We start from the raw sequence: 40,469 nt of genomic DNA, 5'->3' as shown, positions 1-40,469 counted from the left end.
TGCGCCCGAGCGGACTGAGCCACCGAGCCACACTCAGCGCCCGAGCGGACTGAGCCACCGAGCCACACTCAGCGCCCGAGCGGACTGAGCCACCGAGCCACACTCAGCGCCCGAGCGGACTGAGCCACCGAACCGCACTCAGCGCCCGAGCGGACTGAGCCACCGAGCCACACTCAGCGCCCAAGCGCACGCAGCCACCCAGCCGCATTCAGCGCCCGAACCGCACTCAGCCACCGAGCCGAGCCCCGCCCGGCCCCCAGCCCGCCCCGACCTCCCGGCCTACGGCAACGCGAACCCCGGGTCCATCCCGCCCAGCGCGTTCACGCACAGGCAGTCCCGCTGCCCGGTCTCCGGCAGGGCCGCCACCGCGTCGAAGAGCACGCCGCGCAGTCGGTCCACGTTGGCCGCGAACACGCGCAGCACCTCCTCGTGCGAGACGCCCTCACCGGTCTCGGCGCCCGCGTCGAGGTCGGTGACCAGGGTCAGCGAGGTGTAGCACAGCTCCATCTCCCGGGCGAGCGCCGCCTCGGGGTGGCCGGTCATGCCCACCACCGACCAGCCCTGGGCCTGGTGCCACAGGGATTCGGCGCGCGTCGAGAAGCGCGGGCCCTCGACCACGACCAGCGTGCCGCCGTCCACCGGCTCCCAGTCCCGGCCGCGCGCGGCCTTCAGCGCTGCGGCGCGCCCGGTGGGGCAGTACGGGTCGGCCATGGACACGTGCACGACGTTCGGCACGGTGCCGTCGGGCAGGGGCAGCCCGTCGAAGTACGTCTGTGCCCGGGTCTTCGTACGGTCCACGAACTGGTCGGGCACGAGCAGGGTGCCCGGCCCGTACTCGGGGCGCAGGCCGCCCACCGCGCACGGTCCGAGCACCTGCCGTACGCCGACCGAGCGCAGGGCCCACAGGTTGGCGCGGTAGTTGATGCGGTGCGGGGGCAGATGGTGGCCGCGGCCGTGCCGGGGCAGGAAGGCGACCTTCCGGCCGGCGACCTCGCCGAGGAAGAGCGAGTCGCTGGGCGACCCGTAGGGGGTGTCCACCTGGACCTCGGTGACGTCGTCCAGGAAGGAGTAGAAACCCGAACCGCCGATGACGCCGATCTCTGCTTTGGCCATGACCAGCACACTAGCGGGCCGCGCGGGCGCGGGGGAGCCGGTGCCGGGGAAGCCCGAAGACCCCGCCGTCGTGCGACGGCGGGGTCCGGACGAGAGGTGTCAGGCGGCGGAGCTGCTGGCGGAGCCGGAGCCCGAAGAGGACGTGGATGTCGAAGAGGACGTGGACGTCGAGGAGGACGTCTTCGCGTCGGACGACGAACCGGCCGGCTTCGACGCCGGGCTGCTGCTCGACGTGGAGCCGCGGGAGTCGTTGCGGTAGAAGCCCGAGCCCTTGAAGACGATACCGACCGCGGAGAACACCTTCTTCAGGCGGCCGTTGCAGTTGGGGCACACGGTCAGGGCGTCGTCGGTGAACTTCTGCACCGCCTCAAGGCCCTCGCCGCACTCGGTGCACTGGTACTGGTAGGTCGGCACTGTCTTCCTCCTGGCACTCTCACTCAATGAGTGCTAACGACGGTCCATAGTGACGTATTCCCGGGGATCAGTCCACCGTGACCGGCACGCGGTGACCGACGCCACGCGCGACCGTGCGGTTCCCGTGCCGTGCGGCCAGCCGCGACCGCAGCGTCACCAGGGTCACCAGCGCGAGCACGGTGCCGCCCATCGGCACCAGGAACCCGGCGCCGTCCCACAGCCGGTCCTCCAGCTGTCCGGCGACCGTGACGGCGGCGGCCTGGCCGAGCGCGACGGCGCCGGTCAGCCAGGTGAACGCCTCGGTCCGGGCGCCGTCCGGGACCAGGCCGTCGACCAGCGTGTAGCCGGTGATCAGCGAGGGGGCGATGCACATGCCGACCAGCAGGCCGAGCGCGGCGAGCAGCGGCACCGAGTGCGCCGTCCACAGGGCGGACGCCGCCACCGCGAGCGCCGTGTAACCGAGCACCAGCCGCTTCTGCGGAGCCGTCTTCCAGGCGACCGCGCCGCAGACGATGCCGGACAGCATGTTCCCGGCGGCGAAGACGCCGTACAGCACGCCGTTCAGGCCGGGCTCGCCGATCGACTCGGTGAAGGCCGCGAGCGACACCTGCATGCCGCCGAAGACCGAGCCGATGCCGAGGAAGGTGACGACCAGCACGCGCACGCCCGGGACCCGCAGGGCGGAGGCGTGCCGCACGCGCGCGTGCCCGCTCTCCCGGGACACCGGCGGCTGCGTGCTCTTCCGCGCGGCGAACAGCAGGCCGCCGACGAGGGTCAGCCCGGCCTCCGCGACCAGGCCCGCGGCCGGTGTCACGGTCGTGCACAGCGCGGTCGCCAGCAGGGGGCCGACGACGAAGGTCAGCTCGTCCGTGACCGACTCGAACGCCGCCGCCGTGGTCATCAGGGGCGAGCCCTGGAGCCGCGCGCCCCAGCGCGCCCGCACCATCGGGCCGACCTGCGGGACGGAGGCGCCCGTCGGGACGGCGGCCAGGAACAGCGCCCACAGGGGCGCGTGCGCCAGCGCGAGCGCGGTCAGGGACAGACCGGACAGCGTGTGCACCAGGACGCCGGGGATCAGCACGGCCCGCTGGCCGTAGCGGTCGGCGAGGCGGCCGCTGTACGGCGCGAACACCGCCATGGAGACGCCGGTGGCCGCGGCGGCGGCGCCCGCGGCGCCGTACGAGCCGGTGGTGTGCTGGACGAGCAGCACGATCGAGAGGGTGAGCATCGCGAACGGCTGGCGCGCGGCGAAACCGGGGAGCAGGAACGTCCAGGCGCCGCGGGTGCGCAGCAGCTGTCCGTATCCGGGGCGGGGCGACGCCGGCGGGTTCTCGGCCGGCCCGGTGGTGACCGTGGACTCCACGGCCCGTGCCTTTCTTCCGCCTGGTAGCGCGCCCGTGCGGGGGCGCCGAGAGCTGTCCTCTTGCGCGGAACTGCGGTAGATACCGGTGCCTCCGCGGAGGGTGTTCCGGCCGCCATACGGTCGCGCCAGCTCTGCATCAGGCAGAGTTGGTTCGATCAGGGTGCCTTCATACTACAGGGATCATGGGCTGTGGCCCTGTGAAAGCGAGCACGCCCGCGGGGCCCGCCTGTGATTGCCGCGGGGCTCACCCGCGGTCGCCGTCCGCGCCCAGCCAGCCCGCCAGCTTGCCGCCGTGGGCGACCGCGCGCAGCCGCCGTTCCGCCGCGTCGCGGACCGGGTCGGTGGCGACGACCAGCAGTTCGTCGCCGTGCCGCAGCACGGTCGAGGGCAGCGGCACGAACGACTTCCCCTCGCGCACGACGAGGGTGACGGCCGCGCCGGGCGGCAGCCGCAGCTCGCTGACCTCCACGCCGTGCATCCGGGAGCCCTCGGGGACGGTGACGGACAGCAGGTGCCCCCGGAGCCGTTCCAGGGGCGCCGACTCGATGCCGAGGTCGGCGGCCTCGCCCTTCTCCCCGAGCCGGAGCGTGCGGGCCAGCCAGGGCAGGGTCGGCCCCTGGATCAGGGTGTAGACGACGACCAGGACGAAGACGATGTTGAAGATCCGGCGGCTGCCGGCGACGCCGTTCACCATGGGGATGGTCGCCAGGATGATGGGCACGGCGCCGCGCAGCCCGGCCCACGACATCAGGATCCGCTCCGGCCGCGGCACCCGGAACGGCGCCAGGCTGAGCACCACGCTCAGCGGGCGGGCCACCATGGTCAGCACCAGCCCGATGACCAGCGCGGGCACGATGTCGTCGCCCAGATCGTGCGGGGTCACCAGCAGGCCGAGCACGACGAACATGCCGATCTGGGCGATCCAGCCGAGCCCCTCGGCGAAGCCGCGGGTGGCGGGCCAGTGGGGGAGCCTGGCGTTGCCGAGGATCATGGAGGCCAGGTAGACGGCGAGGAAGCCGCTGCCGTGCGCCAGCGCGCCGGCCGCGTACGCCGTGACGGCGATGGCCATCACGGCGATCGGGTAGAGACCGGAGGCGGGCAGCGCGACGTGCCTGAGCCCCCAGGAGCCGAACCAGCCCACCGCGAGGCCCAGCGCCGCGCCGATGACCAGCTCCAGGACTATCTCGCCGAGCAGCAGGTACCAGTGCTCGACCGGGCCGGCCGTGCAGAAGGCGACGACCAGGATGACCACCGGGGCGTCGTTGAACCCGGACTCGGCCTCCAGCGTGCCCGTCACGCGCGCGGGGAGGGGGATTTTCCGCAGGACCGAGAAGACCGCCGCCGCGTCCGTCGACGACACCACCGCCCCGATGATGAACGCCTGCCGCCACTCCAGCCCGACCAGGTAGTGCGCGCCCGCCGCGGTGACGCCCACGCTGATCGCGACGCCGACGGTCGCCAGGACGGAGGCGGACGGCAGGACCGGCCGGACCTCCTTCCACTTCGTGCCCAGACCGCCCTCGGCGAGGATCACGACCAGGGCCGCGTATCCCATGACCTGGGTCGTCGCGGCGCTGTTGAACTGGATGTGCGCGATGCCGTCCTGGCCCATGAGGACGCCGATGCCCAGGTACACGAGCAGGCTGGGCAGGCCGCTGCGGGAGGAGACCCGGACGGCCGCGACGGCGACGAGCAGGACGACGGAGCAGACGAGCAGGAGCTGGTTGAGGTGGTGAACAGTCAGGGGGCGTTCCTCCTCCGGGATCGGGCCCACGGATCTTCGGTTACTTCGTTACCTTACCTAACTCTTGACGATTTCTTGACGTTCGCGAGGCAAGATCGAACGCTCGTACGCGCTCGTTCCCGACTCCGCGTCAAGCGGGACGGGGCCCTGCGCCTATGGTTGCTCCAGCGCTCATTCAAAGTCACAGCCCGACCTGCCGCTCGCGTTAGGACAGCAAGGACAGCGATGCCCCCCAACACCACCGCCACCACGGGTGACACCGCCGCAGCGGGTGCCACGTCCGTCAAGTCCGGCAGGAAGAAGGGGCGCAAAGCCCGACTCCTCGTGCTGGTGCTGGTCCTGGCCATCATCGGAGGCATCGCCTACGGGGCGTACTGGTCGATCAGCACCGTCCGCGCCTCCTTCCCGCAGACCACCGGTTCGGTCAAGCTCGACGGCCTGTCCGGGCCGGTCGACGTCAAGCGGGACGGCTACGGCATTCCGCAGATCTACGCGTCCTCGGACGAGGACCTGTTCATGGCGCAGGGCTACGTCCAGGCGCAGGACCGGTTCTACGAGATGGACGTGCGCCGGCACATGACCTCCGGGCGCCTGTCGGAGATGTTCGGCAAGAGCCAGGTCAAGAACGACGAGTTCCTGCGCACCCTCGGCTGGGACCGGATCGCGCGGCAGGAGTACGACACCAAGCTGTCGGCGTCCGGCAAGAAGTACCTCCAGGCCTACGCCAAGGGGGTCAACGCCTACCTCCAGGGCAAGGACGGCAAGGACATCTCCCTGGAGTACGCGGCCCTGGGCTTCGCCAACGACTACAAGCCGGCGAAGTGGACCCCGGTCGACTCCGTCTCCTGGCTGAAGGCGATGGCCTGGGACCTGCGCGGGAACATGCAGGACGAGATCGACCGCGCCCTGATGACCAGCCGTCTCGGCCCGCAGCAGATCCAGGACCTGTACCCGGCGTACCCGTACGGCCGCAACAAGCCGATCGTCCAGGAGGGCCAGTACGACGCGGTGACCCAGGCCTTCCAGCAGAGCGGCGCCACGAACTCCGCCGGGGGCACGGGCACGACCGGGACGACCGGCACGACGGGGACGACCGGGACCACCAACGGGACCACCGGGACGACCGGGACCACGGGGACGACCGGCACGACGGGGACGACCGGGACCACGGGCACGACTGGCACCACGGGCACGACGGGCTCGACGGGTGGGACCGGGTCCTCCGCCTCGGCCGGGACGGGTTCGTCCCTCACGAGCCAGCTGGGCGGCCTCTACAGCGTCCTGGACGACCTGCCCACGGCCGTCGGCGTGAACGGCCAGGGCATCGGCTCCAACTCGTGGGTGGTCGCCGGGAAGTACACCATCACCGGCAAGCCGCTGCTCGCCAACGACCCGCACCTGTCGGCGTCCCTGCCGTCCGTCTGGTACCAGATGGGCCTGCACTGCCGCACCGTCTCCAGCAAGTGCCAGTACGACGTCACCGGCTACACGTTCGCGGGCATGCCCGGTGTGATCATCGGCCACAACGGCAAGATCGCCTGGGGCCTGACCAACTCCGGGGTCGACGTCACCGACCTCTACCTGGAGAAGGTCAGCGCCAACGGCTACCTGTACGACGGCAAGGTCCGGCCGTTCAAGACCCGCCAGGAGACCATCAAGGTCGCCGGGGGCTCGGCCAAGACGATCGTCGTCCGGCAGACCCAGGACGGGATGCCGCTGCTGTCCGACCGTGACGACGAACTCGTCCAGGTCGGCAAGAGGGCCACCGTGAACACCGCCGCGCCCGACCGCGGTGACGGCTACGGCATCGCCCTGCGGTGGACCGCGCTCGACCCGGGCACGACCATGGACGCCGTCTTCGCCCTGGACAGGGCCGGGGACTGGAGCGACTTCCGCGCGGCGGCGGCCTTGTTCGACGTGCCCTCGCAGAACCTGGTCTACGCCAGCACGGACAACCACATCGGCTACACGCTGCCCGGCAGGATCCCCGCCCGCACCGCCCAGGACTCCGGTGCCGTCCCGGTGCCCGGCTGGGACTCGAAGTACCGCTGGAAGGGCTTCATCAAGCAGGACGAACTGCCGTACGAGTACGACCCGAAGCGCGGCTACATCGTCACCGCCAACCAGGCCGTGGTCGACCAGGGCACGTACCCGTACACCCTCACCACCGACTGGGGCTACGGCATCCGCAGCCAGCGCATCACCGACCTGATCGAGTCCAAGATCAAGGACGGCGGCAAGATCTCCACCGACGACATGCGGCAGATGCAGCTGGACAACAGCAGCGAGATCGCCAAGCTCCTGGTGCCCAAGCTGCTGAAGATCAACCTGAAGGACGCGGACGTCCGCCAGGCGCAGAAGCTGCTGGAGGGCTGGGACTACACCCAGGACGCCGACTCCGCGGCGGCCGCGTACTTCAACGCCGTCTGGCGCAACATCCTCAAGCTCGCCTTCGGCAACAAGCTCCCCAAGGAGCTGCGCGTCAAGGGACAGTGCCTGTGGGTCGACAAGATCGACAGCACCGGCCCGGTGGACGACGACACCAAGGTGCGCGAGTGCGGCCAGCGCGACGCCGACCAGGCGCAGCCGGACGGCGGCGACCGCTGGTTCGAGGTCGTGCGCACCCTGATGGACAAGCCGGACAGCGACTGGTGGAAGACGCCCAGGTCGGGCACCCGCCCCGCCGCCGAGAACCGCGACCAGCTCTTCGCCCGCGCCATGATCGACGCCCGCTGGGAGCTGACCGCCAAGCTCGGCAAGGACATCGACACCTGGAGCTGGGGCCGTCTGCACCGGCTGTTCCTGAAGAACCAGACGCTCGGCACCGAGGGCCCCAAGGCCCTGCAGTACCTCCTCAACCGCGGCCCCTGGAAGCTCAGCGGCGGCGAGGCGACGGTGAACGCGACCGGCTGGAACGCCGCCGGCGGCTACAACGTGGTCTGGGTGCCGTCCATGCGGATGGTCGTCAACCTCGCCGACCTCGACAAGTCCAAGTGGATCAACCTGACCGGCGCCTCCGGGCACGCCTTCAGCGCGCACTACACGGACCAGACGAGCAAGTGGGCCAAGGGCGAGCTGCTGCCCTGGTCGTTCTCCGGCGAGGCGGTGGGCAAGAGCACGAGCGACACCCTGATCCTCAAGCCCTGACCACCGGCACAGAGCACGCAACGGCCCTCCACGCGCGCGTGGAGGGCCGTTGCCGTCCGGGGGAGGGTCAGCGCTGAGGGAAGCGGCGCACTCCCGACGGCGTCACCACCGCGTGCACCGGCTTGTCGTGCGCCTCCGCCGGGACGCGCGCGACGACCTCCGTGTCGTAGAGCAGCACCACGAGCCGGGGGCGCGCGCCCGCGCGCTCCAGCCGGGCCAGCACCCGGTCGTACGACCCTCCGCCGCGTCCCAGGCGCATCCCGCGCCCGTCCACCGCGAGGCCGGGCAGCAGGACCACGTCCGCGTCCGTCACGGCGTCCGGGCCCAGACGCGGACCGGAGGGTTCGAAAAGAGCCATTCTGCCGCCGTGATGGACGCGGGTGAGGGAGTCCGGGCCGGCGTACTCGCCCCAGTCCAGGTCGTTGTCGGGCAGCAGCACGGGCAGCAGGACGCGCACGCCCCGCGCGCGCAGGGCGTCCATCAGGTCGAGCGTGCCGGGTTCGCCGCCCACCGAGACGTACGCCGCCACCGTGCGGCCACGCGCCAGCTCGGGCAGCTCCAGGGCGCGCTCCGCCAGCGCGCGGCCCGCCACGCGGACGTCATCCGCCGTCAACCTTTTCCTCACCCCGAGGAACTCTCGCCGAAACGCGCGCTTGTCAGGCTCGCCCTTACGTCCGTCGTGTTCCACTGGTCGTCCTCGCGCCCTTCTTAATGCAGGTCATATAAGGGTCAAGCAACCTGAGCCACAGATTCCCCACAAAGGCACCGGATATGGTTGCGGGCATGACTCAGTCCCACCCCAGGATCAGCAAGGCTGTCATTCCGGCGGCCGGCCTCGGCACCCGGTTCCTGCCGGCTACCAAAGCCACTCCCAAGGAGATGCTGCCGGTCGTAGACAAGCCGGCGATCCAGTACGTGGTCGAGGAGGCCGTGTCGGCGGGGCTCGACGACGTCCTGATGATCACCGGGCGCAACAAGCGTCCGCTCGAGGACCACTTCGACCGCAACTACGAGCTGGAATCGGCGCTGCAGAAGAAGGGCGACGCCGAACGGCTCGCCAAGGTGCAGGAGTCCAGCGACCTGGCCACCATGCACTACGTGCGCCAGGGCGACCCCAGGGGCCTCGGGCACGCCGTGCTGTGCGCCGCCCCGCACGTCGGCCACGAGCCCTTCGCCGTCCTCCTCGGTGACGACCTGATCGACCCGCGGGACCCGCTGCTCGCGCGCATGATCGAGATCCAGGAGCGGCACGGCGGCAGCGTCGTCGCCCTGATGGAGGTCGCGCCGGAGCAGATCCACCTCTACGGCTGCGCGGCCGTGGAGGCCACCGCCGACGGCGACGTGGTCAAGGTGACCGGACTGGTCGAGAAGCCGGACCCGGCGGACGCCCCGTCGAACTACGCGATCATCGGACGCTACGTCCTCGACCCGCACGTGTTCGGCATACTGCGCAAGACCGAGCCGGGCCGGGGCGGCGAGATCCAGCTCACCGACGCCCTCCAGCAGCTCGCGCAGGACGAGAAGGTCGGCGGCCCGGTGCACGGCGTCGTCTTCCAGGGCCGCCGCTATGACACCGGCGACCGTGGCGACTACCTGCGTGCCATTGTCAGACTCGCGTGCGAACGTGAGGACCTGGGCCCGGACTTCCGGACCTGGCTCCGCAGTTACGTAGCCGAGGAGATGCAGCAATCTTGAGCAGCGCCGCGACCCGCCCCGCCGGCCCGGACGACCTGTGGTCGGTGGACGAGCACCTTGAGGACATCCTCTCGACCGTCCGCCCCCTCGAACCCATCGAGCTGCAACTGCTCGACGCCCAGGGCTGCGTCCTGGTCGACGACGTCACGGTGCCGGTGTCCCTGCCGCCGTTCGACAACAGCTCCATGGACGGGTACGCGGTGCGGGTCGCGGACGTGGCGGGCGCCGGGGAGGAGTTCCCGGCCGTCCTGGAGGTCGTCGGGGACGTCGCGGCCGGCGCGGCCGACCCGGTGCGGGTCGGCCCCGGACAGGCCGCGCGCATCATGACCGGCGCGCCGCTGCCGCCCGGCGCCGAGGCCGTCGTCCCCGTCGAGTGGACCGACGGCGGGCTCGGCGAGGGCCCGGTCAGCGGCATGCGGGCGCGCAGCTCGGCCCCCGAGGGCGCCGAGGGCCACGTGCACGTGTACCGCCCCGCCGAGGCACGCGCGCACGTGCGGGACAAGGGCAGCGACGTGAAGGCCGGGGACCTCGCCCTGGAGGCCGGGACGGTCCTCGGCCCGCCGCACATCGCGCTGCTCGCCGCGATCGGCCGCGGCACGGTGCGCGTGCGCCCCCGCCCGCGCGTGGTCGTGGTGTCCACCGGCAGCGAACTGGTCCAGCCCGGCGAGCAACTGGCCGGCGGGCAGATCTACGACTCCAACAGCTTCGCCCTCACCGCCGCCGCCCGGGACGCGGGCGCCATCGCCTACCGGGTGGGCGCCGTCGCCGACGACGCCGAGACCCTGCGCTCCACCATCGAGGACCAGCTCATCCGCGCCGACCTGCTGGTGACCACGGGCGGGGTGAGCGTCGGGGCGTACGACGTCGTCAAGGAGGCGCTGGCGTACGCCGCGGACGCGGACGAGGCGGGCGGCGGCGTGGAGTTCCGCAAGCTCGCCATGCAGCCCGGCAAGCCCCAGGGCTTCGGTTCCATCGGCCCCGACCACACCCCGCTGCTGGCACTGCCCGGCAACCCCGTGTCGTCGTACGTCTCCTTCGAGCTGTTCGTCCGGCCCGCCATCCGCGCGCTGATGGGCCTCACGGACCTCCACCGGCCCCGCGTGCGGGCCGTGCTCAAGGCCGACGGGGCGCTGCGCTCGCCCAAGGGCCGCCGCCAGTTCCTGCGCGGCACCTACGCCGGCGGCGAGGTGACCCCGGTGGGCGGTGCCGGTTCCCATCTGATCGCCGCGCTGGCGCAGGCGGACGCGCTGATCGTCGTGCCCGAGGACATGGAGTCCGTGGAGCCCGGCAGCGAGGTCGAGGTGGTCCTGCTCGGCTGAGCCCGGCTGGTTGGCGGTACCGTGTCGCGCACAGCAGGCCCGCGCGCCGCACCGCGCCGGGCCCGGACCGGGAGCGCCACAGCCATGACCCAGCCTTCCCGGGGGGAGACCCCCGGAGCCCCTGTGCAGGACCGACTGACGCACATCGACGAGGCGGGCGCGGCCCGCATGGTCGACGTGTCCGGGAAGGACGTGACCGCGCGCACCGCCCGCGCCAGCGGCCGGGTCCTCGTCGCACCGCGCGTGGTCGAGCTGCTGCGCGGCGAGGGCGTGCCCAAGGGGGACGCCCTGGCCACCGCGCGGATCGCCGGGATCATGGGCGCCAAGCGCACCCCGGATCTGATCCCCCTGTGCCACCCGTTGTCGGTGTCCGGTGTGACACTGGACCTGTCGGTCGCGGACGACGCCGTGGAGATCCGGGCCACCGTGAAGACCACGGACCGCACGGGCGTCGAGATGGAGGCCCTCACCGCGGTGACGGTCGCCGCGCTCACCGTGATCGACATGGTCAAGGCGGTCGACAAGGGGGCGGTCATCACGGACGTACGGGTGGAGGAGAAGACGGGCGGCAAGTCGGGTGACTGGAGCCGGGCATGACCTACCGTGCTCTGGTGATCACCGCTTCCAACCGGGCCGCCGCGCGCGTCTACGCGGACAAGGGCGGCCCGCTGGTCGCCGACGGCCTCAGCGGCCTCGGGTTCGACGTCGACGGCCCGCGGGTCGTACCCGACGGCGACCCCGTGGAGGCGGCCCTGCGCGCGGGCGTCGCCGCCGGGTACGACGTCGTCGTCACCACCGGCGGCACCGGCCTGTCGCCCACCGACCGCACCCCCGAGGCGACCCGCGCGGTGATCGCGTACGAGGTGCCGGGCATCGCGGAGGCCATCCGCGCGTACGGGCGGGACAAGGTGCCGACCGCAGCGCTCTCCCGGGGCCTGGCCGGAGTGGCCGGGCGTACGCTGATCGTCAACCTGCCCGGGTCGACCGGCGGGGTGCGCGACGGGCTCGCCGTGCTGGAGCCCCTGCTGCTCCACGCCGTCGACCAGATCCGCGGCGGTGACCACCCGAGACCCGGCGGTACGGGGGGTGCGAGCTGAACGGCCCGTCCTGGCCCGTCGTACTGGCGGACGGCGATGTCGTCCTCCGGCCGATAAAGCTGCGCGACCAGCGGGTCTGGCGCGAGGTGAACCGGCGCAACCGCGACTGGCTGCGCCCGTGGGAGGCGACCATCCCGCCGCCCACGCCGAGCGGGCCGATCGCGCACCGGCCGACCTACCGCCAGATGGTCCGGCATCTGCGCTCCGAGGCGAACGCGGGCCGGATGCTCCCGTTCGTCATCGAGTACCAGGGGCAGCTGGTCGGGCAATTGACGGTCGCCGGGATCACCTGGGGCTCGATGTGCTCGGGGCACGTCGGCTACTGGGTGGACGAGGCGGTGGCCGGGCGCGGGGTGATGCCGACGGCCGTCGCGCTCGTGGTGGACCACTGTTTCCGCACCGTCGGCCTGCACCGCGTCGAGGTCTGCATTCGCCCGGAGAACAGGCCGAGCCGGCGGGTCGTGGAGAAACTCGGATTCCGCGAGGAGGGGCTCCGGCCGCGTTATCTGCACATCGACGGTGCCTGGCGCGACCATCTCGTCTTCGCGCTCACCGCGGAAGAGGTGCCCGACGGGTTGCTCACGCGGTGGAAGCGGGCGCGCTCGCGCGGGAGCCAGCGCACCGAGAGTCCGTGAATTGAATATGTGTTCGAAAATGACCGACTGCTGACCGACTCGGGGCGCCGAATTCCCGGCTGCGGTGGTCCGCTGATCGCAAGCGTCGCAAAAAATGCTGGAAATATGAGCCAGATCGTGCGACACACCGGCCCAATTGGCGGATGGCCTCACACAAACCCCTCTACGGTGTGAGCGTGAGCAGCAGCGGCCTCATCTACGCAGTCATTGTCGGGGCCTGGGCCGCCTACTTGGTGCCGATGTGGCTCCGTAGGCAGGACGAGCTGAACGAGGCCCGTCCGACGGAACGCTTCAGCACCGCCATCCGGCTGCTGTCCGGACGGGCGGGTATGGAGCGCCGGTACGCCAGGGACCTGCGGGCGCGCTCCACCCAGGAGGAGGAGCCGGGCGCCGTCGATCCGGACGCCGTCACCGACTCGGTGGACGTCCGTGCCTTCGCCGTGCCTCCGACCCGCCGTCAGGCGGCCGTCGAGGCCGAGGCCGAGGCGCCCGGCGGCACCGAGGCGCCGAGCGACCAGGTCTCCGTCCCGGCGTCCCGGCCCGCCCCCGCGACCCCGCCGGCCCAGCAGCGTGAACCGGCAGCACGCAGCGCGCCCTCGGCGCAGGCGGCCGCGGCACGCGCCCGGCGCACCAAGGTGCTCGCGCGCCGACGGCGCACCACCGTGGTGCTCTTCCTCGCCTTCACCCTCGGCGCGATCGTCGCCGCCGTCGGCGGCCTCGCCTTCCTCTGGGTGCCCGCCGCGCCCGCCGTGCTCCTCAGCGCGTACATCGCCTATCTGCGCACTCAGGAGCGCCGCCGGTTCGCCTACCAGATGGACCGGCGCCACGCCGAGGCCGCCGCCCAGCGCCTGCGCGAGCGCCAGCCCCGCCGGCGCGCGCCCCTGGAGACGGGACCGGCCGCCGAGGAACCGGAGGAGGTCCAGCCCACCGAGACCGGCACCGGACTGTCCGCGCTCGCCGCCGACCGGCGCGCCCTCGTCGAGCAGACCGACCACGCCGAGTGGGTCGACCAGCAGCGCGAGCGGCAGCGCAGGCCCGGCCACGGGGAGAGCTGGGACCCGGTGCCGGTGCCGCTGCCCACGTACGTGACCGCGCCCGTCGCCCCGCGCGCGACCTCCGACGTGGACCTCGGCGCGCCCGACACCTGGAGCTCGGCACGCTCCAGCGCGGTCGTGCCGGAGCAGGAGGCGGGCCACGCCACCGACAGCGAGGCACGCGACCCGGAGGCGGTACCCGGGCAGAAGAAGGGGGACAAGGCGGCGGACGGCCGCCCCCACGCCCGGACCCGCTCGCGCGGCGCGGCCTCCGCCGCGGCCGCCGCCCGCCGGGCACGGGAACGCGAACGCACGCCGCTCTTCGACCAGTACGACCCCTACGAGGACGACGACCGTCCGCGCGCGGCCAACGAGTGACCCCGGTCACCTCGGAAACCCCCGCCCTGACCAGTCAGGGAGCGGATTTCCAAGCACCCCGATCGGGATGCTAAAGTTTCACTCGTTGCAAGGGCCTGTGGCGCAGTCCGGTAGCGCACCTCGTTCGCATCGAGGGGGCCAGGGGTTCAAATCCCCTCAGGTCCACTGCACGAAGAAGATCCCGTCGGTCATCACGACCGGTCGGGATCTTCTTCGTTTCCGCCGTGCGACGGCGGCATCGCCGCCGCACGGGCGGCGGCTTCACCGCCCCCGGTCAGAGCCGCTTGGCGTAGCAGAGGCTCTCCTCGTGGTGCCGGTAGTAGCCGAACTTGGCGCACGGCTCGTAGCCGCTGGAGGTGTACAGGGCGATGGCCTCCGGCTGCTTGGTGCCCGTCTCCAGGACCATGCGGACCCGGCCGGCCATGCGGGCGTCCTCCTCCAGGGCCGCGAGCATGCGGCGGGCCAGCCCCCGGCCGCGCATCTCCGCGACGACGTACATCCGCTTCAGTTCCGCGTCGCCGTCCTCGTTGCCCTCCTCGTTGCGGTCCTGGCTGCGCCAGCCGCCGGTGGCCACGGGGCGGTCGCGCTCGTCGTACGCGATCAGGTACACGCCCCGGGGCGGGTCGAAGTCGGCGGCGTCCAGGGCGGTGGCGTCGCCCCCGTCGCCGTAGCGCTGGTGGTACTCGGCCTGGACCTCGTCGTTGAGCTTCAGGGCGTCGGGGTGATCGAAACGAACACGGCGGATAATCATGCTGGGCATCGTACTTCTATGCAGTCGGCGGGCGGTCCCGGATTTTGCGGACCCCGACCAGTGTGCCGGTATCGTGCCCGGGTGCTGACTGTGACCTCGGTGAACGTGAACGGGCTGCGGGCCGCCGCGAAGAAGGGCTTCGTGGAATGGCTCGCCGGGACGGACGCGGACGTCGTCTGCCTCCAGGAGGTGCGGGCCGAGCCGCACCAGCTGCCCGAGGAGGCCGGCCGGCCCGACGGCTGGCACGTCGTGCACGCCCCGGCCGCCGCCAAGGGCCGTGCGGGCGTCTCCCTCTACACCCGGCGCGAACCCGACCGGGTCCGGGTCGGCTTCGGCTCCGCCGAGTTCGACGGCAGCGGGCGCTACGTCGAGGCCGACCTGCCCGGCGTCACCGTCGCCTCCCTCTATCTGCCCTCCGGCGAGGTCGGCACCGAGCGGCAGGACGAGAAGGTCCGCTTCATGGGCGAGTTCCTGGCCCATCTGAAGGAGCTGCGCGAACGGGCCGCCGCCGACGGGCGCGAGGTCCTCGTCTGCGGCGACTGGAACATCGCCCACCGCCAGGCCGACCTGAAGAACTGGCGCGGCAACACCAGGAGCTCCGGCTTCCTGCCCGAGGAACGGGACTGGCTCGACCGCGTCTTCGCCCCTGAGGACGGCGGCTACGTCGACGTCGTCCGCGCCCTGCACCCGGACGCGGAGGGCCCGTACACCTGGTGGTCGTACCGGGGGCGGGCCTTCGACAACGATTCGGGCTGGCGCATCGACCACCACGTGGCCACGCCCGGTCTCGCCGGCAAGGCGGTCAAGGGCTTCGTCGAGCGCGCGGCCACGCACGCCGACCGCTGGTCGGACCACGCGCCGGTGACGGTCGTCTACGACCTCTAGGGTCTTTCGTCTGGATCAGGCCGGATCAGGGAGCGGGGTCTGGTGCCGTGCATCGCAAGGCGGAGGAGGGCGCCATGGCGGAGCCATGGCAACCGACGACAACGCGGCGAGGCGCGGTGCCAGGGCACGCGAGCCCGGCATGATCCAAACGAGAGACCCTAGGCCCGCTCGTCCGGCCTTCCCGGTCAGTCCCGCTTGTTCAGCCGGCGGTCCAGTGCCAGGGAGAGTTCCGCCTCCACCACGCTGCGGGCCAGCGGGCGCAGTCGGCGCAGGTCCTCCTCGGGGCCGTGGCGCAGGATCAGGTCGGCGAAGAGTTCGGCCAGGGCGTCGGCGTGCTCGCGGACGCGGGCGCCGGCCGCCAGCACCTCGGCGAGCGGGATGCCCTCGCGGACCAGCGCGGAGGAGACGTCCAGCAGGCGCCGGCTGATGTGGACGATCTCGTCGCCGTCGGTGCCGAGGTAGCCCAGTTCCAGGGCGGCGGCCAGGTTCTCGGGGGTGACCTCGCCCTCGAAGCGGGCGGCGAGTTCCTCGGGGGTGAGGCGGACGGGCTCCTCCTCGGTGGGGGTGCCGACGCCGAGCAGGTCGGCGACGTCGCGGCCCTGGTCGAGGGCGTCGGCGAGTTCCGCGATGCCGTTCAGGGTGTGGCCGCGTTCCAGGAGTGCCGCGATGGTGCGCAGCCGGGCCAGGTGGTGGTCGTCGTACCAGGCGATGCGGCCCTCGCGGCGGGGCGGCCCGATCAGCTTGCGTTCGCGGTAGAAGCGCAGGGTGCGCACGGTGATGCCGGCGCGCCGGGCCAGCTCCTCCATGCGGTACTCGCGCCTGACCGTGGGGTGTTCCGCGTCCTCTGCCACGACCGCAGCCTATGGCGTACTGCCGGTAACTTTCCTTCGGCCGGCCCCTACCGCTCGGTAGGCGGCTGTTCTACAGTCCCATTGCGCCAGTGTTCACTGGCAGAGTCCTAGGCGATGCGTGGAGGCTTCGGGATGGCCGAGCACGAGCATGTACGGGTGGCGGTGATCGGGTCCGGGTTCGGCGGGCTGGGGGCCGCCGTGCGGCTGCGCCGCGAGGGAATCACCGACTTCGTCGTCCTGGAGCGGGCCGGCAGCGTCGGCGGCACCTGGCGGGACAACAGCTACCCCGGGTGCGCCTGTGACGTGCCCTCGCACCTGTACTCCTTCTCCTTCGCGCCCCACCCGGACTGGCCGCGCACCTTCTCCGGACAGCGGCACATCCGCGCCTATCTGGAGCACGTCACCGACGTCTTCGGGCTGCGCCCGCACCTCCGCCTCGACTCCGAGGTCAAGCTGATGACCTGGGACAACGAGAACCTGCGGTGGACCATCGAGACCACGCGCGGCACGCTGACCGCCGATGTGGTCGTCTCCGCCACCGGGCCGCTGTCCGACCCGAAGGTCCCCGACGTCCCCGGTCTCGACTCCTTCCCGGGCAAGGTGTTCCACTCCGCCCGCTGGGACCACGACTACGACCTGCGCGGCAAGCGGGTCGCCGTGATCGGCACCGGAGCCTCCGCCATCCAGATCGTCCCCGCCATCCAGCCGCAGGCCGGCCGGCTCACCCTCTTCCAGCGCACCCCGCCCTGGGTGCTGCCCCGCGTCGACCGCGCCATCAGCGGCGCCGAGCGCTGGCTGCACCGCCGGCTGCCCGTCACCGCCCAGGTCCGGCGCGGACTGCTGTGGGGCATCCGGGAGCTCCAGGTGCAGGCGTTCACCAAGCGCCCGGACGAACTCGGCCTGGTCGAACAGCTCGCCAAGCGGAACATGGCCCGCGCGATCAAGGATCCGGAGCTGCGCGCCAGGCTCACCCCGGACTACCGCATCGGCTGCAAGCGCATCCTGCTGTCCAGCGCGTACTACCCGGCGCTGGCCAGGCCGAATGTGGACGTCGTCGGCGGGCTGAGCGAGATCCGCGGGTCCACGGCGGTGGCGGCCGACGGCACCGAGGCCGAGGTCGACGTGATCATCTTCAGCACCGGTTTCCACGTCACGGACATGCCCATCGCCGAGCGCGTGGTCGGCGCGGAGGGCATCACGCTCGCGGAGTCCTGGAAGAACGGCATGCGGGCGCTGCGCGGCGCCTCGGCGGCCGGGTTCCCGAACTGGATGACGATCATCGGGCCCAACACCGGCCTCGGGAACTCCTCCATGATCCTCATGATCGAGTCCCAGCTCAGCTACATGGCCGACTATCTGCGCCAGCTCGACGTCCTGGGCGGCCGTACCGCCCTCGACGCGCGGCCCGCCGCCGTCGACGCCTGGAACGACAGGGTGCAGGAGCGCATGAAGCGGACCGTGTGGAGCACCGGCGGCTGCACCAGCTGGTACCTGGACGCGAGCGGCCGCAACACCACCATCTGGCCCGGTACGACGACCGAGTTCCGGCGTGCCACGCGGCGGGTGGACCTCGCGGAGTACGAGGTGCTGCGGAAACCCGCGCCGGTGTCCGGCCCCGGCGCCGGGCCGGCCGGCCGCAAGAGCGGGGCCGCCGCATGAGCCGGAGCGCCCACGTCACCTCCGGCCCCTACGCCCCGCCCGTCCCGGCCCGTACCCTCACCGCCGTCTCCGCCGACGGCGCGCGGCTGCACGTGGAGGTGCACGGCCACGAGGACGCGCCACCGGTCGTCCTCGCCCACGGCTGGACCTGCTCGACGGCGTTCTGGGCCGCCCAGATACGGGACTTGGCCGCCGACCACCGGGTGATCGCCTACGACCAGAGGGGGCACGGGCGCAGTCCCGCGAGCCCCGCGTGTACCACCGAGGCGCTGGCGGACGATCTGGAAGCGGTGCTCGGTCAGACGCTGGCGCGCGGGGAGAAGGCGCTCGTCGCCGGTCACTCCATGGGCGGCATGACGGTCATGGCGGCGGCCGGGCGCCCCCGCTTCCGGGAACACGCCGCCGCCGTCCTGCTGTGCAGCACGGGGAGTTCGGGGCTGGTCGCCCGGTCGCGGGTGGTGCCGCTGCCCGCCGGGCGCGTGCGCACCTGGATCACCGGGCGCGTCCTCGGTTCCCGCGCGCCCCTCGGGCCGGTCACACCGGTCGCGCGGAGCGTCCTCAAGTACGCCACGATGGGCGCGGGTTCGGCCCCGCACATGGTGGAGGCGTGCGCGCGGATCGTGCACGCCTGCCCGCGTGCCGCGCGCCACGCGTGGTCGGCGGTCCTCGCCGGGCTCGATCTCGACCACGCCGTACGGCGGTTGGGCGTGCCCACCGCCGTGCTGCACGGCGCGTCCGACCGGCTCACGCCCGCGGTGCACGCCCGTGCGCTGGTCGCCGCGCTGCCGCACTGCGTCGGCCTCACCGAGCTGCCCGGCGTCGGCCACATGACCCCGGTCGAGGCCCCGCAGCCGGTGACCGCCCGCATCCGGGAACTCGTCGGCACGTATGTCACGGGGGCCGTCCCCGGGCACGGTTCCACCCCCGCGCAGATCAAGGAGGGCGCATGAGCAGGGTCAGCCTCGAAGGACAGGTCGCGGTCGTCACGGGAGCGGCGCGCGGCGTCGGTGAGCTGCTGGCGCGCAAACTGTCCGCGCGCGGCGCGAAGGTGGCGCTGGTCGGGCTGGAGGAGGAGGCGCTGAAGGAGGTCTCCGGGCGGCTGCACAGCGACAGCGCCCACTGGTACGCCGACGTCACCGACCACGAGACGATGAGCCGGGTCGCCGAGGAGGTGAAGGCGCGGTTCGGGAAGGTCGACATCGTGGTCGCCAACGCCGGTGTGGCGACGGGCGGTCCGTTCGCCGACTCCGATCCGCAGGCGTGGCGGCGGGTCATCGAGGTGAACCTCATCGGTTCGGCGGTCACCGCGCGGGCGTTCCTGCCGGTGCTCGTGGAGAGCCGCGGCTACCTGCTCCAGATCGCCTCGCTCGCCGCGATCACGCCCGCGCCGATGATGACGGCGTACTGCGCGTCCAAGTCGGGCGTGGAGGCGTACGCGCACAGTCTGCGCGCCGAGGTGGGCTACCAGGGCGTCCGCGTCGGCGTCGGGTACCTGTCGTGGACGGACACCGACATGGTGCGCGGGGCCGACCAGGACGACGTCATGCGGGAGCTGCGGCAGCGGCTGCCGTGGCCGTCCAACAAGACCTATCCGCTGGGTCCCGCCGTGGACCGGCTCGTGGAGGGCATCGAGCGGCGCTCGGCGCACGTGTACGGGCAGTGGTGGCTGCGCGGCATGCAGGGCGTGCGCGGATATCTGCCGGGGCTCATCGGGACGGTCGGGCAGCGCGAGATGAAGCGGTTCGCGCCCCGCCTGAAGGGCATGCGTTCCGGGCTCGTCGGCGCAGGTGGGGAGGCCGACGAGGCGGCTCGCGCTACGCACCGTAACTGATCGACATGCGCACCGTGTTCGCCCGTGTGAATCTGGTCGAGGCCCCACCGACGGGGCCGGACCCCCACTCATCACGGGAGTGAACCCACATGGGTATGAAGGACCAGTTCCAGGAGAAGTCCCGCCAGGCCAAGGACAAGATGGACCAGGGCCGCGAGAAGGCCGGCCAGCGCGGTCCGCAGCAGGGCCGCCAGGGCCAGCAGCAGGGCCGCCAGGGCCAGCAGCCGTCGGAGCGGGGCGGCCAGAACCACCGTGACATCGAGGACACGGAGCAGCAGATGGAGGACCGGTACGACCGGGACTACGACGCCTGACCGCTGCGCTCGGCTCCGGCCGGTTGACGAGGGGTGCCCTTCTTCCGGGAGGGCACCCCGCGTCGGGTCCGGCAGGTCAGGAAGTCGCCCGCGGGGGCAGCTTCGGGCGGGATCGGTCCGGGACGCCGTCGTAGGTCGGGGGGATCGCCGCCGGGTCGGACTCCAGCAGTTCCAGGGCGAGTTCCACCGCGTCGGCGAGCTGGGCGTGGCGGCCCTCCGCCCAGTCCAGCGGGGTGCGCAGGATCTCCAGGTCGGGGGCGACGCCGTGGTTCTCCACGGACCAGCCGTAGGCGTCGAACCAGGCCGCGTTCATCGGTACGGTGATGACCGTGCCGTCGCCGAGCCGGTGCCGGCCGGTCATGCCGACCACTCCGCCCCAGGTGCGCTGGCCGACGACCGGGCCGAGCTTCAGCAGCTTGAAGGCGGCGGTGATCATGTCGCCGTCGGAGGAGGTCGCCTCGTCGGCGAGGGCGACGATGGGCCCGCGCGGGGCGTTCGAGGCGTACGACACCGGTTGCGCGTCCCGGGTCAGGTCCCAGCCCAGGATGGTCCGGGTCAGTTTCTCGACGACGAGTTCGCTGATGTGGCCGCCCGCGTTGCCGCGCACGTCCACGATGAGCGCCGGCCGGGACACCTCCATGCGCAGGTCGCGGTTGAACTGGGCCCAGCCGGAGCCGCCCATGTCGGGGATGTGCAGGTAGCCGCACCTGCCGCCGCTCAACTCGCGGACGACCTGCCGGCGTTTGGCGACCCAGTCCTGGTAGCGCAGCGGCCGTTCGTCGACGAGCGGGACGACCGCGACGCGGCGGGCGTGCCCGGTATCGTCCTCGGACGGGGTGAACGTCAGCTCCACGGTCGTTCCGCCCGAGCCGGCCAGCAGCGGGTACGGGCCCGCCACCGGGTCGACCGCGCGGCCCTCGACGTGGGTCAGGACGGCGCCCTCGCGGATGCCCGTGCCGGCCAGCGGCGAGCGGGCCCTGGAGTCGGAGGAGTCGCCGGCGAGGATGCGCTTGACCACCCAGCGTCCGTCCCGGCGGACGAAGTTGGCGCCGAGGAGGCCCTGCCAGCGCTGGTAGTGCGGCGGGCCCTCGTTGCGGCGGGCGGCGGTGACGTAGGCGTGCGAGGTGCCCAGCTCGCCGAGGACCTCGCGGAGCAGGTCGGCGAACTCGTCGGGGGACGCGACCCGTTCGACCAGCGGGCGGTACTGTTCGAGCACCGCGGGCCAGTCGATGCCGCACATGCCCGGCTCCCAGAAGTAGGCGCGGATCAGACGGCCCGCCTCGTCGTAGGCCTGGCGCCACTCGGCGGGCGGGTCGGCCTGGTGCAGGATGCGGCGCACGTCGATCCAGACGGTCGAGTCCGCGTCGCCGATCTCGGTCGACGGCACCGCCCGCAGCTCGCCCTCGTCCACGACGACCAGCCGGGTGCCGTCGCCGCTCACGGTGAACCAGTCCAGGTGGTCGACCAGTTCGGACTTCTTCGCCTTGGCGATGTTGAAGTACTCCAGGGTGGGGCGTCCGCTGATGTCGGCCGGGTTGACGAAGGTCTCGCCGAGCGCGCCGGAGATCGGCCAGCGCAGCCAGACCAGGCCGCCGCCCGCGACCGGGCAGAGCCCGGAGTACTTGGAGGCGATGACCGGGAACGGGGTGACGCGGTCCGCCAGCCCCTCGGCCTCGACCGTCACCGTGCCGGCCTCACCGGTCTCCTCGTCCTCCAGCGGATCGAGCCCGCCGGCGGCCGGGCGGCCCTCGGGGTTCAGGGCGAACGGGGAGGGGGTGGCCGAGGAGAGCGGGACCAGGTACGGGCGGCAGCCGAGCGGGAAGGACAGGTCGCCGGTGTGCACGTCGTAGACCGGGTCGAAGCCGCGCCAGGAGAGGAAGGCGAGGTAGCGGCCGTCGCGGGTGAAGACCGGGTTCTCGTCCTCGAAGCGGCCGTTCGTCACGTCCACGACCAGCCGGTCCTTGATGCGGGCCAGCTTGATCTGGCGCAGGGAGCGGCCGATGCCGGGGTGCGACCAGGTGAGCCAGGAGCCGTCGGGGGAGAAGGCGAGGTCGCGGACCGGGCCGTTGAGGGACCGGATCAGCTCGGTGATGCCGGCCGCCGCCCCGCTCTCCCCCTCGCCCTGCTCCGGCTCCGGCGCGGCTTCCCCGGGTTCCGCCGCACCGTCCTCCGGCACGTCGATCAGCAGCAGCCGCCCGTCGTGCGAGGCCACGGCCAGGCGTTCGCCCTCGGGGTCGCAGGCCATCTCCAGGACCCGGCCCAGCGCGCCGGAGGCCAGCCGCCGGGGCGGGCGGTCGCCGGTGGCGCGGGGCAGGCGGGCGATCTCGACGGCGTCCTCGCCCTCGGCGTCGGTGACGTAGGCGATCTGCCCGGTGGAGCCCAGCATCTCCGGCAGCCGTACCCGGACGCCGGGCGTGTCGGTGATCGTACGGGCCGGGCCGTCGCGGTGGGTGAGCCAGTACAGGCTGCCGCGGACGACGACCGCGCTGGCCCGGCCGGTCTCGTCCACGGAGATGCCGTCGACGTTCTGCGCGGCCGGCACCTGGTAGCGGCGGCGGCCGGTGCGCGGTCCGGCGAGCCGGACGTCGAGCTTGCGCGGCATGCCGCCCGGCGAGAAGTCGTCCACCAGCCACAGGTCGCCCGCGCACTGGTAGACCACCCGGTCGCCGTCGCCGGCGGCGTGCCGGGCGTAGAAGGCGTCGTGGTCGGTGTGCCGGCGCAGGTCGGTGCCGTCGTAGGCGCAGGAGTAGAGGTTGCCGACGCCCTCGTGGTCGGAGAGGAAGGCGATCCGGCCGGCGACGAACATGGGGCAGGCCAGATGGCCTTCCAGGTCCGGCAGCAGGCGCTGCCCGTGCAGCCACAGCCGGCCCATGGCGCCGCCGCGGTACCGCTTCCAGGAGGCCGGTTCGTGCGGCGGGGTGCCGGTGAGCAGCAGGGTCCTGTGCTCGCCGGCGAGGTCGGCGCACTGGATGTCGGCGACCGGGCCCCAGGGCAGCCGCCCGCCCGGGTCGCCGTCGGCGGGGACCTTGTAGGCCCAGGTGAAGTGGGAGAAGGGCTGGCCGTGGGAGGCCACGGCCAGGATGTCGCCGTCCGGGGTCCAGCCGCAGACCTGGGTGTCGGTGCTGCCCCAGTACGTCAGCTGGCGTCCGGGGCCGCCGCCGGCGTCGACGAGGTGGATCTCGGGGGCGAGGCTGCGCCAGGTCGTGTAGGCGATCCGGCGGCCGTCGGGGGAGAAGCGCGGGTGGCCGGTCTTGGTGCGGTCCGCGGTGAGCCGCCAGGCGCGGCCCGGGGCGTCGAGGGGGGCCAGCCAGAGGTCGTCCTCCGCGACGAAGCACAGCAGGTCACCGCTGAGGTGGGGAAGGCGCAGATAGCTCACGTTCCCATGCTTTTCCGGGCATACGGCGCGGGCAACTCGTGGGGTCCGCGCCGCCCGGTTCCTTACAGGCCCTTCACCTTCGTGACCCACCGCACGTACGAAACGGTTTCGTTTCGCTGGTGCACGGGGTATCTTCATGGATGTACGAGGAAGAAGCTCCGGAGCGGGAAGGTGACGGGCATGACCGAAGCCGTCGCGGCGACACGTCGCAGCCGCATCACGCCCGAGCGCGAGGCCGAGCTGTACGAGGCCGTGCTCGACCTGCTCCGCGAGGTCGGCTACGACGCCCTCACCATGGACGCCGTGGCCGCCCGCACCCGGTCCAGCAAGGCCACGCTCTACCGCCAGTGGGGCGGCAAGGCCGAGCTGGTGGCCAAGGCCGTGCGGCACAGCAAGCCGGGCCGGGCCGGCGACGTCGACACCGGCTCCCTCAGAGGCGATCTGCACGCGCTCACCCTGCGTGCGGACGACTGCGAGATGGAACAGAGCTCCGCGCTGATGCGGGGCCTGGCCATGGCGGTGCACGGCAACCCGGACCTGCTCACAGCGTTCCGGGAGCACCTCGTCGAGCCGGAGATGGCGGAGTTCCGCCGCGTGCTGCAACGGGCGATCGACCGGGGCGAGGTCCGCGCGGACAACCCCGCGCTCGGATTCATGATGCACATGATGATCGGCGCGTTCGCCGCCCGCACACTGATCGACGAGCAGCCTCCGACGCAGGACTTCCTCCTCTCGTACATCGACGCCGTGGTCCTCCCCGCCTTCGGCGTCACCGCGAGCTGACGCTCTTCCCCAGCAAGCCCACCACCTGACGTCACCGCTCACGTCGTCGGGCTGATCACCCCTGCCCAGCTGAACCCAACGACCTGACCGGGAGTACGCCTCCGTGGCCACGTTCCTCTACAAACTCGGACGCCTCGCCTTCCGGCGACGGCACTTCGTCGCCCTCATATGGGTCGCGCTGCTCACCCTCGCCGGGGTGGGCGCCGCCTCCGCGCCGGCCGCCGGCAACACGTCCTTCTCCATCCCCGGCACCGAGGCCCAGAAGGCCTTCGACCTGCTGGAACAGCGCTTCCCCGGGATGAGCGCCGACGGCGCCACCGCCCGGGTCGTCTTCAAGGCCCCCCAGGGCGAGAAGATGACGGACGCCGTCAACAAGGCGACCGTCGAGAAGACCGTCAAGGAGCTGCGCAGCGGCTCCGAGGTCGCCTCCGTCGCCGACCCCTACACCGGCCACGCCGTCAGCAAGAACGGCACCATCGCCTACGCCTCGGTGAAGTACGGGGCCTCCGGCATGGAGCTGGAGGACTCCTCCAAGGACGCGCTGAAGCACGCGGCCCAGGACGCGCGGGACGCGGGCCTCACCGTCGAGATCGGCGGTGACGCGCTGAGCGCGGCCCCCGAGACCGGCTCCAGCGAGATCATCGGCATCGCGATCGCCGCGGTCGTCCTGGTCATCACCTTCGGCTCGCTGCTCGCGGCCGGATTCCCGCTGCTCACCGCCATCATCGGGGTCGGCATCGGCGTCTCCGCGATCACCGCGCTCGCCAGCGCCCTGGACCTGGGCACCACCACCTCCACCCTCGCCTCGATGATCGGCCTCGCCGTCGGCATCGACTACGCCCTCTTCATCGTCTCCCGCTACCGCGCCGAACTCGCCGAGGGCCGCGAGCGCGAGGACGCGGCCGGACGCGCCGTCGGCACGGCGGGCTCGGCGGTCGTCTTCGCCGGCCTCACCGTCGTCATCGCGCTGGTCGGCCTGTCCGTCGTCAACATCCCGATGCTGACGAAGATGGGCGTCGCCGCGGCGGGCACGGTCGCCATCGCCGTCCTCATCGCGCTGACCATGATCCCGGCACTGCTCGGCTACGCCGGCCGCAGGATCAGGCCGGCCGGCCAGAAGAGCAGGCTGCTGGGCGGCGGCCGCACGCCGAAGAAGCCGGGCCGCCCCAACATGGGCACCCGCTGGGCCAGCTTCGTCGTCCGCCGCCCGGTCGCCGTGCTGCTGCTCGGTGTGCTCGGGCTCGGCGCGGCGGCGATCCCGGCCGCCTCCCTGGAACTGGGCCTGCCCGACGACGGCTCCCAGCCGGCCTCCACCACCCAGCGCCGCGCCTACGACCTGCTCTCCGAGGGCTTCGGGCCCGGCTTCAACGGCCCGCTGATGATCGTCGTCGACGCCAAGGACAGCGCCGACCCCAAGGCCGCGTTCCGCGAGGTCGGCGACGAGATCAAGGGCCTGAAGGACGTCGTCACCGTCACCCCGGCCACGCCCAACAAGGCCGGCGACACCGCGACGATCACCGTCGTCCCCGGCTCCAAGCCGTCCTCGACCACCACCGAGGACCTGGTGCACGCCATCCGCGACAAGGGCGCGGACATCGCCCGCACGACCGACTCCAAAGTCCTGGTCACCGGCTCGACGGCGATGAACATCGACGTCTCGCAGAAGCTGAACGACGCGCTCCTGCCGTACCTGGCCCTGGTCGTCGGCCTGGCCTTCCTCCTGCTGATCGTGGTCTTCCGCTCGATCCTGGTCCCGCTGAAGGCGGCGCTCGGCTTCCTGCTCAGCGTGATGGCGGCCCTCGGCGCCGTGGTCGCGGTCTTCCAGTGGGGCTGGCTGTCGGGCCTGCTGAACGTCGAGGAGACCGGCCCGGTCATGTCGATGATGCCGATCTTCATGGTGGGCGTCGTCTTCGGCCTCGCGATGGACTACGAGGTGTTCCTCGTGACCCGCATGCGGGAGGCGTACGTCCACGGCGAGAAGCCCAGCCAGGCGGTGGTGACGGGCTTCAGGCACGGCGCCCGGGTCGTGACCGCCGCCGCCGTCATCATGATCGCCGTCTTCTCCGGCTTCATCGGCTCCAGCGAGTCGATGATCAAGATGATCGGCTTCGGCCTCGCCATCGCCGTCTTCTTCGACGCGTTCCTCGTCCGCATGGCCATCGTCCCGGCGGTCCTCGCCCTGCTCGGCAAGCGGGCCTGGTGGCTGCCGAAGTGGCTGGACCGCGCCCTGCCCAACGTGGACGTGGAGGGCGAGGGCCTGCGCGCCCACGCCGACCGCGAGGACGAGAAGGAGCTGGTACGGGCCTGACGTACCGCTCCTGACACAGAGCCGCCGGTGAGGGTGCCCGTGGGGACGGGGCTGCACCCTCACCGGCTTTCCCGCTAGCGTGCGCCCATGACGACGACCGCTCATCCTCGTTTCGCCGCCGCCGTGCAGGAGTCGGGACTGGGGGAGCTGCTGCCCCGGGTCCGCAGCTTCCCGGAGGCGACCCGGACCGCCGCCGAGGCCGCCGCCGCCATCGGGTGCGAGCTGAGCCGGATCTGCAAGTCACTGGTCTTCGCCGCCGACGGGGTGCCCGTGCTGGTGCTCGTGGACGGGGCCTCGCGGGTGGACGTCGAGCGGCTGCGGCAGGAGCTCGGGGCCGCGAAGGTCACCCGGGCCGACGCCGGGCTCGTGCGCGAGACCACCGGGTACGCCATCGGCGGGGTGCCGCCCTTCGGGCACCGCACCCGCACACGGGTCCTCGCCGACCGTTCGCTGCTCGCCCACGAGGTGGTCTGGGCGGCGGCCGGCACGCCGTACACCGTCTTCCCGATCGGGCCGGAGGAGCTCGTCGCCCACGCGGGCGCCACCCTGGTGGACGTGCGCGAGCGGCACGCGTGACACCGCTGGTCGCGACGGCCGTGCTGCTCGCCGCCGTCACCCACGCCAGCTGGAACGCCATCGCGCACCGCATCACCGACAAGCTCGTCGGCTTCGCCCTGATCTCCGGCGGTGGACTGCTGATCGGGCTCGCGGCGGCACCGTTCACGGCGTTCCCGGCGGGCCCCGCCTGGCCGTACCTGTTCGCCTCGGCCGCCGTGCACATCGCCTACTACGCGCTGCTGATGACCTCGTTCCGGCTGGGCGACTTCACGCAGGCATACCCCATCGCGCGCGGCAGCGCCCCGCTCGTGGTCACCGTGCTCGCCGCCGTCTTCGCGCACGAGGTGCCCGGCGCCTGGGCGGCCGCCGGCATCGCCGTGTCCTGCCTGGGGCTCGGCGGGGTCGGGCTGTGGGGACTGCGCGGGCGGCGGCCCGACTGGGCGGCGATCGGCGCGGCCCTCGCGACCGGCCTGACCATCGCCGCGTACACCGTCATCGACGGCATGGGCGTACGGGCCTCGGGCACGCCTCCCGGCTACATCGCCTGGCTCATGGCCGTGCAGGGGGCGGTGCTGCCCGCGTTCCTGTACGCACGCGCGCGTGCCGGCACCATCCGGCTCCTGCGGCCGTACGCCGCCCTCGGCCTCCTCGGCGCCGCCCTGTCCGTCGCCGCGTACGGCCTCGTGCTGTGGGCCCAGACCCGGGCCGCGCTCGCCCCCGTCGCCGCCCTGCGCGAGTCGTCCGTCATCGTCGGCGCCGCCATCGGCGCGCTGTTCTTCAAGGAGCGCTTCGGGGCGCCCAGGATCGCGGCGGCGGGCCTGGTGGTCGTGGGCATCGGGCTGATGCTGCGGGCCGGCTAGCGCGGCGCACGGTGCCGACATGACGGGCCGGGTGCGGTGACGCACCCTGGAAGCAGCGGTTTTCGGAGGTGGTCGTCATGATGCACACCGCTGTGGGATGGCACATCGAGATGGAGTTCATGGAGGACGATCAGCACACGCGCGCGGCGGCCCTGGTGCGCCTGCCCGACGGCTCCGAGGTACGGGCCCACGGCCGGGCCAGCCGGCACGGCGTCGACGCCAACCAGCCCCGGGTCGGCGAGGAGATCGCCGGTGCCCGCGCCCTCAACGAACTGGCCATGCACCTGCTGACCAAGGCACACGAGGAGATCGACCAGGCGTCCGGACGGACCTCGCACCCGATCCACGTGTGACACGCGCCCGGCGTGCGCCGAGGGCGCGTATGGCTCAGGCGAGCGCCGTGCGGACCGCTCGTACCAGCGCCTGCGCCCTCGGGTCCGCCGTCACGCTCTGCCGGAAGCCGTTGGTGACGTAGCCGAAGGCGACGCCGGTGTCCGGGTCGGCGAAGCCGAGCGCGCCGCCGCGCCCGGGATGGCCGAAGGAGCCGGGGGTGAGCAGCGGGGACGCGGCACCGTGCAGCATGTGGCCGAGGCCGAAGCGGGTGCCCACCACCAGCACCCGGTCCGGTCCGGCGGACTCCTCCGCGCGGGCCAGCTCCATGGTCCGCGGGGTGAACAGCCGGGTCCCGCCGTCGACCCCGCCGATGAGCGAGGCGTAGAAGCGGGCCAGCCCGTCGGCCGTGGCGATGCCGTTGGAGGCGGGCAGGGCGGCGGCGCGGTAGCCGGGGTCGTTCTCGTCGGGGAACGGGGTGATCGCGGCGAACGCGCGGCGGGTCAGGGAGTCCGGGTCGGCGTAGACCTCGGCCACCGCCCGCTTGGGGCGGGTCTTCAGCCCGCCGGCGGTCTCGGGCGCGTCCACAGGGCCGACGCGGCCCACGCGCGCCCGCTCCGGTTCCGGCAGGCCGAGCCACAGGTCCGCGCCCGCCGGCCCGGCGATCTCCTCGGCGATCCAGTCGCCGACCGGGCGGCCGGTGATCCGGCGGAGCAGTTCGCCGGTGAGCCAGCTGAAGGTCTGGGCGTGGTAGCCGTGGGCGGTGCCCGGCTCCCAGACCGGCGCCTGCGCGGCCACGGCGGCGGCGCTCAGGTCGGGGTCGGCGGCCTCGGCCGGGGTCAGCGGGCGGTCCAGCACGGGCACGCCCGCGCGGTGCGCGAGCAGGTCCCGTACGCGCGTGTGCTCCTTGCCGGCCGCCTTGTACTCCGGCCAGTAGGTGCCGACCGGGGCGTCCAGGTCCAGTTCGCCGCGCTGGTGCAGGAGCAGCAGCGCGGCGGCGGCGACGCCCTTGGTGGCGGAGCGCACGATCTGCGCGGTCCCGCGCTGCCAGGGGGCCGTGCCGTCCACGTCCCGGGTGCCGGCCCACAGGTCCACGACCCGGTGTCCGTCCCGGTAGACGGCGACGGCCGCTCCGCGCTCGCCGAGCAGCGCGAAGTTCGCGGCGAACGCCTCCCTGACCGGCTCGAAGCCCTCGGCCACAGTGCCGTTCACGTCCACGTCCACGCCCGCCGCCCCTTCCGCCCAGCCATCTCCTGCGACAGTGGGTGCAACACGGGGGACGAGCCTGCGATTCCTCGGTGGGACCGGCCCGGCAGAATCGTTACGTCGATGGCGCCGCGCGTCGTATGCGCCGCCGGCCGGGTCCGCGTCCGTCACGGCCCGTCACGCGCCCATGGCCACGGACTTCGGGTCGAAGCCGAACGGCAGCTCCAGCCGGTGCGCCCGCATCAGCTCCTCGTCGGAGAGCAGCGCGCCGGTCGGGCCGTCCGCCGCGATCACGCCCTCGCTGAGGACGAGGGAGCGCGGGCACAGCTCCAGCGCGTACGGCAGGTCGTGCGTCACCATGAGGACCGTGACGTCCAGGGAGCGCAGGATGTCGGCGAGTTCGCGGCGCGAGGCCGGGTCCAGGTTGGAGGACGGCTCGTCCAGGACCAGGATCTCCGGCTCCATGGCGAGCACGGTGGCCACCGCGACCCGGCGGCGCTGGCCGAAGGACAGGTGGTGCGGCGGCCGGTCGGCGAACTCCCGCATCCCGACCCGCTCCAGCGCGGTGTGCACCCGCTCCTCCAGCGCCGCCCCCTTGATCCCGGCGGCGGCCGGACCGAACGCCACGTCCTCGCGCACGGTCGGCATGAACAGCTGGTCGTCCGGGTCCTGGAAGACGATGCCGACCTTCTGCCGGATCGCGGCCATGTGCTGCTTGGACACCGGGAGCCCGGCCACGGTCACCGTGCCGGTGCCGCCGCCCAGGATGCCGTTGAGGTGCAGCACCAGGGTGGTCTTGCCGGCGCCGTTCGGGCCGAGGAGCGCGACCCGCTCGCCGCGCGCGATCGAGAAGTCCACGCCGAACAGGGCCTGGTGTCCGTCGGGGTAGGCGAAGGCGAGGCCGGAGACCTCCAGGGAAGCAGTCACAGGAACCATCACAGCATCCATCCCAGCAGGCAGACGACGAGGGCGGCACAGGGGAGGCTGAGCGCGTGCCGCCACTGCGCGCCGGACGCGGTCACCTCGTCGATGACCGGCATGGAACCGGCGTACCCCCGGCTCACCATGGCGAGATGCACGCGCTCCCCGCGCTCGTAGGAGCGGATGAACAGCGCGCCGGCGGACTTGGCGAGCACACCCCAGTGCCGTACGCCCTTCGCCTCGAAGCCGCGCGACTCACGGGCGATCCGCATCCGGCGCATCTCGTCGGTGATGACGTCGCCGTAGCGGATCATGAAGGAGGCGATCTGCACGAGCAGCGGCGGCAGTTTCAGCCGTTGCAGCCCGAGCAGCAGTTCGCGCAGTTCGGTGGTGGCCGCCAGCAGCACGGACGCGGCGACGCCGAGGGTGCCCTTGGCCAGTACGTTCCAGGCGCCCCACAGCCCGTTCACGCTGAGCGAGAGCCCGAGCACGTGCACCCGCTCGCCCGCCGCCACGAACGGCATGAGCACGGCGAACGCGACGAACGGCACCTCGATCAGCAGCCGCCCGAGCAGGAAACGGGCGGGCACGCGCGCCCGGTGCGCGACGACCGCGAGCAGCACGGCGTACACCGCGAACGCCCACATCGCCTCGCGCGGGGTCGACACGACGACCACCACGAACAGGAACGCGGCGGCCAGCTTGGTGTGCGGCGGCAGGCCGTGCACGGGCGAGTGCCCGTGCCGGTAGAGCCGGTGTGCGTGTCCCGCTCCCACGTCAGACGCCGGTGCTCGCGGGGGACACGTCGTCGGCGCGCCGCCTGCGCAGCGCCCAGAACACCGCGCTGCCCGCGACGACCGTGACGCCGACGCCGATCACGCCCGCGAGGCCGCCGGACAGCCGGGCGTCGGAGATGTCCTTCACGCCGTAGTCGGCGAGCGGCGAGTCGGCCGTGGTGTGCTGCTTCGCCTTCTTGTCGATCCCCTTGTCGTGCGCGACCTTCTCCAGGCCGTCGGGGTTCGCGGAGGCGTAGAAGCTGACGAAGCCGGCGAGGACCAGGGAGGTGACGAGCCCGGTGATCCACAGCGTGCGCCGGGAGGTGCGCGCCGCCACGGGCGCCGTCGGGGCGGGCGCGTCCACCAGTTCGCCGTTCACCCGCAACCGGAGCCGCTGCCGCAGGCCCCGCGCGCCGTACACCAGGTCCGGGCGTACGGCGACGACCGCGCCGACCGTCAGCGCGGTGATGACCGCCTCGCCGATGCCGATCAGGACGTGGACGCCGATCATCGCGGTGGCGACCTTGCCAATGGAGACGTCGGTGGTGCCGCCGACCGCGTAGATCAGCGTGAAGGCGACCGCCGCGGCCGGCACGGACACCAGCGCGGCGACGAAGGAGGCCACCGTCACCGAGCGCCGCTTGCGGGGCAGCACGGCGAGCAGGCCGCGGAAGACGGCGTAGGAGACGACGGTCGTGACGATCGCCATGTCGGTGATGTTCACGCCGAGCGCGGTCAGCCCGCCGTCGGCGAACAGCACGCCCTGCATCAGCAGCACCACCGACACGCACAGGACGGCCGTGTAGGGCCCGACGAGTATCGCGGCCAGGGCGCCGCCCAGGAGGTGGCCGCTGGTCCCGGCGGCGACCGGGAAGTTGAGCATCTGCACGGCGAAGATGAACGCCGCCACCAGGCCGGCCAGCGGGGCCGTCCGCTCGTCGAGTTCGCGGCGGGCGCCGCGCAGGCTCACGGCGAGGGCGCCGGCGGCGACCACTCCGGTGACCGCGGAGGTCGGGGCGTCGATGAATCCGTCAGGTACATGCACCGTACGATTTTAGGCCCTTGTTGCGAATGTCTTGCAAGAGAGACCGGCTCTCCATCTCCAGCGGAGGCGTGGACCGGGAAATGTGCGACTCTTGAGGGAAAGCGGATGCACGGCTTTCGCATACGTCACGGTGCGTGAGAGGGCGGTCCGATGTCTGTAGTCGAACAGTACGCGCGCGCTCACATCGTCACGGACGAGGAGGATCCCGGGGCCGTACCCGTCGTACTGCGGTACGACCCCGACGCCGATCCCCGCTCCGTCCGGGTCGGGCTGCCCGGACCGCACGAGTGGACCTTCTCCCGCGCGCTCCTCGAACGGGGACTGCGGGCGCCGGCTGAGAGCGGCGACGTCCGGGTGTGGCCGTGCGGGCGCGTCCAGGCGGTGGTCGAGTTCCACACCGACGACGGGGTCGAGGTCGTGCAGTTCGAGTCGAAGACGCTGGTGCGGTTCCTGCGCCGCACCTACACCGTCGAGCCCGTGCGGAGCTGATCGCGGCCGGGCGGAGCCGGTCAGCTCCCGAGCTTCAGCAGCTTCGCCACGATCGGGCCGGCCGTGTCCCCGCCGTGCCCGCCCGCCTGGACCACACCGGCGGCGGCGAGGTCGCCCCGGTAGGCGGTGAACCAGCCGTTCGGCTTCTTCTGCCCGTCCACCTCGGCGGAGCCGGTCTTCGCGCCGTAGTCCGGGCCGAGCCCCGCCATCGCCTGGGCGGCCGTGCCGTACGCGGCCGTGTACCGCATCAGCTCGCGCAGCTGGGACAGCGTCTTCGGCGACAGGGTGCGCGAGGCGGTGGCCAGCGTGCGGTGGTCCACGGACGGCGGGACCAGGTACGGCTGGTGGAAGCTGCCCGACTTCACGGTGGCCGCCACGGAGGCCATGTTCAGCGGGTTCATGCGCACCCCGCCCTGGCCGATCAGCGAGGCCGCCATCTGCGCCGCCGACTGCACCGGCACCGAGCCGTCGAAGGTGGGCACACCGATCGCCCAGTTGTTCATGGACAGCCCGAAGACCTGCTGGGCCTGCTTGGTCAGGTCGTCGTTCTTCAGCTTCTTCGCCTGGCTGATGAAGGCGGTGTTGCAGGACCGGGCGAAGCTCGCCTTGAACGTGCCGCCCTTGATCTCGAAGTCGTCGTCGTTGTGGAACTTCCAGCCGCCGTAGGTGACCGTCTTCGGGCAGGGGTGCTTCTTGTCCGCGGAGGCCAGGCCCTTGTCGATCAGCAGCGACGACGTGATGACCTTCATCGTGGAGCCGGGCGCGAGGGAGCCCTGGAAGGCGGTGTTGAAGCCGTGGCCGCCGTTGGCGACCGCCAGGATCTCGCCGGTCGAGGGCCGCAGCGCGACCACCGAGGCACGCGCGCGCCCCTCGACCTGCTGCTCGGCGGCGGCCTGGAGGGTGGGGCTGAGCGTCGTCCGCACCGTGCCCGGGGTGCCCTTGCTCAGCTCGACCAGCGTCTTGTCGGAGAGCTTGGCCTCCTTGGCGGCCTTGCCGCGCACCACGCGCAGCTCGACGCCCGCCGTGCCGCCCGCCGTCTTGCCGTACTTCTCCCGCAGCCCGTCCAGCACCGTGCCGAGGGACGGGTACCTGGCGGTGGTGATCTCGCCGCCGTCGCGGTCCAGCGCCTTGACCGGCGGGGTGCCGGACGCGCCGGTCACCAGCGTGTCGCCGTCCCGCAGTTCCGGGTGGACCACGGCCGAGTGCCAGTCGACCAGCGGCTTGCCGTCGCTCGCCCGGCGCACGACGGTGAACGAACTGCGGTAGGCGAACGGCTTGCTGAGGCCCCGGTAGGCCACCGTGGCCCGCACGGAGAACGGCACCTCGGCGCCCTTGGCCGTCCCCGGCTTGAGCGTGACGTCCTTCAGGTGGGCCTCCTTGGCGAAGCCGGTGAGCGCCTTCCCGGCGGCGGCGGGGTCGTCCGTGGCGTCCGCCGCCCGTTCGGCCTTGCCCTGCTGCCAGGCGGTCAGGAAGCGGGTGGAGGCCGTGCGGACCTCGGTGGCGGTGAGCGGGCCGGTCCTGACGGTCCGGTGGCCGGCCGTGGTGGCGGACTGCTCGTCGGCGGCGGCACCGCCGTCGTACAGCGCGTAGACGCCGAGCCCGGCACCGCCGACCACCACGGCGATCATCCCGCCGAGCACGGCGGGCCGGGTCTTCCGTCGCTCGGCGACGCGCCTTCTCTTGCCCACAGCCTCAGTTCCTCCGCACCTTTCCCAGGGTCCCCGCAGCCCGCACATTCCCCAACGACGGCAATCACCTTAAAGTCCCCGTCTTCCCGGGTGACGTCAGCCCGCGTTCCGTAGCACGCTTGCGACAATCGGCCCGGCGGCGTCGATGCCGTGCCCGCCGTCCTGGACCATGGCCGCCGCGGCGACGTCGTCGCGGTAACCGGTGAACCAGCTGTCCGACCGCGCCTCCCCGTCGACCTCCGCCGAGCCGGTCTTCGCGCCGACGTCCCCGCCCATCCCGGCCATCACGCCGGCCGCGGTGCCGCTGCGCGCGGTGCGGTTCATCATGGCGCGCAGCTGCTGGGCCGTGGCCGGCGACAGGCCGCGCGCGCGGGCCGGTTTCCGGTCGTCCAGCCGCAGCGGCACGATCAGCGGCTGGCGGAAGGTTCCGGTCTTCGCGGTGGCCGTCACGGACGCCATGTTCAGCGGGCTCATCTGGACCTGGCCCTGGCCGATCAGGCCCGCCGCGGTGTCCGGGCCACCGGGCGCCGGCACCCGGCCGTCGAACGTGGGCACGCCGATCTGCCAGTTGTCGCGGCCGAGCCCGAAGCGGTCCTCGGCCTCGCGGGTGAGGGAGTCGGGCTTCACCTCGTCCGCGAACTTCACGAACGCCGTGTTGCAGGAGCGGGCGAAGCTGTCGGCGAGGGTGGCGTGCCCGTCCGGCGTCATGCCCTTGAGGTTCTGGAAGGTCTGGCTCTGCCAGACGGCCGACGGCGGGCAGGGCGCCGGTCCGTTCGCGGTGGTCAGGCCGTTGTCGATGAGGGTCGCCGCGCTGATGATCTTCATGGTGGAGCCGGGGGCGCGTTCGCCGAGGAGGGCCGCGTCGAAGCCGTCGTCGCGGTTGTTGGCGACGGCGAGTATCTCGCCGGTGCTGGGCTTGACGGCCACGACCGAGGAGTCGGGGTACTTCAGCACGGCGTTCTCGGCCGCCGCCTGGGCGCTCGCGCTGAGCGTCGTGGGGAGCTTGCCGGGCCTGCCCTTGGCCAGGGTGAGCAGCGGGGTGTCCGCGACCTGGCTGCCGTCCGCCGCCGCCTGATGCCGGATCACCAGTTCCACCCCGGGCCGGCCGCCGGTCTTGTCGCCGTAGCGCCGGCGCAACTCGTCCAGGATCGGACCGAGCGACGGGTACGTCACCCGGGTGAGCACCTTGCCGCTGCGGTCCACGGCCTCGATCTCGGGGGCGGCCGACTCGCCGGTGGTGAGCGTGTCGCCCTTGCGCAGCCGCGGGTGGACGACGGAGGGCTGCCAGTCGACCAGCGCGCGGTGCGAGGTCTGGCCGCGTACGACGGTCAGCGCGCTGCGGTAGGAGAGCGGCCGGGAGGCGCCGGCGTACGACACCGTGGCCCGCACCGTGAACGGCACCGTGTCGCCGGTGGCCCGGCCGGGCGTGATCCGCACCGCGCCGATGTGCGCGTCGTGGCCGTAGGCCGACAGCAGCTCCCGGGCCGCCTCCGGGAAGTTGGTGTACGACGCGGCGGCCGCCGCGTCGCCCTTCTGCCAGGCGCTGAAGAACGCGCCGGTCGTCTCCTTCACCTCGGAGCCGCTGGGCGGACCGGTCCGCACGGCCGCCGGGCCCTCCGGGCCGTCGTCACCGTTCAGCGCGGACGCGACGTTGTACAGCCCGTACCCGGCGCCGCCGAGCACCGTGACGCACACGCCGCCGATGACGGCCGCCTTGACCCCGTTGCGCATGGTGCGCTTCCCCTCCCGTTCAGCCTGTTGAACACGTTCAAAACAGGTCGTGGGGGCACTGTAAGCGGTTGCGCTCCCCGAGTGACGGGAGTTGTCGAAACCGTGACTCAGACCCAGGTGTCCAGCCACATCCGCGACCGCCACGAGTCGATCGGGATGGCCTGGCCCGTGTACAGGGGCCAGAAGTAGATGAAGTCTGCGCGATCAGGCCCCGTAGGGCCCCGACCAGGGCGTTTGCCTCTGGCCGGGGCCGAATCAGGCGGCTTGGGCCGTCTCTGGGCCGTGATCTTGATGATCGGACGCCAGATAGAGGCTGTCGACGGCCTTCCGCGTGCGTCCCTCGCTGCTCGGCATCAGGTGAGTGTATGTCCGGAGCGTGAACCCCGGATCGCTGTGCCCGAGGTACTGACTCAGGGCCCGGATGTTCTCGCCGGCGTCCAGCAGCACGGAGGCGTAGAAGTGCCTGAGTGCGTGCATGCCGTGCTCGCGGGCCGACGCGTACCGCTCGCCCGCTTCCGCGTCGGGGATGATGCCGGCGGCGGCGAGCGCGGGCTTCCAATGATGATCGTTGAAGTTGCTCACGCGTACGTGGCGCCCCTCGACTCCGCTGAAGATCAGCCGCTTCGTCACGTGGGGGCCGTCTGGCGTGCGCCACGGCAGCGTCACGTCGATCGGCTCGAACTCCTTCGAGTGCTCCCGCAGCACGGTGGCCACAGCCTTGGGTAGCGGCACATCCCGGACCTTGCCACCCTTCGGCAGCGCGAAGACGTACTTGCCGCGGATGCGCTTGAGCTGTTGGCCCACAGTCAGCCAACCGCCCTCGTAGTCGAGCTCGTCGACGGCCAGGCCGAAGATCTCACCCTGTCGCAGCCCGCATCCTGCCCCGGCGTCCACGGCGGCCTGGTAGCGCCGGGGGAGGGCGGCGCGTACGCCGAAGACCTGCGCTGCCGTCCACGGGACGACACGCGGCTTGCCCGGTTTCGGGAGCTGCACCGTACGTGCGCGACAGGGATTCTTGCTCAGCAGCCCGTCATCGACTGCCGCGCTCAGCGCTGCGGAGACGGTGCCGACGATGATGCGTCGGTGGGACTCCGCCGGCACGGTGGCTTCCAGATCGGCGATCCAGGCGCGGATGTGCTCGGGCTTGAACGAGCCGAGCGGGCGAGAGCCGATGTGGGGGTAGGCGTGAAGTCGGAGCCGACGCTCCGCAGCCTCGCGACTGTTGATCTCGCCAGTGTGCGTCTTGACCCAGCGTTCCGCGTACTGCCGGAATGTCGTACGCGCGGCGCGCGGGTCGACGTACTGACCGCGCGACATGTCCGCTTCGATCTCGGTGAGCCACTGCTTGGCGAGCCGCAATTCCTTGTCGCGGAACGACTTGCTCTTCTCGGTCCCGTCCGGCCCGACGTACCGGGCGCGGTATCGGAGACCCGTTCCGTGGCGGTCGGTCTTGACCTTCACGGGCTTGCCGTCGGGGCCGGTGAGGGTCTTCAACCATCGGTCTTGGATGTGGCCTGCCATGTAGGGCGTGGTCCCTTCTGGACATGGGACGGGGAGGGCCACGGCGTGACCCTCCCCGGGAGATGGTTGCTGCGGTGTCTGGCCGCGTCAGGCAGCGTCGGTGGCGACGTCCTTGCGGCTGGTGACGTAGGCGCGTACGTCGGCGGGGTCGTAGCGAAGGTGCTTGCCGATGCGGAAGCCGGGCGGGCCGATGCGCTTCTTGCGCCACTGGTAGACAGTCTCTTTCGGCACCTCGAACATCTCGGCGATGTCGTCGGGGGTGAGGTACCGGTCCGGGAGGCCGCCTCGGAGAGTGGCGCGGGGATCGGGATCTGTCGGCTTTGCCATAGGGACTCCAAGCGGGAGGGCAGGGCCGCGTCTGTCCGAGGTTCGGATTTCTGCGTCATTGCGTCATCAGCGTCATTCGGGCTTCTGACCTGGGGTTTTGTGAGACGCAGTGGTGCGGGGGTGCGTCATCGGCGCGTCATGTGCTGCGTCATGGGGTGACGCAGATGACGCAGGATGACGCAGAGCCCGCCGTCTGCGTCATGGCTGTCGCCGCAGGTCAGGTGCCGTTTTTTGGCTTGCATGACGCAGATGACGCAGCGTCTTCCCTCTTAGGACAAAAGAGGGGGTGTCTGTTGGGGTGCGGTGCGGCTCACAGCGTGAAGAAGGAGCCGCTGCGCGGCGCGTCCTTGGGCGGCGCAGGCGCCGAACAGCAAGAGGAGCACGCCTGGCCGGTGGTGCTCTTCTTGCTTGTTCGCCGCGGGACCGCGAGGGCGCGGGTCAGAACATCGGTTTGTGCTCGGGTGGGGGCGGGGCCGGTTGGCGGGTCATTTCGAGGTAGCGGCCCTCGCTGGTGCGGCCCGAGTCGATGAGGACACCACGAGCGGCCAAGGTCGGTTGGAGGCGCTTGAGACGGTCGGAGAGGACCTTTCCCGTGGTCGGCCATCCCTTGGGCAGGGGACGCAGGTCCTCGCCGCTGTAGAGGCGGCTGAGGCAGTTGAGCCACTCGGTGGAGGTCATCCGCTGCGCCGCGCCCGGTTCGATGGTGTCGGCGTGCCTGAGGACGGTCTGCGCGAGGAGGTCACCTTCGATCACGTCGTCGTTGAGGTCATCCAGGCTCCGCCGGTAGGCGGCGAGCGCTCCCAGGCCGGTTGCCGCGTCGAGCTGCGCGCACAGGTGGGCGAAGTCGGCCATGCGCAGGTCGGTGGGGGTCTCCGCCTCGGCGGCGCGGACCTTGACCGTGAGGTCCAGGAGCGAGCCGAGAACGATCGGCAGGACCTCGGCGTACTCCGCCCATAGTTCCGCCTCGGTGCGCCTCACGCGGGGCCGCTCCAGACGCAGCGGCAGGAGCCGTTCGGCGAGGTCGGGCCGGATGACGCCGACGTCGATGCCGGTCAGGAGCAGGGGGCGGCGGTAGCGAGCGCGGAACACGTCCCCGTCGGTGAACAGGGCGCGTTTGACGTTCTCGGCGCCGGTGACGATGCAGCACATGGCGTCGGACAGGTCCGGGGTCATGTGGGAGAGGTTGTCCAGGGCGGTGACCCATCCGGCCGCCACCGCTGCGATCAGGTTCTCCTCGTCTTTCGGCGCGCGGCGCAGGTCACCGCTCATGCCCTCGATGATCCGTACGAGCATCCGACCGCCGGTGGACTTGCCCGCGCCCTGCGGCCCGGTGAGGAACGGGGCGGGGACGGGCACGGACGGCTCCAGGCATCCGATGAGCCAGGCGATGGCCAGGCATTCGGTCTCGGCGTTGGCGAAGTTGCAGAGCCTGAGCAGGAGGTCGATGCCCTTGCCGTTGGTGTCTTTGGCCGGCAGGGGCAGTTCCCCAGTGAGCTGGGTGCGCCTCCAGCACACCTCACGCGGGTCGGGAATGGCGACGTCCCACCCGGTGGGGTGGATGCGCACCGACTGCCCGTCGCTACGTCCCAGGTCCAGCCACGTCGCCCCATCGAATCCGGGGGCGACGCGGATGTGGACGGGCTGCACGTCCTCGGTCAGCGCGAGCGCTTCGATCAAGTCCAACGCCTCCTTGAGCGCGGTGCCGTTGAAGACGCCGAGCCCGTCCTTGAACAGGCCGACCATGAGTTCCTGGCGGTGGCTGCCCGTGGTGCCCTGGGAGCGGATCGGGCGGGCCACGGGGTGGCCGTTCTTCTGCGCGTACACGGTTCCGTCGGCGGTGCGGAAATAGCGGAAGTGCGCCTGCGCGTAGTCGGTGATGACCTCGCGGGCGGGGTTCTTCTCGTCGTCAGCCATGCTCACAGCCCCAACCTGATGCGGGCGTTGGTCCACGCGTCGGTGCAGTGCCGCGGCGATTCACCCTTGGCCTGCGCGGCGGCGAACAACCGCGTGACATGAGCGTCGGTGAGGCAACCGCACCGGCCGTGCGTGGACAGCACAGCCAGGAAGGTGCGGTAGACCGTGGCGTGGATCGCGCTGGTGGCCTCGGTGATGCGCTGCTCCGCCATGGCGATGCCACGCTCCAGATACACGGGCGTGCGATGGCGACACTCCCCGCCCGCGGCCGGTGCGGGCACGGTGACGGCCGGCGATGCGGTCCGGACCGTGGCGGCCCTGCTCACGACCAGCGCGCGCACGGCATCCGGCAGGTAGGCCATGGTGCCGGTGCCGAACCCGAGCCAGCGGGCGTAGGCCATCGTGG

The 40,469-nt window shown here is 72.1% G+C and carries 36 protein-coding genes and 1 tRNA gene (1 of these 37 running past the window's edge); 19 read left to right on the top strand and 18 right to left on the bottom strand.

Features of this window, described 5'->3' with window-relative positions; translation table 11 throughout:
- Positions 1-279 precede the first annotated feature (279 nt).
- The 4 genes from AB0947_RS09705 to AB0947_RS09690 all read right to left on the bottom strand — a co-directional run bounded on the left by AB0947_RS09705 (position 280) and on the right by AB0947_RS09690 (position 4,664).
- Positions 280-1,113: an S-methyl-5'-thioadenosine phosphorylase gene (locus AB0947_RS09705; protein ID WP_366749762.1), complete on the bottom strand. Its 834-nt coding sequence runs from the start codon at positions 1,111-1,113 to the stop codon at positions 280-282.
- Positions 1,114-1,212: 99 nt separating this feature from the next.
- Entirely contained in the window at positions 1,213-1,527 is a 315-nt protein-coding gene (locus AB0947_RS09700) for an FmdB family zinc ribbon protein (protein ID WP_366749761.1), read from the bottom strand.
- 67 nt (positions 1,528-1,594) lie between these two features.
- Positions 1,595-2,890: an MFS transporter gene (locus AB0947_RS09695; protein ID WP_366749760.1), complete on the bottom strand. Its 1,296-nt coding sequence runs from the start codon at positions 2,888-2,890 to the stop codon at positions 1,595-1,597.
- A gap of 244 nt (positions 2,891-3,134) precedes the next feature.
- Positions 3,135-4,664, bottom strand: a complete 1,530-nt coding sequence (locus tag AB0947_RS09690) for a potassium/proton antiporter (protein ID WP_366749758.1) — start codon at positions 4,662-4,664, stop codon at positions 3,135-3,137.
- 195 nt (positions 4,665-4,859) lie between these two features.
- Here AB0947_RS09690 and AB0947_RS09685 point away from each other — a divergent pair, with 195 nt between their 5' ends.
- Entirely contained in the window at positions 4,860-7,781 is a 2,922-nt protein-coding gene (locus tag AB0947_RS09685; RefSeq protein ID WP_366749756.1) for a penicillin acylase family protein, read from the top strand.
- A 67-nt stretch (positions 7,782-7,848) separates the two neighbouring features.
- On the opposite strand, the gene AB0947_RS09680 is transcribed toward AB0947_RS09685, so the two are convergent.
- Positions 7,849-8,469 (bottom strand): 5-formyltetrahydrofolate cyclo-ligase, encoded by a 621-nt coding sequence (locus AB0947_RS09680; protein ID WP_366749755.1) that lies wholly within the window; start codon positions 8,467-8,469, stop codon positions 7,849-7,851.
- A 95-nt stretch (positions 8,470-8,564) separates the two neighbouring features.
- Here AB0947_RS09680 and galU point away from each other — a divergent pair, with 95 nt between their 5' ends.
- From galU to AB0947_RS09645, 7 genes are all read left to right on the top strand, one after another.
- Positions 8,565-9,476: a UTP--glucose-1-phosphate uridylyltransferase GalU gene (gene galU / locus AB0947_RS09675; RefSeq protein ID WP_366749754.1), complete on the top strand. Its 912-nt coding sequence runs from the start codon at positions 8,565-8,567 to the stop codon at positions 9,474-9,476.
- Positions 9,473-10,795: a gephyrin-like molybdotransferase Glp gene (gene glp / locus AB0947_RS09670; protein ID WP_366749753.1), complete on the top strand. Its 1,323-nt coding sequence runs from the start codon at positions 9,473-9,475 to the stop codon at positions 10,793-10,795. The genes galU and glp overlap by 4 nt, the downstream gene beginning before the upstream one ends.
- 84 nt (positions 10,796-10,879) lie before the next feature.
- On the top strand, positions 10,880-11,392 hold the full coding sequence (gene moaC / locus AB0947_RS09665) for a cyclic pyranopterin monophosphate synthase MoaC (RefSeq protein WP_103809876.1): 513 nt from the start codon (positions 10,880-10,882) through the stop codon (positions 11,390-11,392).
- On the top strand, positions 11,389-11,892 hold the full coding sequence (locus AB0947_RS09660; RefSeq protein ID WP_366749751.1) for a MogA/MoaB family molybdenum cofactor biosynthesis protein: 504 nt from the start codon (positions 11,389-11,391) through the stop codon (positions 11,890-11,892). Before moaC ends, AB0947_RS09660 begins: the two co-directional genes overlap by 4 nt.
- Positions 11,889-12,527 carry a GNAT family protein gene (locus tag AB0947_RS09655; protein WP_366749949.1) on the top strand — a complete coding sequence of 213 codons (639 nt, stop codon included), beginning with the start codon at positions 11,889-11,891 and terminating at the stop codon, positions 12,525-12,527. The genes AB0947_RS09660 and AB0947_RS09655 overlap by 4 nt, the downstream gene beginning before the upstream one ends.
- 176 nt (positions 12,528-12,703) lie before the next feature.
- On the top strand, positions 12,704-13,939 hold the full coding sequence (glpR, locus tag AB0947_RS09650; RefSeq protein ID WP_366749750.1) for a gephyrin-like molybdotransferase receptor GlpR: 1,236 nt from the start codon (positions 12,704-12,706) through the stop codon (positions 13,937-13,939).
- A 91-nt stretch (positions 13,940-14,030) separates the two neighbouring features.
- A tRNA-Ala gene (locus AB0947_RS09645) sits at positions 14,031-14,104 on the top strand.
- A gap of 109 nt (positions 14,105-14,213) precedes the next feature.
- On the opposite strand, the gene AB0947_RS09640 is transcribed toward AB0947_RS09645, so the two are convergent.
- Complete coding sequence (locus AB0947_RS09640) at positions 14,214-14,690, bottom strand: GNAT family N-acetyltransferase (protein ID WP_366749749.1); 477 nt, start codon at positions 14,688-14,690, stop codon at positions 14,214-14,216.
- An 81-nt stretch (positions 14,691-14,771) separates the two neighbouring features.
- Between AB0947_RS09640 and AB0947_RS09635 the strand changes: the two genes are divergently transcribed.
- Entirely contained in the window at positions 14,772-15,575 is an 804-nt protein-coding gene (locus AB0947_RS09635; protein ID WP_366749748.1) for an exodeoxyribonuclease III, read from the top strand.
- A gap of 185 nt (positions 15,576-15,760) precedes the next feature.
- On the opposite strand, the gene AB0947_RS09630 is transcribed toward AB0947_RS09635, so the two are convergent.
- Positions 15,761-16,381, bottom strand: coding sequence for a MerR family transcriptional regulator (locus AB0947_RS09630; RefSeq protein WP_366749948.1), 621 nt, complete (start codon positions 16,379-16,381; stop codon positions 15,761-15,763).
- 177 nt (positions 16,382-16,558) lie between these two features.
- Between AB0947_RS09630 and AB0947_RS09625 the strand changes: the two genes are divergently transcribed.
- The 4 genes from AB0947_RS09625 (at position 16,559) to AB0947_RS09610 (ending at position 20,230) form a co-directional block, all read left to right on the top strand.
- Positions 16,559-18,085 (top strand): NAD(P)/FAD-dependent oxidoreductase, encoded by a 1,527-nt coding sequence (locus tag AB0947_RS09625; RefSeq protein WP_366749747.1) that lies wholly within the window; start codon positions 16,559-16,561, stop codon positions 18,083-18,085.
- Positions 18,082-19,035, top strand: a complete 954-nt coding sequence (locus AB0947_RS09620) for an alpha/beta hydrolase (RefSeq protein WP_366749745.1) — start codon at positions 18,082-18,084, stop codon at positions 19,033-19,035. The genes AB0947_RS09625 and AB0947_RS09620 overlap by 4 nt, the downstream gene beginning before the upstream one ends.
- Positions 19,032-19,916, top strand: a complete 885-nt coding sequence (locus tag AB0947_RS09615) for an SDR family oxidoreductase (RefSeq protein ID WP_366749743.1) — start codon at positions 19,032-19,034, stop codon at positions 19,914-19,916. Before AB0947_RS09620 ends, AB0947_RS09615 begins: the two co-directional genes overlap by 4 nt.
- A gap of 89 nt (positions 19,917-20,005) precedes the next feature.
- The gene (locus tag AB0947_RS09610; protein WP_366749742.1) at positions 20,006-20,230 is read left to right on the top strand and encodes a hypothetical protein; all 225 of its coding nucleotides are present in this window, start codon (positions 20,006-20,008) and stop codon (positions 20,228-20,230) included.
- A gap of 76 nt (positions 20,231-20,306) precedes the next feature.
- Here the strand turns inward: AB0947_RS09610 and AB0947_RS09605 are convergent, their stop codons facing one another.
- Positions 20,307-23,606 (bottom strand): S41 family peptidase, encoded by a 3,300-nt coding sequence (locus AB0947_RS09605; protein ID WP_366749740.1) that lies wholly within the window; start codon positions 23,604-23,606, stop codon positions 20,307-20,309.
- Positions 23,607-23,786: 180 nt separating this feature from the next.
- Here AB0947_RS09605 and AB0947_RS09600 point away from each other — a divergent pair, with 180 nt between their 5' ends.
- The 5 genes from AB0947_RS09600 (at position 23,787) to AB0947_RS09580 (ending at position 28,468) form a co-directional block, all read left to right on the top strand.
- A complete protein-coding gene (locus tag AB0947_RS09600) occupies positions 23,787-24,389 on the top strand; it encodes a TetR/AcrR family transcriptional regulator (protein ID WP_366749739.1) in 603 nt (200 codons plus the stop codon).
- A gap of 103 nt (positions 24,390-24,492) precedes the next feature.
- Positions 24,493-26,697: an MMPL family transporter gene (locus AB0947_RS09595; protein ID WP_366749738.1), complete on the top strand. Its 2,205-nt coding sequence runs from the start codon at positions 24,493-24,495 to the stop codon at positions 26,695-26,697.
- A gap of 87 nt (positions 26,698-26,784) precedes the next feature.
- Positions 26,785-27,273, top strand: a complete 489-nt coding sequence (locus tag AB0947_RS09590; RefSeq protein WP_366749737.1) for a YbaK/EbsC family protein — start codon at positions 26,785-26,787, stop codon at positions 27,271-27,273.
- The gene (locus AB0947_RS09585; protein WP_366749736.1) at positions 27,270-28,115 is read left to right on the top strand and encodes a DMT family transporter; all 846 of its coding nucleotides are present in this window, start codon (positions 27,270-27,272) and stop codon (positions 28,113-28,115) included. Before AB0947_RS09590 ends, AB0947_RS09585 begins: the two co-directional genes overlap by 4 nt.
- Before the next feature lie 77 nt (positions 28,116-28,192).
- On the top strand, positions 28,193-28,468 hold the full coding sequence (locus tag AB0947_RS09580; RefSeq protein ID WP_366749735.1) for a DUF1876 domain-containing protein: 276 nt from the start codon (positions 28,193-28,195) through the stop codon (positions 28,466-28,468).
- A 34-nt stretch (positions 28,469-28,502) separates the two neighbouring features.
- On the opposite strand, the gene AB0947_RS09575 is transcribed toward AB0947_RS09580, so the two are convergent.
- The 4 genes from AB0947_RS09575 to AB0947_RS09560 all read right to left on the bottom strand — a co-directional run bounded on the left by AB0947_RS09575 (position 28,503) and on the right by AB0947_RS09560 (position 32,393).
- On the bottom strand, positions 28,503-29,663 hold the full coding sequence (locus tag AB0947_RS09575; RefSeq protein ID WP_366749947.1) for a serine hydrolase domain-containing protein: 1,161 nt from the start codon (positions 29,661-29,663) through the stop codon (positions 28,503-28,505).
- A gap of 165 nt (positions 29,664-29,828) precedes the next feature.
- Positions 29,829-30,587 carry an ABC transporter ATP-binding protein gene (locus tag AB0947_RS09570; protein ID WP_366749734.1) on the bottom strand — a complete coding sequence of 253 codons (759 nt, stop codon included), beginning with the start codon at positions 30,585-30,587 and terminating at the stop codon, positions 29,829-29,831.
- The gene (gene cbiQ, locus AB0947_RS09565; protein WP_366749733.1) at positions 30,587-31,348 is read right to left on the bottom strand and encodes a cobalt ECF transporter T component CbiQ; all 762 of its coding nucleotides are present in this window, start codon (positions 31,346-31,348) and stop codon (positions 30,587-30,589) included. Before cbiQ ends, AB0947_RS09570 begins: the two co-directional genes overlap by 1 nt.
- A 1-nt stretch (position 31,349) precedes the next feature.
- Positions 31,350-32,393 (bottom strand): energy-coupling factor ABC transporter permease, encoded by a 1,044-nt coding sequence (locus AB0947_RS09560; RefSeq protein ID WP_366749732.1) that lies wholly within the window; start codon positions 32,391-32,393, stop codon positions 31,350-31,352.
- A 150-nt stretch (positions 32,394-32,543) separates the two neighbouring features.
- Between AB0947_RS09560 and AB0947_RS09555 the strand changes: the two genes are divergently transcribed.
- Positions 32,544-32,882, top strand: coding sequence for an SsgA family sporulation/cell division regulator (locus tag AB0947_RS09555; protein WP_041665262.1), 339 nt, complete (start codon positions 32,544-32,546; stop codon positions 32,880-32,882).
- A gap of 20 nt (positions 32,883-32,902) precedes the next feature.
- Here the strand turns inward: AB0947_RS09555 and AB0947_RS09550 are convergent, their stop codons facing one another.
- The 6 genes from AB0947_RS09550 to AB0947_RS09525 all read right to left on the bottom strand — a co-directional run.
- Positions 32,903-34,570, bottom strand: a complete 1,668-nt coding sequence (locus AB0947_RS09550; protein WP_366749731.1) for a penicillin-binding transpeptidase domain-containing protein — start codon at positions 34,568-34,570, stop codon at positions 32,903-32,905.
- A gap of 96 nt (positions 34,571-34,666) precedes the next feature.
- Complete coding sequence (locus AB0947_RS09545) at positions 34,667-36,301, bottom strand: penicillin-binding transpeptidase domain-containing protein (protein WP_366749730.1); 1,635 nt, start codon at positions 36,299-36,301, stop codon at positions 34,667-34,669.
- 255 nt (positions 36,302-36,556) lie between these two features.
- Positions 36,557-37,822, bottom strand: coding sequence for a site-specific integrase (locus AB0947_RS09540; RefSeq protein ID WP_366749729.1), 1,266 nt, complete (start codon positions 37,820-37,822; stop codon positions 36,557-36,559).
- A gap of 87 nt (positions 37,823-37,909) precedes the next feature.
- Positions 37,910-38,149 (bottom strand): helix-turn-helix domain-containing protein, encoded by a 240-nt coding sequence (locus tag AB0947_RS09535; protein ID WP_366749728.1) that lies wholly within the window; start codon positions 38,147-38,149, stop codon positions 37,910-37,912.
- Positions 38,150-38,587: 438 nt separating this feature from the next.
- Positions 38,588-40,063 carry an ATP-binding protein gene (locus tag AB0947_RS09530; protein ID WP_366749727.1) on the bottom strand — a complete coding sequence of 492 codons (1,476 nt, stop codon included), beginning with the start codon at positions 40,061-40,063 and terminating at the stop codon, positions 38,588-38,590.
- 2 nt (positions 40,064-40,065) lie between these two features.
- A protein-coding gene (locus tag AB0947_RS09525) for a bifunctional DNA primase/polymerase (RefSeq protein ID WP_366749946.1) crosses the window boundary here: on the bottom strand, positions 40,066-40,469 show its 3' portion. 436 nt of this gene lie beyond the right edge of the window; the window shows 404 of its 840 coding nt (coding positions 437-840); its start codon lies beyond the right edge, outside the window — the gene reads right to left on this strand; the stop codon is at positions 40,066-40,068.

The organism is Streptomyces sp. NPDC047841 (assembly GCF_040704085.1).
Lineage (GTDB): Bacteria > Actinomycetota > Actinomycetes > Streptomycetales > Streptomycetaceae > Streptomyces > Streptomyces argyrophylli.
The sequence above is the reverse complement of the archived record's forward strand: the minus strand, read 5'-3'. Positions and strand labels throughout refer to the sequence as shown.

Bases quoted from the DNA above. Each gene is read 5' to 3' on its own strand.
- moaC (WP_103809876.1), top strand. From the start codon at position 10,880: ATGACCCAGCCTTCCCGGGGGGAGACCCCCGGAGCCCCTGTGCAGGAC.
- AB0947_RS09610 (WP_366749742.1), top strand. From the start codon at position 20,006: ATGGGTATGAAGGACCAGTTCCAGGAGAAGTCCCGCCAGGCCAAGGAC.
- AB0947_RS09580 (WP_366749735.1), top strand. From the start codon at position 28,193: ATGATGCACACCGCTGTGGGATGGCACATCGAGATGGAGTTCATGGAG.
- AB0947_RS09545 (WP_366749730.1), bottom strand. From the start codon at position 36,301: ATGCGCAACGGGGTCAAGGCGGCCGTCATCGGCGGCGTGTGCGTCACG.
- AB0947_RS09570 (WP_366749734.1), bottom strand. From the start codon at position 30,587: ATGGTTCCTGTGACTGCTTCCCTGGAGGTCTCCGGCCTCGCCTTCGCC.
- AB0947_RS09540 (WP_366749729.1), bottom strand. From the start codon at position 37,822: ATGGCAGGCCACATCCAAGACCGATGGTTGAAGACCCTCACCGGCCCC.
- AB0947_RS09555 (WP_041665262.1), top strand. From the start codon at position 32,544: ATGTCTGTAGTCGAACAGTACGCGCGCGCTCACATCGTCACGGACGAG.
- AB0947_RS09660 (WP_366749751.1), top strand. From the start codon at position 11,389: ATGACCTACCGTGCTCTGGTGATCACCGCTTCCAACCGGGCCGCCGCG.
- AB0947_RS09615 (WP_366749743.1), top strand. From the start codon at position 19,032: ATGAGCAGGGTCAGCCTCGAAGGACAGGTCGCGGTCGTCACGGGAGCG.
- AB0947_RS09625 (WP_366749747.1), top strand. From the start codon at position 16,559: ATGGCCGAGCACGAGCATGTACGGGTGGCGGTGATCGGGTCCGGGTTC.
- AB0947_RS09705 (WP_366749762.1), bottom strand. From the start codon at position 1,113: ATGGCCAAAGCAGAGATCGGCGTCATCGGCGGTTCGGGTTTCTACTCC.
- AB0947_RS09640 (WP_366749749.1), bottom strand. From the start codon at position 14,690: ATGATTATCCGCCGTGTTCGTTTCGATCACCCCGACGCCCTGAAGCTC.
- galU (WP_366749754.1), top strand. From the start codon at position 8,565: ATGACTCAGTCCCACCCCAGGATCAGCAAGGCTGTCATTCCGGCGGCC.
- AB0947_RS09685 (WP_366749756.1), top strand. From the start codon at position 4,860: ATGCCCCCCAACACCACCGCCACCACGGGTGACACCGCCGCAGCGGGT.
- AB0947_RS09630 (WP_366749948.1), bottom strand. From the start codon at position 16,381: ATGGAGGAGCTGGCCCGGCGCGCCGGCATCACCGTGCGCACCCTGCGC.
- AB0947_RS09620 (WP_366749745.1), top strand. From the start codon at position 18,082: ATGAGCCGGAGCGCCCACGTCACCTCCGGCCCCTACGCCCCGCCCGTC.
- AB0947_RS09590 (WP_366749737.1), top strand. From the start codon at position 26,785: ATGACGACGACCGCTCATCCTCGTTTCGCCGCCGCCGTGCAGGAGTCG.
- AB0947_RS09600 (WP_366749739.1), top strand. From the start codon at position 23,787: ATGACCGAAGCCGTCGCGGCGACACGTCGCAGCCGCATCACGCCCGAG.
- AB0947_RS09535 (WP_366749728.1), bottom strand. From the start codon at position 38,149: ATGGCAAAGCCGACAGATCCCGATCCCCGCGCCACTCTCCGAGGCGGC.
- AB0947_RS09530 (WP_366749727.1), bottom strand. From the start codon at position 40,063: ATGGCTGACGACGAGAAGAACCCCGCCCGCGAGGTCATCACCGACTAC.